General features: G+C 70.2%; 48 protein-coding genes (1 of these 48 cut by a window edge). 26 read left to right on the plus strand and 22 right to left on the minus strand.

The genetic code is table 11. The features are described 5' to 3' along the window. Positions 1-145: 145 nt before the first annotated feature. Positions 146-430 (minus strand): alkylmercury lyase, encoded by a 285-nt coding sequence (locus tag OO71_RS10100; protein WP_211260485.1) that lies wholly within the window; start codon positions 428-430, stop codon positions 146-148. A 261-nt stretch (positions 431-691) separates the two neighbouring features. On the opposite strand from OO71_RS10100, the gene OO71_RS51580 reads away from it, so the two are divergent. After that, positions 692-1,840 carry an FAD-dependent oxidoreductase gene (locus tag OO71_RS51580; protein ID WP_033289442.1) on the plus strand — a complete coding sequence of 383 codons (1,149 nt, stop codon included), beginning with the start codon at positions 692-694 and terminating at the stop codon, positions 1,838-1,840. A 10-nt stretch (positions 1,841-1,850) separates the two neighbouring features. On the opposite strand, the gene OO71_RS10110 is transcribed toward OO71_RS51580, so the two are convergent. From OO71_RS10110 to OO71_RS10130, 6 genes are all read right to left on the minus strand, one after another. Further along, complete coding sequence (locus OO71_RS10110) at positions 1,851-2,183, minus strand: thioredoxin family protein (protein WP_033289443.1); 333 nt, start codon at positions 2,181-2,183, stop codon at positions 1,851-1,853. 15 nt (positions 2,184-2,198) lie between these two features. Further along, positions 2,199-3,521 carry a M16 family metallopeptidase gene (locus tag OO71_RS10115; RefSeq protein WP_033289444.1) on the minus strand — a complete coding sequence of 441 codons (1,323 nt, stop codon included), beginning with the start codon at positions 3,519-3,521 and terminating at the stop codon, positions 2,199-2,201. Then, a complete protein-coding gene (locus OO71_RS10120) occupies positions 3,518-4,777 on the minus strand; it encodes a M16 family metallopeptidase (RefSeq protein WP_051791407.1) in 1,260 nt (419 codons plus the stop codon). Before OO71_RS10120 ends, OO71_RS10115 begins: the two co-directional genes overlap by 4 nt. Positions 4,778-4,866: 89 nt before the next feature. Further along, the gene (locus tag OO71_RS47245; RefSeq protein ID WP_051791408.1) at positions 4,867-5,565 is read right to left on the minus strand and encodes a GntR family transcriptional regulator; all 699 of its coding nucleotides are present in this window, start codon (positions 5,563-5,565) and stop codon (positions 4,867-4,869) included. 112 nt (positions 5,566-5,677) lie between these two features. Continuing rightward, the gene (locus OO71_RS10125) at positions 5,678-6,580 is read right to left on the minus strand and encodes a thioredoxin family protein (protein ID WP_033289445.1); all 903 of its coding nucleotides are present in this window, start codon (positions 6,578-6,580) and stop codon (positions 5,678-5,680) included. 27 nt (positions 6,581-6,607) lie between these two features. Beyond that, a complete protein-coding gene (locus OO71_RS10130; RefSeq protein WP_156096244.1) occupies positions 6,608-7,948 on the minus strand; it encodes a hypothetical protein in 1,341 nt (446 codons plus the stop codon). 111 nt (positions 7,949-8,059) lie between these two features. Here OO71_RS10130 and OO71_RS50880 point away from each other — a divergent pair, with 111 nt between their 5' ends. The 3 genes from OO71_RS50880 to OO71_RS10145 are packed head-to-tail and all read left to right on the plus strand — an operon-like array spanning position 8,060 to position 13,625. Continuing rightward, positions 8,060-8,572, plus strand: coding sequence for a hypothetical protein (locus OO71_RS50880; RefSeq protein WP_033289447.1), 513 nt, complete (start codon positions 8,060-8,062; stop codon positions 8,570-8,572). After that, positions 8,569-10,782, plus strand: a complete 2,214-nt coding sequence (locus OO71_RS10140; protein ID WP_033289448.1) for an ATP-binding protein — start codon at positions 8,569-8,571, stop codon at positions 10,780-10,782. The genes OO71_RS50880 and OO71_RS10140 overlap by 4 nt, the downstream gene beginning before the upstream one ends. Next, on the plus strand, positions 10,782-13,625 hold the full coding sequence (locus OO71_RS10145) for an ABC transporter permease subunit (RefSeq protein WP_033289449.1): 2,844 nt from the start codon (positions 10,782-10,784) through the stop codon (positions 13,623-13,625). The genes OO71_RS10140 and OO71_RS10145 overlap by 1 nt, the downstream gene beginning before the upstream one ends. Position 13,626: 1 nt before the next feature. On the opposite strand, the gene OO71_RS10150 is transcribed toward OO71_RS10145, so the two are convergent. Next, the gene (locus OO71_RS10150; RefSeq protein ID WP_051791409.1) at positions 13,627-14,076 is read right to left on the minus strand and encodes an SRPBCC domain-containing protein; all 450 of its coding nucleotides are present in this window, start codon (positions 14,074-14,076) and stop codon (positions 13,627-13,629) included. A 264-nt stretch (positions 14,077-14,340) separates the two neighbouring features. On the opposite strand from OO71_RS10150, the gene OO71_RS10155 reads away from it, so the two are divergent. Further along, positions 14,341-14,688, plus strand: a complete 348-nt coding sequence (locus OO71_RS10155) for a hypothetical protein (protein ID WP_033289450.1) — start codon at positions 14,341-14,343, stop codon at positions 14,686-14,688. Positions 14,689-14,779: 91 nt separating this feature from the next. Here OO71_RS10155 and OO71_RS10160 read toward each other — a convergent pair whose 3' ends face one another. After that, complete coding sequence (locus OO71_RS10160) at positions 14,780-15,433, minus strand: IclR family transcriptional regulator (protein ID WP_051791410.1); 654 nt, start codon at positions 15,431-15,433, stop codon at positions 14,780-14,782. Between the two features lie 108 nt (positions 15,434-15,541). Between OO71_RS10160 and OO71_RS10165 the strand changes: the two genes are divergently transcribed. Then, complete coding sequence (locus OO71_RS10165; protein ID WP_033289451.1) at positions 15,542-17,392, plus strand: FAD-binding monooxygenase; 1,851 nt, start codon at positions 15,542-15,544, stop codon at positions 17,390-17,392. Here the strand turns inward: OO71_RS10165 and OO71_RS10170 are convergent. From OO71_RS10170 to OO71_RS10215, 10 genes are all read right to left on the minus strand, one after another. Continuing rightward, a complete protein-coding gene (locus OO71_RS10170) occupies positions 17,389-18,477 on the minus strand; it encodes an alpha/beta hydrolase fold domain-containing protein (RefSeq protein WP_033289452.1) in 1,089 nt (362 codons plus the stop codon). The two genes, OO71_RS10165 and OO71_RS10170, sit on opposite strands and share 4 nt — an antisense overlap. A 61-nt stretch (positions 18,478-18,538) precedes the next feature. Further along, a complete protein-coding gene (locus OO71_RS10175) occupies positions 18,539-19,747 on the minus strand; it encodes an enolase C-terminal domain-like protein (RefSeq protein WP_051791411.1) in 1,209 nt (402 codons plus the stop codon). A 34-nt stretch (positions 19,748-19,781) separates the two neighbouring features. After that, positions 19,782-20,615, minus strand: a complete 834-nt coding sequence (locus OO71_RS10180) for an SMP-30/gluconolactonase/LRE family protein (RefSeq protein ID WP_051791412.1) — start codon at positions 20,613-20,615, stop codon at positions 19,782-19,784. Between the two features lie 5 nt (positions 20,616-20,620). Further along, entirely contained in the window at positions 20,621-21,307 is a 687-nt protein-coding gene (locus tag OO71_RS10185) for an RraA family protein (protein WP_084144848.1), read from the minus strand. A 13-nt stretch (positions 21,308-21,320) separates the two neighbouring features. Beyond that, on the minus strand, positions 21,321-22,364 hold the full coding sequence (locus tag OO71_RS10190) for an aldose epimerase family protein (RefSeq protein ID WP_033289453.1): 1,044 nt from the start codon (positions 22,362-22,364) through the stop codon (positions 21,321-21,323). Positions 22,365-22,389: 25 nt separating this feature from the next. After that, a complete protein-coding gene (locus tag OO71_RS10195) occupies positions 22,390-24,081 on the minus strand; it encodes a phytoene desaturase family protein (protein ID WP_051791413.1) in 1,692 nt (563 codons plus the stop codon). Positions 24,082-24,119: 38 nt separating this feature from the next. Continuing rightward, positions 24,120-25,559, minus strand: a complete 1,440-nt coding sequence (locus OO71_RS10200) for an APC family permease (protein ID WP_051791414.1) — start codon at positions 25,557-25,559, stop codon at positions 24,120-24,122. Between the two features lie 189 nt (positions 25,560-25,748). After that, positions 25,749-26,537, minus strand: coding sequence for an IclR family transcriptional regulator (locus OO71_RS10205; protein ID WP_033289454.1), 789 nt, complete (start codon positions 26,535-26,537; stop codon positions 25,749-25,751). Between the two features lie 97 nt (positions 26,538-26,634). Next, positions 26,635-29,328: an FAD-binding and (Fe-S)-binding domain-containing protein gene (locus tag OO71_RS10210; protein ID WP_033289455.1), complete on the minus strand. Its 2,694-nt coding sequence runs from the start codon at positions 29,326-29,328 to the stop codon at positions 26,635-26,637. 10 nt (positions 29,329-29,338) lie between these two features. After that, on the minus strand, positions 29,339-30,097 hold the full coding sequence (locus OO71_RS10215) for an SDR family NAD(P)-dependent oxidoreductase (RefSeq protein WP_033289456.1): 759 nt from the start codon (positions 30,095-30,097) through the stop codon (positions 29,339-29,341). A gap of 45 nt (positions 30,098-30,142) precedes the next feature. On the opposite strand from OO71_RS10215, the gene OO71_RS10220 reads away from it, so the two are divergent. Genes OO71_RS10220 through OO71_RS10230 form a run of 3 tightly spaced genes read left to right on the plus strand, consistent with a single transcriptional unit; the run spans position 30,143 to position 32,535 of the window. Then, the gene (locus tag OO71_RS10220; RefSeq protein WP_033289457.1) at positions 30,143-30,937 is read left to right on the plus strand and encodes an IclR family transcriptional regulator; all 795 of its coding nucleotides are present in this window, start codon (positions 30,143-30,145) and stop codon (positions 30,935-30,937) included. Then, positions 30,928-31,788 carry a fumarylacetoacetate hydrolase family protein gene (locus OO71_RS10225; RefSeq protein ID WP_033289458.1) on the plus strand — a complete coding sequence of 287 codons (861 nt, stop codon included), beginning with the start codon at positions 30,928-30,930 and terminating at the stop codon, positions 31,786-31,788. The genes OO71_RS10220 and OO71_RS10225 overlap by 10 nt, the downstream gene beginning before the upstream one ends. Before the next feature lie 21 nt (positions 31,789-31,809). Beyond that, on the plus strand, positions 31,810-32,535 hold the full coding sequence (locus OO71_RS10230; RefSeq protein ID WP_033289459.1) for an SDR family NAD(P)-dependent oxidoreductase: 726 nt from the start codon (positions 31,810-31,812) through the stop codon (positions 32,533-32,535). A gap of 6 nt (positions 32,536-32,541) precedes the next feature. On the opposite strand, the gene OO71_RS10235 is transcribed toward OO71_RS10230, so the two are convergent. After that, complete coding sequence (locus OO71_RS10235; protein ID WP_033289460.1) at positions 32,542-33,576, minus strand: Lrp/AsnC family transcriptional regulator; 1,035 nt, start codon at positions 33,574-33,576, stop codon at positions 32,542-32,544. 156 nt (positions 33,577-33,732) lie between these two features. On the opposite strand from OO71_RS10235, the gene OO71_RS10240 reads away from it, so the two are divergent. The 12 genes from OO71_RS10240 (at position 33,733) to OO71_RS10295 (ending at position 49,411) form a co-directional block, all read left to right on the plus strand. Further along, positions 33,733-34,443 (plus strand): hypothetical protein, encoded by a 711-nt coding sequence (locus OO71_RS10240; RefSeq protein ID WP_033289461.1) that lies wholly within the window; start codon positions 33,733-33,735, stop codon positions 34,441-34,443. Positions 34,444-34,474: 31 nt separating this feature from the next. Continuing rightward, positions 34,475-36,538 (plus strand): hydantoinase/oxoprolinase family protein, encoded by a 2,064-nt coding sequence (locus OO71_RS10245; RefSeq protein ID WP_033289462.1) that lies wholly within the window; start codon positions 34,475-34,477, stop codon positions 36,536-36,538. Next, positions 36,535-38,175 carry a hydantoinase B/oxoprolinase family protein gene (locus tag OO71_RS10250; protein WP_033289463.1) on the plus strand — a complete coding sequence of 547 codons (1,641 nt, stop codon included), beginning with the start codon at positions 36,535-36,537 and terminating at the stop codon, positions 38,173-38,175. Before OO71_RS10245 ends, OO71_RS10250 begins: the two co-directional genes overlap by 4 nt. Next, entirely contained in the window at positions 38,172-40,010 is a 1,839-nt protein-coding gene (locus OO71_RS10255; RefSeq protein ID WP_033289464.1) for a hydantoinase B/oxoprolinase family protein, read from the plus strand. Before OO71_RS10250 ends, OO71_RS10255 begins: the two co-directional genes overlap by 4 nt. A gap of 18 nt (positions 40,011-40,028) precedes the next feature. Next, a complete protein-coding gene (locus tag OO71_RS10260) occupies positions 40,029-41,057 on the plus strand; it encodes a succinylglutamate desuccinylase/aspartoacylase family protein (protein ID WP_033289465.1) in 1,029 nt (342 codons plus the stop codon). Beyond that, entirely contained in the window at positions 41,054-42,220 is a 1,167-nt protein-coding gene (locus tag OO71_RS10265; protein WP_051791415.1) for an amidohydrolase, read from the plus strand. The genes OO71_RS10260 and OO71_RS10265 overlap by 4 nt, the downstream gene beginning before the upstream one ends. Positions 42,221-42,678: 458 nt before the next feature. After that, positions 42,679-43,467: a siderophore-interacting protein gene (locus tag OO71_RS10270; RefSeq protein WP_245633622.1), complete on the plus strand. Its 789-nt coding sequence runs from the start codon at positions 42,679-42,681 to the stop codon at positions 43,465-43,467. 24 nt (positions 43,468-43,491) lie between these two features. Further along, positions 43,492-45,663, plus strand: coding sequence for a pyridoxamine 5'-phosphate oxidase family protein (locus OO71_RS10275; RefSeq protein ID WP_033289467.1), 2,172 nt, complete (start codon positions 43,492-43,494; stop codon positions 45,661-45,663). An 80-nt stretch (positions 45,664-45,743) separates the two neighbouring features. Continuing rightward, positions 45,744-46,541, plus strand: a complete 798-nt coding sequence (locus OO71_RS10280) for a helix-turn-helix transcriptional regulator (protein WP_033289468.1) — start codon at positions 45,744-45,746, stop codon at positions 46,539-46,541. 32 nt (positions 46,542-46,573) lie between these two features. Next, positions 46,574-47,689 carry a WD40/YVTN/BNR-like repeat-containing protein gene (locus tag OO71_RS10285; protein WP_033289469.1) on the plus strand — a complete coding sequence of 372 codons (1,116 nt, stop codon included), beginning with the start codon at positions 46,574-46,576 and terminating at the stop codon, positions 47,687-47,689. 7 nt (positions 47,690-47,696) lie between these two features. Beyond that, positions 47,697-48,002, plus strand: coding sequence for a MoaD/ThiS family protein (locus tag OO71_RS10290; RefSeq protein WP_033289470.1), 306 nt, complete (start codon positions 47,697-47,699; stop codon positions 48,000-48,002). A gap of 149 nt (positions 48,003-48,151) precedes the next feature. Continuing rightward, positions 48,152-49,411, plus strand: a complete 1,260-nt coding sequence (locus OO71_RS10295; RefSeq protein ID WP_051791416.1) for a Shedu anti-phage system protein SduA domain-containing protein — start codon at positions 48,152-48,154, stop codon at positions 49,409-49,411. On the opposite strand, the gene OO71_RS52915 is transcribed toward OO71_RS10295, so the two are convergent. Next, positions 49,378-50,124, minus strand: a complete 747-nt coding sequence (locus OO71_RS52915; RefSeq protein ID WP_051791417.1) for a FadR/GntR family transcriptional regulator — start codon at positions 50,122-50,124, stop codon at positions 49,378-49,380. The two genes, OO71_RS10295 and OO71_RS52915, sit on opposite strands and share 34 nt — an antisense overlap. 55 nt (positions 50,125-50,179) lie before the next feature. Between OO71_RS52915 and OO71_RS10305 the strand changes: the two genes are divergently transcribed. Then, positions 50,180-52,942, plus strand: a complete 2,763-nt coding sequence (locus tag OO71_RS10305; protein WP_033289471.1) for an FAD-binding and (Fe-S)-binding domain-containing protein — start codon at positions 50,180-50,182, stop codon at positions 52,940-52,942. Positions 52,943-52,944: 2 nt separating this feature from the next. Here OO71_RS10305 and OO71_RS10310 read toward each other — a convergent pair whose 3' ends face one another. Next, the gene (locus OO71_RS10310; RefSeq protein ID WP_051791436.1) at positions 52,945-53,631 is read right to left on the minus strand and encodes a GntR family transcriptional regulator; all 687 of its coding nucleotides are present in this window, start codon (positions 53,629-53,631) and stop codon (positions 52,945-52,947) included. A gap of 171 nt (positions 53,632-53,802) precedes the next feature. On the opposite strand from OO71_RS10310, the gene OO71_RS10315 reads away from it, so the two are divergent. The 4 genes in view from OO71_RS10315 to OO71_RS10330 are tightly spaced (at most 19 nt apart) and all read left to right on the plus strand, a layout consistent with a single transcriptional unit that may run on beyond the window. After that, a complete protein-coding gene (locus OO71_RS10315; RefSeq protein WP_033289472.1) occupies positions 53,803-55,017 on the plus strand; it encodes an acetyl-CoA C-acetyltransferase in 1,215 nt (404 codons plus the stop codon). Then, complete coding sequence (locus tag OO71_RS10320; RefSeq protein ID WP_033289473.1) at positions 55,014-55,466, plus strand: MaoC family dehydratase; 453 nt, start codon at positions 55,014-55,016, stop codon at positions 55,464-55,466. Before OO71_RS10315 ends, OO71_RS10320 begins: the two co-directional genes overlap by 4 nt. Before the next feature lie 19 nt (positions 55,467-55,485). Further along, complete coding sequence (locus tag OO71_RS10325) at positions 55,486-57,165, plus strand: CoA-transferase (RefSeq protein WP_033289474.1); 1,680 nt, start codon at positions 55,486-55,488, stop codon at positions 57,163-57,165. After that, positions 57,165-57,355, plus strand: the start of a protein-coding gene (locus OO71_RS10330; protein WP_033289475.1) for an enoyl-CoA hydratase/isomerase family protein. The gene runs 622 nt beyond the window's last position; the window shows 191 of its 813 coding nt (coding positions 1-191); its start codon is at positions 57,165-57,167; its stop codon lies beyond the right edge, outside the window. The genes OO71_RS10325 and OO71_RS10330 overlap by 1 nt, the downstream gene beginning before the upstream one ends.

Here is a 57,355-nt window from a genome sequence, read left to right on the forward strand (position 1 = left end):
GAGATCCGCGATGACATCCACGAAGCCTTCCTCAGCATCGCCTGCAGCATCATCTGCTGGCGCAGACTCAAGAAATACTCAATCTGTTAGGACCTCTAAATCACCCCGTATCACCCCGAATCCGGCGCTCCGGCCTGCCGGTACCTCACGACCGGCGCGAGGCCAGTGCCGCCAGCACGCGGGCCCGGGTCGGGACGTCCAGGCGGCACCTCGCGCCCTCGGCCCGGCTCTCCGGGGTCATCACGTCGACGCCGTCCACCAGGATCGTCGGGGACGGGTAGTCGCCGATGCGTTCGATCACCTGTGCGTCGAGCCCCGCCTCGGCCAGGCAGTCCCGCAGCAGCAGGCGCGCCGGGGCCGCGTTCGGGCAGTCCGGGACGGTCAGGAGTTCGACCCGCAGACCCGCGACTTCCGGACCGGCTGTGCACATGGCGGCCTCCGCTCTCCCGCACCAGAATGCCACGGAAGACGGCCGAACCCGCCTTCCCGTCCGAGGACCAGGCGCTCGCCAATCCCCCAAGCCCGCGCAAGAACCACTTGACAATCCGCGTCCGGGGCAAGCTAGGCTGATCTTGGACGTCGAAAGCCACGGCCCGGTGGGTAGTCCGGGCGGCGCGCAAGCGCTCGTACTCGCATCTCATGGTGCGTCCAGCCGTCCCTTTCTTTGCCGTATCGAGAAGGGGAATCTGCTGTGTCTGCACATCTTCGGGTCCTGGTGATCGGTGCCGGAATCGGCGGGCTGGCGCTCGCGCAGGGGCTGCATCGCGCCGGGATCGACGTCACCGTCTGTGAGCGCGATCCCGCCCCCACCGGCCGGCTGCAGGGTTACCGCCTGCGGCTCAACCAGGACGGGCTCGACGCGCTCGACCGGCTCCTCCCGCCCGGGCTCGCCCGCCTCATCTGGGACACGAGTTCATCGCCTTCGCGGAGCGGATACCGGCACGGGACGCCGTCCGGGGCCGAGCGCAACGTCGCGGTGAACCGGCTCACCCTCCGGCAGATCCTCCTGCACGGGCTCGGCGACGTCGTCGAGTTCGGCCGCGACTGCACCGGTTACCAAGCCTGCCCCGACGGCACGGTCACCGCGACCTTCGCCGACGGTTCACAGCGCACCGCGGACGTGCTGGTCGCCGCCGACGGCGTGAACTCCGTGGTACGACGGCACTATCTCCCGCATGCGCAGGTGATGGACACCGGCGTCCGCATCATGTACGGCCGCTTCCCGCTCACCCGCGAAACCGCCGAGCTGGTCCCCGACGAGTGGTTCCAGCTGTACGCCCCGCTCTTCGGCCCGGATCACCAGCACATCGGCATCGCGCCGGTCCACGCCCGCTGCGCCAACCCGGACCTGCCGACGGGACTCACCCTCACCGACACCGCCGACTACGTCATGTGCCTGTTCGCCGCCCGCACCGAACTCCTGCCCCCGGACGACGAACTCCGCACCGGCACCGGGCGCTGGCTCCGTGACCTGACCGCCGACCTGGCGCGCGCGTGGCAGCCGGCCGCCGCCGACCTGCTGGCCCGCGCCGAAACCGGCACGTTCTTCCCGATCTTCATGCGTTCCAGCGTCCCGCTCGAGCCGTGGCCCACCACGTCGGTCACCCTCCTCGGCGACGCGATCCACGCAATGAGCCCGGCAGTGGGCGTCGGCGCGAACACCGCCCTCCGCGACGCAGACCTGCTCACCGTCAAACTGACCGAAGCGGAAAGCGGCGCGGACCTCATCACGGCCATCCGCGAGTACGAGACCACCATGATCGACTACGGCTTCGACGCGGTCCGCACGTCCGCGAAGTACGGCGCGATCCGGATGGGGCAAACCCCGCTGCCGGGGTGAAAATCCGCGGTCAGGAAGCGAGCGCGACGTGCTTGCCCACTGCTTCGCGGAGCTTGTCGTGTTTGCGCACAGTGACGGTGTCGACCACCTCGCCTCCGATGAAGAGGAGCATCGTGGGCAAGGCAAAAACGTCGTACTTGGCCGCGGTCTCCGGTGCTTCCGCGACGTCCACCTTGACCACGGTGATCTCCGGCGTGCTCTGCCCCAGCAGTTCCAGCTGGACGGCAAGCGGCCGGCAGAAACCGCAGTGCACGCCCCAGAAATCGACCAGTACCGGTTTGGCCGACTTCAGCACCAGCTCGTCGAAGTCGGCGTCGGTCGCGGGAATCGTGTGTTCGCTCATGGCTTTCCTCTCGGTTCAGCTGATGATCAACGGCCCGGGCAGATGCCGGGCGACGGTGTCCGCGTCGCCGACGACGACGAGCGACAACGCGGACGGGACGTGCCGGGTGAAGGCCTCGGCCAGGTCCTCCGGGGTCAGGACGGCGAGGCGGCTGCGGACTTCGTCGAGATGCCCGGCAGGCAGGTCGTTGCCGACCAGCGCGGCATGCGCGCCCGCCACCGCTTGCGCGTTCTGGTGGCGGACGGCGTCCGAGCCGAGCAGGTAGTCCACCGCGTCGTTCCGCTCCGCCGCGGTCGGTCCGGCTGCGGCGTATTCGGCGAGCAGGCGGAGCGTCTCGTTCACCGCCGCGCCGGTGACCGAAGTGTCGACCGCGGTCTCGATCACGAACATGCCGCCGCGCCGCCAGGGCCGCAGGCTCGCCCGCACCCCGTAGGTGTAGGCCCTGGCGGTGCGGAGCTCGGCCATCAAGCGGCTGGACATCCCGCCGCCGAGCGCGTGCACGGCGGCGAGCAGGGCCGGCCAGTCCGGGCTGCGCCGATCGATCGCCGCGGCGCCGAAAGCCAGGTGACTCTGCACCGATCCGGGCCGGTGAATGACCACAGTGGACGGGGCACGGACCGGCGGCGCGGAAGCCGGGGCGACCTCTTCGGCCGGTGCCGACCACGCGCCGAACGCCGAATCCGCCGCGGCGAAGACAGCCTCCGCGGAGAACTCCCCGGCCAGCACCAGGGTCACGTTCGCCGGGCCGACGTACTTCCGGTGAAGGTCGGCGACCGGTGCCCGGCCGAGCCTGGCCAGCGACTCCTCGGTACCCCCGGCCGGCCGCGCGCACCGGGCCTCCGGCGCAACCCCGGCAGCGGCCAGCTCGAGCCCGGCGCGCGCGGCCGGGATGTCCATCGCCATCCGGTATTCGGCCCGCAGCCCCTCGATCTCGCCCCGGACCTGGTCGTCGGGAAAGACCGGCACGGACACGATTTCCGCCAGCAGGTCGAGGACCTCCGGCAGCATCCGCGGCACGAACTCCAGGTCGGCGTACACCGCGTCGTGCCCGGTGCGGATCAGGTACTGCAGGCCACGGCGCTCGGCCGTCGCGGCGATCGCGTCCGCGTCGCGGAAAGTGCTGCCCTTGTCGAGGAGGCGGGCAAGCAGGGCCACCACCCCTTCCTCCGCCCGCGGCTCCACGTGCGACGGAAGGTCGAGCACCAGGGTCGCCGCCGCGAGCGCACCGGCGTGCCTGAGGTGGTGCACCCGCAAGCCGTTGGCCAGGGTCCGGGTTTCCGCGGCAGGGAAGCGCCAGGACGGATCGACGTCCACCACCGGGCGCGAGGGCGCACTCATGAAGCCTCCTCGGGCAGGTAGGTCAGCTGTGCGCAGTGCTCGGGACCGAGCCAGGTCGCCGCGATCTTCGCGACGGCATCGCCGGACACCGCCCGCCAGGCCGTCGCGCGGCGGTAGGCGCGGCCGGGTTCCCCGAACTGCAGCGTGGCCTGGGCCAGCGCATCCGCATGACCGTCGCAAGTGGACATTTCGCGCAGTGCGGCCAGCTCCAGCGCGGTCGCCGCGCGGGACACCTCGTCCTCGTCCGGACCGGTTACGGCGAGACTGGCGATCTCCTCGTCGACCGCCTCCTCGACGGCAGCAGCCGAACCGTCGCCAGGCAGCTGCACCGCAAGCAGGCCCATGGAAGTCCCGGCGAGCCGGTGCACCCAGCCGGACACGCCCACTGCCGACCGTTCACCGCGCACGAGCCGCGCCTGCAGCCTGCTGCCCGGTCCGCCCGCGAGGATGTGCAACGCCATTTCCGCGCTGTCGCAGTCGGCGGTGCCATCGCCCGGTAGCCGCCACAGGCGGTACAGCGCCGTCATCGGCACCGGTTCCCTGCAGGTTTCCCGGATCGGGTCCGGCAGCGGTGCCAGCTGTGCGCGGTACGCCGCCGACGGCTCGTGCCCGCTCGGTGCGATGTCCGCGAAACACCGGGTCACCTCCTCGACCGCGGCTTCCGGATCGGCTGCGCCCACGACGGTCACCACCGCGCGGTCCGGCGCGTAGTGCCGGGCGAGGAACCGGCGGAAACCGGCCAGGTCCATCGCATCGAGATGCGCCATGTCCCCGATGGGCGAGTGCGCATAGGCGTGGCCCGACGGGAAAAGCCGTGCCTGCAACCGTTCCACCGCGGTGCCGTAGGGCTGGTTGCAGGATTCCCGCCATTCGTTCTTGACGACCTCGCGCTGGGTGTCCAGGCTGCGCTGGTTCAGCGCGGTGCCCAGGCTGCGCATCCGGTCGGCCTCGAGCCACAGCGCGAGCGGCAGCACTCCGCGCGGCACCGTCTCGAAATACGTCGTGCGATCGATCATCGTGAAGCCGTTGAGCCAGGCGCCGTACCGTTCCAGGCAGGCGAAGTGCTCACCGGCCGCGACCCCGGCGGACCCCTCGAACATCAGGTGCTCGAAGAGGTGCGCGATCCCGGTCCGCTCCGGCGATTCGTCGCGGGAGCCCACGCGGTAGGTGACGTTGACGGCGACCGCGGCGCCGGGCTGTCCGGCGGCGACCACGGACAAGCCGTTGGGCAACCGGTGCAGCACAGGTCCGGCCATGAGGATTCCTCGTTTCTGCGGCTGCTTTTCGGGCAGGGTGAAGGCACGCGCGTACGCCTCGGCGTGCGCGCCGGGAAAGGGAGTGCGGGTCAGCCGAGCGGCTCGGCCGGGACGACCGGGAGGTCGTCCTCGCCGATCGCGGTGGGCAGTTCGGTGGCGAGGTTGACCTCGGCCACGGCAGCGCTTTCCAGTACCGCGACGAGTGCCGTGCCGCGGATCCGTTCCGCGTGCCGGGCCGCCTCGGCGCGGGCCGTGTCCTGATCGCCGCGGACGATCGCGTCCGTCAGGTCCGCGACGTCCTTGCGCGGCACCGGAAGCACGCCACTCAGCGCGTCGAGGAAGTAGTACCGCTGAAGTTTCAGCAGCACCCCGGCGAGCACCGCGGACAGTTCCCCGTTGCCGGACATCCGCGCGATCCGGAGGTGGAACTCGTAGTCCTCCGCGATGACGTCGCCGGCCGGGGCTTCCGGATACTCCCGGAGAGGCGCGGTTTCGTGCGGCACCTGGTCCGCGTGCTTCGCGGCCAGAGCCGCGGCTTCGGCGAAGAGCCAGCCCAGCATCGCGGTGAGGTCGCGCAGGCCGCCGACCGTCACCGCCGACACCAGATAGCCGGCGCGCGGCAGGGCCTGCAGCCAGCCCTGGCGGCGGAGCGCGGCGAGCGCTTCGCGCACCGGCGCTTTGCTCATCCCGAGCCGTCCGGCGATGTCGCCCTCGGAGTAGGTGGCGCCTGCCTGGAGATCGCCGGCGATGATCCGCCGCCGGATCTCGGCGTACGCGACATCGCTCATCGGCTGGTTCACCGGTTCGGCAGAAGACGGCTGCCGGCCCGAGCGCGATGACACGAGGCACCTCCCACACTTCGACGACACCTGAGCATAGCAACTGCCCCGGCTGGACCGTTCAGGAACGCGCCGCTGCGCGCTGGAGCAACGGCGTCAACCCGGCTGCCGCCCAGCGGTCCTGGACGATGGTGTCCGGCAGCGCTTCCCGCACGTACTGAAGCGCCTCGTCGATCGCCGGGCCTGGCTCGCCCAGCAGGTAGATGCTGGCCACCCCGGACAGGCCGGCCAGCTTCCGCACTCCCACCGGGGTCAGCTTCGCCACGTAGATGCGTGCCGAACGGATGCCGGTGAGCTCGAGAACGTGGTCCATCTTCTCGTCGTCGAGTTCTTCATCGCTCAGGGTGAGGTGGTCGGCGGCCCCCGAGAAGGCCGAGAGCGCGGCGTAGTCCGGCTTCGGCCCGCCGACCCGCGGCATCCAAGCCACCTGCAGGTACGTCTCCTCGCCTGCCGGGATGGTGGCCGTCCCGGTGAGCTCGCGGGTTTCCTCCGGGTCGCTGACGTCGAAGAGAGTCAGTCCGGCCGGACTGGGGTCCGGCAGGTGCACGGTCCGTTCCCGGGGGGTCTTGACGGCCCAGCCGGGAACCGGCGGCAACGGCATTCCTTCCAGCGCGTCGAGCACGTCGGTGAGCAGTGCTTCGAGGGCGGCGGCGTCCTCCTCGCAGACCCACAGCACGGGCCGTCCGGAGGCGAACAGGGCGAAGAGGGGCATGGCGGTCATGGGGTACCGCCGGTGCAGCGGGTGGGTTTGCAGCTCCTGGGTTTCCTCGTCGATGGCCTGGTTGAGGCAGGCCATCCGCATCCGCCCGGCCAGCCGCTCCGCCATGGCGGCCAGCGGTTCGGTCATCTCGACGCAGGGTGGGCAGTCGTCCTGGCGGAAGTAGGCCAGCAGGGGCCGGGAGTCCGCGGCGGCGAGTGCCGCGTCGAACTCGTCCTCGGTCATCTGGGGGACGAAATCGGTCATGTGCTTGCCTTTCGTGAACGGTGCTGATCAGGATGGGAGGTCGGCGGGCGTACCCGTGGGGCGGTAACAGGAGCAGTCCGGCCGGTAGGCGAGCGGCTGCACGGCGGCCGTCCCACCCTGGTCACCCGGCCCGTAGCGGTTCGCGAAACCGCGCATGGCCGGGAACGACCCGATTTTCTGCAGACCGGCGGCGAACGCTTCGGCGTTGACGAAGCTGCTTCCGCTGCGTTCGAGCGCAGCCGCGACGAGGTCGAGCGACTGGCACAGGTCGAGCCCGGTGGTCCGGCCGGTCTCCTTCGCCTGCGGGTCCCCACCGGCCCGGTCGATCGCCTCGAGACAGCGCCGTGCGCTTGCGTTGTCCCGCTTCAGATCGGCGACGGCCTGCTCGTTGTCGGCGAGGCTGTCGCCCTCCATCCGCCGCCATTCGATCGGCGTCGCGGCGGCCCGGAGCGCCGGGTCCGCCCCGAAGGCGACCATGGCTCCCGCGACGTGCGCCGAGGCCGCGATCCGCGGGAAGTACTGCTGTTTCCCGGCTTCGAGCAAGAGATCCGGCAGCGCCCCCGTCGCGTCGCCGACCAGCACGACGCGGTCGGCTCCGGATGTTTTGAGCTTCAGCACGAGATCGAGCGCCGCCGCTTTGCCCGCCGCGGCATCGGCCGGAAGCGAGTGGACGTCCGGCTTCGGCGCCCCGGCCGCGACGAGACCCGACTCCAGCAGCTTGGGGATCTCCGGATCGGGCGGCTCGGCACCGTGGTAGGACTGGTCGATCACGACCGCGACCCGGCCGGCGCCGGCCAGCCAGCCGGTCTGCTGCAGGATGCGCGGCCAGCTGCGGGCCAGCCGCGTGTCGGTGAGCAGGTCGATGCCCGCGGTGGCGGGCGCGTTCCGGAACACCGCCGCGGTGCCGAAGCCCCCGGCGAGGATGCCCACGATGCCGCGAGAGTTCAGGCACGAGGTCAGCACCGACGGCGGGCGCGTGATGCCGAGCACCGCGAACACGGCGGGCTGCTGTGCGGCGATCGCAGCGCACTCGGCCTGCGCGAGCGTGCTGTCCCCGGAGGCTTCGCCTGCCTGATTCACCAGCCGGATCTTGCGGTGCGCGATGCCACCACGGTCGTTGTACATCGCCACGATCGCGTCCCGGACCGCGGTCCCGTTGTCGCTGCCACCCGTGGTCGCGAGGCCGCCGGACCCGGGAACGGCGAACGTGATCGTGTCCGCGTCGACGCCCGGCCCGTTCTTCTCCGGGATCGCGCCGGTGCCGCCCTGCTGCCCGGCCTGTCCGGTCGCCGCGCATCCGGTGACCAGAAGTGCGGCCAGCAACGGGAAAGCCCGCCGCCCGGCCGGCGTGGTGCGGATTGGCTTCATGACGACCACCATGCCGCGCGATCTTCGAAGCTGTCAAGTTCAATTTATCTAATTATTAAGTCCAGTCTGCTTCACTGCGAATACCAGGCACTCTCCCGAGAGGAGAAGGACGTGCAGAGTCCGGCCCGCCGCATCGTCGCGCTGGGTTTCGCCGCGGTCGCCGCCTCCGGTTGCGCCGCACCGGAGAACCTGCGGTTCACCCGTGACCATCGCGTACAGCTGACCGCCCCGGCCGATCAGGAAGAGGTCACGGTGCCGTTCACCGTCCGGTGGACCGCGCGGGACGTACCGATCGCGCCACCGGAGCGCCCCACGGCACCGGGGACCTTGCGCTTCGCGGTGTTCGTCGACCGCGACCCGATCGCCCCCGGCGGGCCGCTGCGGTCGCTCGGGGAGAACGACCCGGGATGCCGCGCGCGGCCGGCTTGCCCGGACGACGCCTACCTCTCCCGGCTCGGCGTTTTCGTCACGAGCGAAAGCAGCCAGCTGCTCGCCTGGGTGGGCAAGGCGGTCGACGGCAAGAACACCCACAAGGTGACAGTCGTGCTGGTCGATGCTTCGGGACGGCGAGTCGGCGAGTCGTACTGGTCAGTGAGTTTCCGCGTCCCCGGCGGCGCCCGGTGAGCGCCGGCGGTCCGCCGCACACCCACACCGCGGAGAGTTTTCTCGCCGAGATCCGCGGGTCGGCCGAGCGGCTGCGGGACCAGGGCCGCGAGCTGACCGGAACCGACGGGCGGGCCGACCGCCGCCCGTTCTTCCGGCTGCTGCGCGAGGAAGGGGTCGGGCTCTACCCCCTGGTCGCGGTGCTGGCCCTGTCGGTGAGCCAGCTGCTGCTGAGCCAGGGGGCGGCGGTACTGGCCCCGGACATGGGCAAGGTGTTCGGCGTCGGGCCCGAGTTCTTCACCGTGACCGGCTTGCTTGGCCAGGTGATCGCCATCGCCGTACCGCTCGGGGTGGCGCGGCTGGTGCAGAACCGGGCGTGCCGGGCGGCGGTGCTGCTCACCTCCGCAGTGCTCTGGTGCGGGCTGAGCGCCTACACCGCTTTCGTGCCGTCGCTGGGTTTCCTGATGGTGCTGATGTTCCTCGACGGGGCGACGACGGCGGCAGGCAGCGCGGTGAGCGGGCCGCTGCTGGTCGATCTCTTCCCGCCGCGCGTGCGGCTGCGGGTGCTCGCGGTGGACTCCGCCGCCATCCGGGTGGCGACGGTGGCCGCGCCGCTGCTCGTGGCACTGCTGTCCGGGCCGCTCGGCCTGAACTGGCGGGGGATTCACCTCGCCATGGCTGTGCTCGGCGCGGTGTTCGTCGCGGTCGCGTTCCGGCTGCGGGACCCCGGATACGGCCAGTACGACACCGAGCTGATCCGCAAAGCGGCCCGCGAGGAACGCGGCAGCGCGGACGGGGAGCGCGCCCTCGCCGTGCCGAAGCTGACCCTTTCCGAAGCGATCCGGCGGATCGTCGCGATCCCGTCGCAGCGGTGGTTCTTCGCCTCCGCCATCGTCGGCGCGATGGCCGCGCCGCTGTCGATCTACCTGGCGTTCTTCCTCCAGGACCAGTTCAACCTCGACGCCACCGAACGGTCCCTGCTCGCCGCCGGGACCGGCGCGGTCGCGCTCGTGTCCTACCTGGTGTTCGCACCGATCGGCGACCGGCTGTTCCAGCGCAACGTCCGGCTCGTGTTCGTGCTCAACGGGGTACTCAGCCTGATCGGCATCGCCCTGTCGACGGCGCAGGTGTTCATGCCGTCGGTGACCGCGCTGGTGCTCTTCTCGCTCGCCGGGTCGGCGCTGGCCGGGCTGTCCGGTCCGGCAATGCAGCTCGGCATGATGTCGGTGGTACCCGCCCAGCTGCGCCCGCACGTCGGGGGCCTCAGCATGATGTGCGTCCTGGCCGGAACGGCGATCAGCACCGCGCTCCTCGGCGGGCTCGCTTCGGCGCTCGGGATGCAGCTGCTGGTGGCGCTCATGGCCGTGCCGCAGATCGCCGGGGTGGTACTGACGATCGTCGCCGGCCGCCACGTCCGGGCCGATCTCGACCGGATGATCGACGAAGTGGTCGAGGACGAGACCGTCGACCGGATCACCGCGAGCGGGGCCCGGCTGCCGATGCTCACCTGCCGCGGGCTCGATTTCCGGTACGGCACCCAGCAAATCCTCTTCGGGGTCGACCTCACCGTCGATGACGGCGAACTGGTCGCCCTGCTCGGCGTGAACGGGGCCGGGAAGTCCACGCTGCTGCGGGTCGTCTCCGGGCTCGGCAGGCCGTCCGCGGGCAGCATCCGGCTGGACGGGCACGACATCACCCACATCGACGCCGAACGCCGCACCGTCTTGGGGATCACCCAGGTACCCGGTGGCCATGCCGTCTTCGGCGAGCTCACCGTGCAGGAGAACCTGCGCTGCTACGGGTTCACCCTCGGCCGCGGCAGACGCAAGCTCGACGCCGCGCTCGACGAGGCGTTCGCGGCGATGCCCGCGCTGGCGGAGCTGCGGCACCGCCGGGCGGCCACGCTGTCCGGCGGCGAACAGCAGATGCTCGGTCTCGCCAAGGCGTCGCTGCTGCAGCCCCGGCTGCTGCTGCTCGACGAGCTTTCCCTCGGGCTGGCCCCGAAAGTGGTCGCCCAGCTGGTGCAGCAGGTGCAGGCGATCAATGCCCGCGGCACCTCGGTGCTCGTGGTGGAGCAGTCCGTCTCCACCGCACTGGAGCTGGCCGGCCACGCGTACTTCATGGAAAACGGCGAGATCCGCTTCGACGGCAGTACTCGCGAACTGGCCGCGCGCCCGGACCTGCTGCGTGCGGTGTTCCTGCCCCGGACGACCCCTGCGGAGGCACTGTGATGCCCGTCGGTTCCCCTGCCGTGACCCGATATCTGCGCGGCACGCTGATCGCTTCCGGTTGCGTGGCAGCGGGTTTGCTCGCCGCCCGGATCACCGGACTCGCCACCCCGCCCTACGTGGTGCTGCTCGGCGCCGTCGTCGGGCTGAGCTACGGAATGCTGGGGGTCTGCCTGGTACTGGTCTTCCGCTCCAGCCAGGTGATCAACTTCGCCCAGCCGCAGATCGGCGTGCTCGCCGCGGCACTGCTGGGAGTGCTGACCACCTTGGGCAGGCTGCCGTTCTGGCTCGCCTTCGCCGTGGTGGTCGCCGCCGCGGGAGGCCTCGGCGCACTCGTGTACCTGGTGGTCGTGCGCAGGCTCGACTCCGCGCCGCGCGTCGTGGTCGTCGCCGCGACCTTCGGCGCGGGCGCGCTGCTCGCCGCCCAGGTCACCGGCCTGCAGAAGGCCGCCGGATCGCCGAACGCAGGCCCCGCCGGGCCCGGGCTGCCGGAGTTCCACCTCGGACCGCTGCTGGTCACCCCCGACTACACCGGGCTGCTGATCGCCGGGCCGGTGATGGTCGCCGCGCTCACCTGGTTCCTGCTGCGGACCCGGTACGGGCTCGCCATCCGGGCCGCGACCGCCAACCCCGACGCGGCCCGGCTGGCCGGGATCTCCCCCACCCGCGCCGCGGCGGTGGTCTGGGGGCTCGCCGGGGCGGTCGCAGCGGTGACCACGGTGTTCTTCCCGGCGGGCGTGGCCGATGCGCAGAGGTTCGCCCCGGCCGGGCTGCTGTACGGGCTCGCGGCCGCCGCGCTGGCCCGGATGCGCAGCCTGCCGGTCGCGCTGCTGGCCGGGACCGGGATCGGGGTACTCGACCAGGTCCTGCGATGGAACTCCCCGGACTCGCACCTGACCGGGCTGGTGGTGTTCGCCGTGCTGGTCCTCGCGCTGGTCTTCCCCCGGACCGGTCTCGGCCGCGGCGACCAGCGCGGCAGCTGGCTGACCGTCGCGCCGTGGCCGCCGTTGCCCCCGCCGGTCGCGCGGCTGTGGCCGGTGCGGCACCTCGGGAAAATCCTGACCGCCCTGATGCTCGTGGCACTGGTACTGGCCGGTTCCCTCGGCGACACCACCGCGATGGTGCTGACGACCGTGCTCGCCGCGGCGATCGTCGCGTTGTCGCTCGGGGTGCTCACCGGGCTCGCCGGTGAGCTGTCACTGGGCCAGTTCGCCATTGCCGCGCTCGGCGCCGCGGCGTCCTGGTTCGTGGTCACGCGGACCGGGAACTTCCTGCTGGGCCTCGGATCGGCGGCGCTGACCGCCGGGGCGGCCTGCGTTCTTCTCGGGCTGCCCGCCCTGCGCTCCCGCGGCCCGATGCTGGCCGTGACGTCGCTGGCGTTCTCCATCGTGGTACCGCCGGTGCTCCTGACCCAGCCGTGGCTTTTCGGGGAAGCCGGGGTGTTCAGCCCGCAACCGGTGCTCGCCGGAGTGCCGCTGACCCCGGGCATCCGCTACTTCGGTTTCACGCTCGTGGTGTTCGTGCTGGCCCTGGTGCTGGTGTGGAATGCCCGGCGCGGAGTGGCGGGACGGGCGCTGGTCGCCACCCGCGACAACGAACCCGCCGCACGATCGTTTGCCGTCCCTGCGACGCGCATGCGGGTACAGGCGCTGTTCCTTTCCGGGGCGCTGGCCGGGCTGGGCGGCGCGGTGCTCGGGCACTCCCAGCCGATCCTGTCGGCCACCACGTTCCCGATCGACTGGAACATCTTCGTGGTACTCGGGATCGTCGCCGGTGGACTGTCCACAGTGGGCGGGGGCGTCGCGGGGGCGTTCTGGGTCATCGGCCTTCCCCTGCTGCTGCCCGGAAGGGCCGGAAGCGGGCTCACCCTCGCCGTGGCCTGCACCACCGTGCTGGTGATCGCGATGATCCGGCCGGGCGGGGCGGCACAGGCACTGCGCCCGGTCCGCGATCGGCTGGTGGCCCTGCTGGCCCGCTGGTACGGGGTACCCCCGGAGACACCGGCAAAGCCGGAGGCACCGGCGCTGCCGACCCATCAGGTGGCCGTGGTGACCCCGGCGCGGCCGATTTCCGCGCAGCCGCCGGTGCTGTCCGCTCGCGCGCTGCACCGGTCGTTCGGCGGGGTGCGGGCAGTCGACGGGGTGGACCTCGACGTGCACCGCGGCGAGGTGCTCGGCCTGATCGGGCCGAACGGGGCGGGCAAGACCACGACCTTCGAAATGCTCAGCGGGTTCGTCCGCCCGGACAGCGGGTCCGTCTCCTTCGGCGGCCGCGACATCACCCGGTGGGCCCCCGAGCGCCGGGCACTGGCCGGGCTGGTCCGTTCGTTCCAGGACGGGGCGTTGTTCCCGACGATGAGCGTGCTCGAGACCGTGACCCTTGCGGTACAACGACATCAGCCGTCGAGCACCACGCTCTCGGTGGCCGGTTTCGAGCGGGCCCGGCGCAAGCGCCGAACGGCCGCGGAAGCCGTGGTCGAGCAGTGGGGTCTCGGCCGGTACCGCAGCCGCCTGGTCCAGGAGCTGTCGACCGGCACCCGCCGGATCGTGGAGCTCGCCTGCATGACGACCCTGCAACCGCAGGTGCTGCTGCTCGACGAGCCATCGTCGGGCATCGCCCAGCGCGAGACCGAAGCACTCGGGCTCCGCCTGCGCGCCCTGCGCGAGGAGTTCACCCTGGTGGTGATCGAGCACAACCTCCCGCTCATCACCGGTCTCGCGGACCGGATCGTGGTGCTGCACCACGGCCGGATCCTGTGCACCGGCACGCCGACGCTGGTGTGCGCCGACGACGCGGTGGCCGACGCCTATCTCGGCGGGCGGCTCGAAACGAGGATCCCCGGCTGACCTACCGCAGCTGTTCCACCCGCCGTTTCAACGCCGCGTTGAATGCCTCGAACCCCTCGTCGGCGCCTTTCGCGCCCTCGGCCGTCAGGCGGGCGATCAGGCCGCCGAAGTGTTCCCGGTGGGTGAATCTCGTGGTGCCGCCGGGGAGTTCGTGCAGTACGAACTCGTGGGTGCCGGTGAAAATCGCCGTGGGGAGCCAGGCGAAACCGGGGATCGTGGCGGCCCACGCGAGGCGGACGCCGGGGGTCGCTTCGAGGACAGGGACCCGGACGACGTACGGCTTCTCCCCGGGTGGGCCCTCGACGAGGCGCAGCCGGGCGCCCGGTTCGGCGCGGCCGTCGATGCGCTGGAGGTAGGCCGACCATTCCGGGTACCGCGGGAAGTCGGTGAGGACCGCCCAGATCTCTGCCGGGCCGGCGGCGATGTCGGTGACCGCTTCGATCGTGCGCATGGGCCCCTTGTACGTCGTTCCGTCCCGGCATGCCCGGCGCGCCGCGCGGATCCGGGACATTCGGGCAGCAAGATCGCCCTCGCCGGGAATTGCGTCCAGAATACCCGGTGACCTGCGGCGCAGCAATCAACCGCGGAGTGATCGGGTCAGTTCAGGCAGCACTGCCTTCCCGAAGAAGCACTGTTGCGAAGAGAACCTTGGCCGAACGGCAGCAGATCCGGTCATCATTCATCCGGAAACATTTCCACCAGAAAAGGAGAGACCGTGCACGCAACTTTCCGCCTTGCTGCCCGCAGTATCGTTCTCACCGGTGCCGTCGGCGCAGCCATCGCTCTCGGTTCGACCGGCGTCGCCCAAGCCGCCACCCCCGAGGTCTTCCAGCTCTGTTCCGGCGGAAACTTCGGATCCTTCGCCGAGTTTCCCGAGCGCAACGGATACTCGACCTTCATTGTGAATCCCGGAGAATGCCATTCGTTCAACTACGGTGGCAACCATCCGGAACGGGTCGACATCAAGACCGCCGACAGTCAGTACATCGGCTCTCTCACCTACGACGGCCGCAACGGGGTAAATGTGAAAACCGTCAACGGGCCCAGCTTCTACATATTCTGAGCCACCCCATTCAGCTTCACCTGAGAATACGAGTTCCCCTGCGGCGGGCGAAAGATTCTTCGCCCGCGGCAGGGGAACAATGCGGCAGGACTCAACGCAGCTCTGCCGTGATCACCTCCGCGGCCTGCTCCAGCCGGGCTCCGATCGCCGCGAGGTCGGCCGGGCCGGTCAGGTACACCACTGCCAGCGCGGCCGGCGGACGTCCCGGCACCGCCAGTGGTACCGCGATCGACGACAACCCCGAGATCACCTCGTCGTGACTCGTCTCGTATGCGGCCTTCTCCCCTCGCAGCTGCTGCTGGATCGCGCGGCCCGGGGCGCCGTCGGTGATCGGATGACGGCTCCCTGGGCGCTGCGCCACCGCCGCGGCGGCGTGCCGGGGCTCGACACTTGCCAGCGTCACCACGGAATCCTCGCCGTCCAGGATGGTGAGGAAAGCCGTCATCCCCAGTTCGTTCGCCAGGATGGTGAGCTCCGGCAACGCAGTCGACTGCAGGTCGCGCGAGACGTTGCGGGCCAGGGCGGCCAGCCGGGCACCCAGTTCCAGCTCGCCGTTCGCCCCCCGGACGACCAGGCCGTGGTCCTCCAGCGTGCGCACGATCCGGTAGGTGATCGAGCGGTGCAGCCCGAGCCGCGCCGCGAGTTCGCCGATCGACAGCGGCGTGCCGGCGTCCGCGAGCACCTCCAGCGCGGTGAGCCCGCGAGACAGCGTCTGGGACCCGGCCGCCTGCTTCACATCCGTCACGACCCGTTCCTCTCCCCGCGGGGTCTTGTGCACCCGAGCGCCTCACCTTAGCATCGGTGTACTCCATAATTGAACAGCTCGTTCGATTATAGAACAAGAGGTGAGTCTGTGCAGTTCCACCACCACGGCTACGTATCCGGTGAGCCGCGGGTCCTCCCGGCGGCCGGTACCGGCGTCGACCGGCCCGCGGAGCTGCCGGACGAGGTCGACGTGCTGATCGTCGGCACCGGACCGGCGGGCATGATCACCGCCGCGCAGCTGTCGCGGTACCCCGGGGTCACCACGCGCATCGTGGAACGCCGCGGCGGGCGGCTCGAGGTCGGGCAGGCCGACGGGATCCAGGCGCGCAGCGTCGAGACCTTCCAGGCGTTCGGTTTCGCGAACCGGATCATCGAAGAGGCGTACCGGATCACCACGATGTCGTTCTGGAAGCCGGATCCCGCCGACCCGGCGTGCATCGTGCGCTCCGCGCGGGTCCCCGACGACCCCACCGGGATCAGTGAGTTCCCGCACCTCATCGTGAACCAGGCCCGAGTGCAGGACTATTTCGCCGAGTACATGGCGAACTCGCCGAGTCGGATGGCGCCGGATTTCGGCCTGGAGTTCCGCGCCCTCACCATCGACGAAAGCTCCGAATATCCGGTCACCGTCACCCTGCGGCACACCACCGGGCCGCGCACCGGCGAAGACCGTACGGTACGGGCGAAGTACGTCGTCGGCTGCGACGGCGCACGCAGTGCCGTGCGCGAGGCGATCGGGCGGGAACTCGTCGGCGACCAGGCGCTGCATGCGTGGGGGGTAATGGACGTTCTGGCCGTCACCGATTTCCCCGACATCCGCACGAAATGCGCCATCCAATCGCACGACGGCGGCAATATCCTGTTGATCCCGCGCGAGGGCGGCGCGTTGTTCCGGATGTACGTCGATCTCGGCGAGGTCTCCCCCGACGACCACGGTGCCGTCCGCACCACCACGATCGACCAGATCATCGCGCGCGCCAACGCCATTCTGCATCCGTTCACTCTCGACGTCCGGAATGTGGCCTGGCACAGCGTGTACGAGGTCGGACATCGGCTCACCGACAAATTCGACGACGTTCCCGCCGGGGAATCCCGGCTCCCGCGGGTTTTCATCACCGGCGACGCCTGCCATACGCACAGCGCGAAAGCCGGGCAGGGCATGAACGTTTCGATGCAGGACGGGTTCAACCTCGGGTGGAAACTGGGGCACGTGCTCGACGGCCGAGGCCCGGCGTCCTTGCTCACCACGTATTCCGCGGAACGCCAGCTGATCGCGAAAAACCTCATCGACTTCGACAAGGAATGGTCGGCGCTGATGGCGACCCGGCCCGAGGATCGCGCCGACCCCGCGGAACTCGAGGAATTCTACGTGAAGACCTTCGAATTCCCGTCCGGGTTCATGACCTGCTACCAGCCGTCGGTGCTCATCGCCGAACCCGTGCACCAGCATCTCGCGACCGGGTTCCCGATCGGCAAACGCTTCAAGTCACCCGAGGTCACCCGGGTCTGCGACGCCAATCGGGTACACCTCGGCCACCACGCACAGGCCGACGGCCGGTGGCGCATCTACGTTTTCGCCCCGGCCGAACCGACCGCATTGGCGGAATTCGCGGACTGGCTCGCCACGGATTCACCGGTCACGCGCACCCCGAAAGACCTCGACGCCGACGCGTGGTTCGACGTCAAGGTGATCTATCCGGTGCCGTACGAGGAAATCGATCTCGGCCGGGTGCCGGAAGTGTTCCTCCCGCGCACCGGCCCGTTCCAGCTGATCGACTACGAAAAGGTGTACGCCGCGGCGGACATCGGTGAGACCCGCGGTGTTTCTCCGGACGGTGCGGTGGTCGTGGTGCGGCCGGACCAGTATGTCGCGAACGTCCTGCCGCTCACCGCGGCCACCGACCTCACCGCCTTCTTCGAACCGATCTTCGAAACCTAGAATTTCCGCGCGAACCGGGCGATGTCGCCGATCAGCGAATCGTAGACATCGCCCACGGCGGATTTGAAAATGCTGTCCGCGCCGTGCGTGAGACCGAGGTTGATCCGGCCGGTGGACGGTACGCCCGCCTCCTGGAGCTTGCGGTAAAACGCAATCCCCTCGTCGCGGAGCGGGTCCAGCTCGTTCACCGAAATCACGTGCGGCGGCAATCCCTGCAGGTCTTCCACAGTGGCGAAATACGGCCACGCCACCGGGTTCCGGCGTTCGGTGTCCTCCGGATCGTAAGCCGCGACAAACAAATCCATCCCGGCGGTGTTGAGGAACCACCCTTCGTTTTCCACCAGTGAAGGCAGTTCCGCAAGCTTCTCGGCTTCGCTCCAGCCGTACGCGCCGGAAATGTAGGGCACCATCGCGTACACCCCGGCGATACCGGACAGCCAGCCCTCGCGTTTGGCGGTCAACGCGGTCGCCAGGCACAGATTCGCCCCGCCCGATTCCCCTTGCAGTACCAGAGAACTCAGGCCCAGCTCGGCGCGATGCCCGGAAATCCACCGCACCGCGTCGCAGCAGTCGTGCAGACCGGTCGGGAACGGGCGGTGCTCGCCGTCCGGGCTGACCGCATTGCGGTAGTCCACAACGACCACGGTCAGCCCTTCCGCGGCCAGGTCCTCGCCCCACCGGACGTGGACTCCGTTGTCCGCGTTCAAGATCGTCATCCCGCCACCGTGCAGGTAGACGAGGCCCGGCAGGTCGCCCTCCGCCCCGGCCGGACGGAACATGCTGAGCTTGATCTCGTGCCCGTCGCGACCAGTGACGGTATGCGCGGTGCGAACGACGTCGTCGCGCGACGGCTCGGCCGCACACACAGCGGCGTACACCGCCTCGAAACCGTCGTGACTCGCCTTGGCGAACCCGACCACCGCGGCGAGCGGATCGGTGCGGCTCACCGGCGGCGCCGCGGCGGGCGCGGCCAGCCCGAGCCCGTCGAGTGCCGCGCGCAACGGGCGGGCGGCACGCGGATCAGTGCGGTATTCGGCAGCCGGATCACCGAGCCGGCCCGGCAGCGGAACGGCGGAGGCAGACATGCCCGCACCCTACGACCCGCCGCCGGTCGATGCAACAAACCCGGAAACTGTGCACGAAAGGTCAGTACTTCGGGAACCTGGCCCGGAACGCCTGCTGCGCCGGGTCCTGGAATTCACTGACCTCGCCGACCTCGCGGTGGTGCTTGGCGTAGAACTCCAGCTTGTCGCGGTCGATCTCCACGCCCAGCCCCGGACCGGCAGGCACCTTGACCCGGCCGTCGGCGAACCGGAACGGCTCGGTGATGATGTCGTCGGCCTGTTCCAGCAGGTGCGTGTCGATCGAGTGGCTGATCATCGTTTCCGCGGCGGCCACGTGGATGGCCGCGGCCGACGAGATCCCGAGTTCGCGGTCGCTGTGCAGGCTCATCCCGATGTTGAACGTCTCGCAGATCTTCGCCAGCTGCAGTACCGGGCTCACGCCGCCCCAGAAATGGATGTCGCCGAGGATGATGTCGAGCGCCTTTGCCCGTACGGTCAGCGGAAGCTGCTCGAAGGTCACCACCGCCATGTTCGTGGCCAGCGGCACCGGCGTGCGCTCGCGGACCCGGGCCATGCCCTCGATGCCCCACGTCGGGTCCTCGCAGAACTCCAGGTCGTAGTCCGCGAGCCGGTTCAGCACGCGGATGCTGGTGTCCACCGACCAGACCGCGTTCGGGTCGATCCGGATGCGGCGCAACCGGTCGCCCAGCTCGGACCGCATCAGCTCCACCGACTTGATCTCGGCTTCCGGCTCCAGCACACCGTTCTTGAACTTGATGTCGCGGAACCCGTACTCGTCGAACAGTTCCACGGCGTGCTCGACCGCGTTCTCCGGCCGGTCGCCGGTGCCGATCGAGCCGTCGGCGTCGTAGCGGTAGAAGACGTACGCGGCGAACTCGACGGCGTCGGTGTCGATGCCGCCCCACAGGTCACCGCAGCGTTTCCCGGTCGCCTTGCCGACCAGGTCCCAGCACGCCATCTCCACCGCGGACCCGGCCAGCTTCGCGGCGCCGACGAGCGCGAGCTGCTCACTGGTCATCCGGAAGATCGAGAACCGCCGGGTGATCCGCCAGACCTCCAGCGGGTCGACGCCGAGGTACAGGTCACGGTGCAGTTCGAGCGCGCGCACCACCTCGTCGCCGCCCCGGGTTTCGCCGATCCCGACCAGGCCCTCGTCGGTGATGAGCTCCACCACGGTGCGCGTGGTCGCGGTCTCCACGCCGAACGACCAGCGGACCGGCCGCTTCAGCGGGACGGTGACCGCGGTGGCCCGGATGTCGACGATCTTCATGCTTCTTCCTTCGTGCGGATCGGGGACCCGCCACTCAGCCGGCAAAACGGCGGAGCGGCAGGCCCGTGGTGGTGGTTTCGCAGCGGAACACCCCGCCTGCTGCGGGTTCCGTGCGGAGATCGGCTTCGGTCAGGTCCCAGCGTGCTGTCGTGATGTACAGCTGCGACCCGCCGAATGTGCAGGACGTGACGTACCGGGCGGGCACCTCGACGTGCCCGAGGATCTCGCCGTCCGGCCGGTACCGCAGCACCCGGCCGGACCCCCAGACGGCCACCCAGAGGTTGCCCTCGACGTCGACGGTGAGCCCGTCCGGGATGCCGAGGTCCACAGTGATCGTGTGCTGCGGCGAGCCGACTGCACCGGTGCGCACGTCGTAGCCGTACGCGGTGATCTCGTGCGCCAAGGAATCGACGTGGTACATCGTGTCCCCGGCCGGGTTCCACGCGAGGCCGTTGGACATCCCGATACCGTCGAGCAGCGTCGTGACCCTGCCGTCCGGTTCGACCTGGTGCAGCCGCCCGGGCTGCGATCCGGCGTCCCACGGCGTCGTACCGCACAGCAGGCGTCCGGCCGGATCGCACGCACCGTCGTTCACGCGCATCACCGACCAGTCCTCCGGCAGGTCGACTGTCCATTCCGGACTCCCGTGGTCGTCGATCCACCAGACCCCGCCGGGCCCGGCGGTGATGAACCCGCCGTCCGTGCGGAGTTCGGCGAATCCCGTTGCCCGGCCGAGGTCGAGCCGGTGCGGCTCGGCGCCGTCGGTCACTGTCCACAGTGCACCGGCTTCGAGGTCGACCCAGTGCAGCCGCCCGCCGTCCCAGCGGGGGCTCTCGGCGAGGTGACAGCGGCTGTCGACGAAAAGCATTGCCGTCAAAGGACCCGGTAGGCGCGGAACGCTTCGGTCACCGGCGTTCCCCCGGCGACCGCCTCGCGGAACTGCCGCTCCCCCGCGCGCTTTTCGCGCACCGCAGCGAGAACGTCGTGCTCCAGTTCGGCCGGGACAATGCATACGCCGTCCGCGTCGCCGACCACCAGGTCACCGGGATTGATCGTCACGCCATCGACGGTCACCGGCACGAGTTCCTCGACGACGTCCACGCGGCCCTTGCTGTCATACGGCGTCGCCCCTCGGCTGAACACCGGGAATTCCAGCTCCAGCACGCGATTCACGTCACGGATCAGCCCGTCGGTGAGCGCACCCGCGACGCCCTGCGACACGCACGCCGTGGTCACCAGCTCGCCCCACACGCCAGCGGCGTCGGAGCGATCGGTGAAGAACACGAACACCGCGCCGGGCGGCGTGTGGTCGAGGGCGGCGAGCAGACCTTCGTACGGCCGTTCCGGCGCGATGTCCTCCGCGGGCACCGCGCGCACCGTGTGCGCCCGCCCGACGAGCCGCTGGGACATGCTCAGCGGCCGGATGTCCGGCCCGAGGCACTGGTGCCGCCGGCCGAGCGCGTCGAGCGCGTCCGAGGCGAGCGCGCTGGTGAGCAGGTCCCAGTCGGGCTGCACCGCGGCGGAACCGTTGGTGGTGGCCGGGCTGCTGAGGTTCGGCATGGTCTCTCCTGGGTCACGCGGCGCTGAAGGTGAGCCGCATCTGGTTGGTGTAGACCTCACCCGGCCGCAGCACTGGGGACGGGAAGTGCGGGAAGTTGACGTCGTCGGGGAATCCGGTGGTTTCCAGCGTCACCCCGGCGAACGCGGGGTACGTGCCACCGCCCTTCGCCGGTTCGCCGTCGAGGTACCCGCCGACGTAAATGCACACCCCCGGCTGGTCGGTGGCCAGTTCGAGACGGCGGCCGCTCGCCGGGTCGGTGAGCGAGCCGACGACGCGCATCCCCGAGCCGTCGAGCACCCAGATGTCGTCGTACCCCGCAGAACCGGCCGAAACCCGGCCCGCGCCGGAGTTCTCGATGAGCGCGTTGTCCTGGCCGAAGGTCTTGGGCTTGCGGAAGTCGTACGGATTGCCTTCCACCGGCCGGACTTCACCGTGCGGGAGCAGTTCCGCGTCCACCGGGATGTAGTGCGACGAGTTGAGCTGCAGCACGTGGTCGAGGATCGTGCCGGAGTCGTGGCCGCTGAGGTTCCAGTACGAGTGGTGCACGAGCCGCACGATGGTCGGCTGGTCGGTGGTGGCACTCATGGTGATGCCGAGGCTCGGGCCGTCCAGCCGGTACGTCACCTTCGTGGCAAGGCTGCCGGGGAAACCTTCCTCGCCGTCGCCGGAGAGCCGGTAGAACGTAACGGCTTCCTCGTCGTCATGCACGACGGTGCTCCACGCGTACTGGTCGAACCCGCGGGTACCGCCGTGCAGGTGATTGGCGCCCTCGTTGGTGGCGAGCTGATATTCCTTGCCGTCCAAGGTGAACCGGCCGCGGGCGATGCGCCCGGCGTACCGGCCGGCGGTGGCGCCCAGGTAACTGCGGTCGTCGAACATCTCCTTGAACGACGGCCGTCCGAGCACCACGTCGGCGCGAGTGCCGTTGCGATCGGGGACGTGCAGTTCCAGCAGCCGCGCCCCGATGTCGGTGACCACCGCCTTCGTGTGCTCGTTCTCGAGGGTGACGACGCGTACCGGGAACCCGTCCATGGTGCGTTCGGTCTGCCGGGACATCTCGCAGTTCTCCTTTCGGTGGGGGTCAGCGGGAGCTGAGCCGGTCGACCACCCGGGCCAGCGCCGGGTTCCGGCCCGCGGCCGCGCCGAGGCGGCGCAGCGCGGGGTTGGCCATCAGCCGCTCGACGAGCGGCGTGCGCAGTTTCCGGTGCTCCTCGGTGAGCCCGGAACTGCCGAACTTGTCCTCCAGCACGGCATGCGCCGCGTTGTGCCCGGGCGAACCCATCACTCCGCCGCCGGGATGCGTGCCCGCGCCGCACAGGTACAGGCCGCGCAGCGGGGCCCGGTAACCACCCGCGCCGGGTACCGGACGCGCGTCGAACAGCTGGCCCAGCGTCATGGCACCGTGGAAGATGTTCGCGCCGGACAGCCCGAAGGTGCGCTCGTAGTCCAGCGGCGTCCAGGTTTTCGAGTGCAGGATGGAATTGCCGATGCCCGGCGAGTACGTCTCCAGCACCGCGAGCACGCGCTTCTCCAGGTCCGGTTTCGCGGTGTCCCAATCGGATCCGTCGAGGTCGAACGGGACCTGCTGGATGCCGGTGGAGAGAATGTGCTTGCCTGCCGGGGCCAGCGAATCGTCCAGCACGGTCTGGATGATGAACTCGATCGGGAAATCGTCGGCCATCCGCCCGTGTGCCTGGTCCTCCCCGGCCCGGGTGAACAGGTCGACGTCCGCACCCAGCAGCGTGAGCCCGCGGTGCTCGGGACCTTCGCCCTTGCGGCCGACGAACTCCGGCAGCCGGTCGAGCGCGAAGTACGACCGGGCCATGCAGCCGCGCACGTCGTAGGCCCGCATCCGCTCCAGCAGGTCGGCAGGCAGGTCTTTTTCGTCGGTGAGCCGGAGATACGTCGTCCGCGGGTCTGCATTGGACAGTACGACGTCGCTGGTGATCTCCTCGCCGGACGCGAGGACCACGCCGGTCGCGCGGCCACCGCGTGAAGTGATCCGGGCGACCTCGGCGTCCACGCTCACCTCCGCACCCCGTGCTTTCGCCCGGTCGGCCAGCGCGTTGGCGATGGAACCCATGCCACCACGGGGAAACGCGAACTGTCCCATATGGCCGTCGTATTCACCGATCGCGTGGTGGCCGTAGACATAAGCCCAGCCCGGCGTGGTCGGGCCGCCGTACACGCTCACCGTGCCGGTGAAGGCGAGCAGGCCCTTCACGATGTCGGAGGTGAAGTAGCGGTCGATGATTTCCTTGATGCTGAGGGTGAAGAAGTCGGTGAACACCTCCGGCACCCCGGCCCGGTGGAACGCCTCGACGACCTCGGCGAGACTCGGCGGCCGCGTGGTGAGCAGGAACGGAGTGATCACCCGGTACAGCTTCTGCAGTGCCAGCCCGAAGGCGAGAAACCCTTCGCTCTCGCCCTTTTTCACCCGTTCCAGGTCGCGCAGGGTCGCGCCGAGGTCGTTGTACATCGTGACGGTCCGCCCGTCGCGCCACACGTTCGTGGAGCCGACGCCGCCCTGCAGGAACTGCAGGCCCCACTCGCCGAGCCGCAGGTCGGCGAGGATCTTCGGGTGCAGCAGCCCGGACAGGTACGACGCAGTCGACGCGCGGTAGCCCGGCCACACCTCCTCGGTCACCGTCGCGCCGCCGATGAGCTCGCGGCGTTCCAGCACCCGGACCTTCAGGCCCGCGTCGGCGAGGTAGTTCGCGGCGATCAGGCCGTTGTGGCCGGACCCGATGACGACTGCGTCGTAGTGGGGCATCTGCTCAATCCTGCTCGATTGCGAACGGACAGTGGGATTCAGGACGAGGCGGCGGGGGCTTTGCCGCGGGCGGTGAAGTACAGGATCACCCCGATCACGACGATCCCGAGGGTGCCGAAGCCGACCTTGACCGGGTCCTGGTACACGAGGAAGCCGACCAGCGCCAGCGACCAGATCGTGGCCAGCCCGTACCAGAACGGCCCGCCGCGCAGCCGGAAAGCCCGTTCCGGCAACCCGTTCTTCAGCCGCGAGCGCAATCCGACCGCCACCGCGACCGCGTACGACAGCGCCCAGGTGACCGCGAGGATCGCGGCGAGCACGTTGAACACCGCCGTGTAGAGGATGAAGAGGAACGCGATCACGCCGGAGATCAGCACCCCGTTCACCGGGACGTGGTCCTTGCTCAGCTTGCGCAGGAAGCGCGACCCGGCGAAGGCGCCGTCGCGGCCCTGTGCCCACAGCACCCGCGCACCGGCCAGCTGCACCACCATGCCGTTGACGAACAACGCCAGCACCGCGAGTACCTCGATCGTGGTGGCGACCGGCGTACCCAGGATCGGCGCGAGGATGAACTTCACCGGCGACGCCGAGTTGAGCGTGCCGTCCACCGACGAGATGCCGAGCATCAGCACGAACAGCACGAGGCTGCCGATGACGAGCGTGACGATGTTCGCGCTCACCGCCATCACCGGGACCGACCGCGACGCGTTGTGCGTCTCCTCCCCCGCGGTCCCGCTGACGTCGAAGCCGGACACGATGAACGCGCTCAGCAGGCAGGAGAAGATGAGCGGCAGCACCACGGAACCGTTGACCACCCCGGCGTCGGTGAAGAGGAAGCTCAGCGGCTGGTGCGGTTTGCCGAAGACGAAGAACGCGGCGAGGCAGCCGATGATGATCGTGCCGCTCGCGAGCAGCTCGGCCACCACCCCGAAGTTGTTCAGCAGCGCCACGAGCTTCACCCGCAGCAGGTTCAGCAGCGTGGTCGCGAGGATGATCAGGCCGGACATGCCGACGGTTTCCCAGTGCGACAGGTTCTCGATGCCGAACCAGTTGCAGATCAGCGGCGTGAGCCCGACCGCGCCGAGCCCGACCGACGCGAAGTGCGCGATCTGGATCATCCAGCCGACCTGCCAGCCGAGGAACTTGCCTGCCTGCCGCGTGACCACCTGGTAGACCCCGCCGGCGAGCGGGTAGGCCGAGCACAGTTCGGCAATGCAGAACGCGACGACGACCTGGAGCGCGGTCGCGCCGGCGAACGTCCAGAGCGACAGCGGGCCGACCTGGCCGAAGCCGACGAGGAAGGCGACGACGATCGCGCCGGAGAAGCAGACCGTGGAGAACTGGAGGGCGAAGCTGGAGAGACTGCCCAGCGCACGGCGCAGCTCCGGCTGGTAACCCAGAGACCGGAGCTGGGCGTCGTCGTCGCCGGACGGAGTGCGTTCGCCGGAAGCGGGGGGTGACTGCAGATCTTCTGTCATGACCGTTACCGCCGCAGGTGAGGGAGACAAGGGAGCCGGGCGGGAACCCGGCGGGGTGCACAGACGGTAGGCATGTCTCACGAAGTGAGTCAACAATGTCGCACACAGCGAGGCATCGGAGTGACAATGGCCAGGTCAACGCGCTCTTGCGTCTCAATCGGCGGCTTCCCGGGAGGGCGGTCGTGGTGCTCAAGCGCTGTGCCGGTCGCCGTCCTGGCCGGGGGTCCACGACCGCACCCGGCCGTGCAGCTGGAACGAGATCTGGTCACACCATTTGCGCACCGAACGGCCGAGTGGCGCACGGGCGTCCGGCGGCAGCCGGGCCGCGGCCGACGACACCGAGATCGCCGCGACCGGCGTCCCGTCACGGCCGAGAATCGGGGCGCCGACGCAGATCCCGCCCAGTTCGGACTCCTCCTCGTCGAGTGCCCAGCCCTGCCTCCGGGCGGCTTCGACCCGGGGTTTCAGCGCCTCGGTGGTACGCCGGGTGTGTGCGGTGTGCGCGGGGAACGGCTCGAGTGGGAGGAACTGCGCCCAGCGGTCCGGCGGCAGCGCGGACAGCACCGCCTTGCCGACGGCGGTGCAGTGGATCGGCACGGATTCCCCCACCGTGGTGGCGAACCGGAGCGCGTACGCGCCGTCGAAGGACGCTGCCCACACCAGCCGGTTGCGCTGCACCACGGCCAGGTTCACGGTTTCCCGGCTCGTACTGCGCAGCTCGGCCATCGCGGGCGCGGCCAGCTGCATGATGGACGTGGCATCGAAGCCCGCGGCCAGTTCGGTGACCGCAGGCCCGAGCCGCCACAGCCGCTCGTCGCGCACGTGCTCGACGTACCCGCGGCTCTGCAGCGAGCCGAGGATGCGGTGCGCGGTCGCCCTGGACACCCCGAGGTCTTCCATCACGTCGCCGACGCGGGAGTCTCCCCGCGCGGCGAGGAGCTCCAGGACATCCAGTCCGCGGTTCAGCGCATCGGACATCTGCCGCACCTCCTCGTCCAGCCTGCACTCAAGGTACCCGCCGGATCGCGGTTGTCGAGCCGGTCTGCGCGGGCGAAAGTTTTCCGTGGCACGGCGGTCATTCCGGCGCCGTGACGGCCTCGTGCACCAGCTCCAGCACGTGCCGGTACGGGCGGCCGGTGCTGCGGGTCAGGCCGATCTCGCAGGTGCGGTTCAGGGACGCGTACGCGGTGGTGGGATGCGCGGTCACCTCGGCGGCTTCGGCAGCGGTGGCCGACGCCGTGAGCTCCGGGTGCAGCATGCCACGGTCGCCCGCGAAACCGCAGCAGCCCCAGTCGTCCGGCACCCGGACCTCGTCGGCGATCGCGTTGGCGATGGCAGCGAGGTCGGCATCGAGTCCCAACCGGACGGACGAGCAGGTGGGATGGAGGGTCAGCGACGGCAGCCGGTGCCGGATCTCCAGGTGGGGCAACAGGTTCTCGCGCGTGAAGCGGACGGCGTCGATGACCGGCACCATCTCCGACAAGCCTTCGGTGCACGACGACGCGTCGATGACGACCGGCAGCGCGCCGTCTTCAGATGCTTCGCGCACTGCGGGTACCACTCGTCGCTTCATTTCCGCGTAACCGCGCAGCTGTCCCTTCGATTTCCACGGCGTCCCGCAACAGAGCGACGCGACGGCCGTTGGGGTGCGGACCTTCAGCCCGGCTTGTGCGCACAGAGCCAGGAATGCCTCCGCGGCCCCGCCGAACATCGAACCGACGCAGGACGGCAGGAAGACCAGGTCGGCGTCGGCCGCGGTCAGATCGCGCCGGGGTGGCCCGCCCCGCGGGAGGTCGGCTGTCCACAAAGGAACGGCCTCGGACGCTCGCCGGGCCAGTTTGGTCGTGGCTTCCGGGATTGTGGGTGGGACGCTCTGCGCGACGTCGAGGGCGAACGCGGCGGTGCGCGTGACGGCCTTCCAGTGCCGGGCCGCGGTGGTCCACAGCCGGGAGGACCCTTCTTCGGCCCGCAGCCGTTTGACCAGCTGGCCGGTGTCGATCAGGACCGGGCAGGCGGTCTGGCACATCCCGTCGGCGGCGCAGGTCTGGACGCCGTCGTAGGTGTACTCGGCGTTGAGCCGCGCAGCCAGGGCCGGGTCGTTCTGCTCGGCGCGCGCGATCTCGCGGCGGAGGACGATCCGCTGGCGCGGCGTCAGCGTCAAGTCGCGGCTCGGGCACACCGGTTCGCAGTACCCGCATTCGACGCACCGGTCGGCTTCTTCCTCCACCGGCGGGTTCGTCTTGAGGTGGCGGACGTGCGCGCCGGGATCGGCGGTGAGGACGACGTCGGCGTTCAGCACCCCGGCCGGGTCGAGCAGCCGTTTCACCTCGACCATCACGTCGTACAGCTCGTCGCCGTACTGCCGCCGCACGAACGGCGCCATGATCCGGCCGGTGCCGTGCTCGGCTTTCAACGTGCCGCCCGCGTCGAGGACGAGCTGCACCATCTCCTCGGTGAAGCGTTCGTAACGCGTGGTTTCGTCGAGCGTTTCGTTGAGCAGGAAGTGGATGTTCCCGTCTTTGGCGTGACCGAATATCACGCTTTCGTGGTAGTCGTGGGCGTCGAACAGCCGGATCAGGTCCGTACAGGTACCCGCGAGTGCCTCGACCGGTACCGCGATGTCTTCCAGCAGCGCAGTGGTTCCGGCCGGGCGATTGCCCGCGACGGCGGCGTACAGGCCTTTGCGGATCTGCCAGAGTGCTGCCCGCGCCGAGGCGTCGGTGGTCAGGGAAACCGGTCCGGCCGCTACTGGCGCGCCGGCTTCGACGCGCGCTGCCAGCTCGTCGGGAGTGCTTTCCTGGTACTCGACCAGCAACGCGGCATGCCGGTCGACCTGCGCGGCGCGGAGGGTCGCGTCTGCTCGGGGGTCTTGTTGCGCGACCCGGAGCGAGGCAGCGTCCATCAGCTCGATCGTCCGGAGTCCGGTGCTGATCAGTTCGGGGAGCGCTTCCGTTGCGTGGTAAAGGTCTTCGAAGAGCAGGAGGCCGGTGGCGCGGTGCGGGTGCAGCGGGACCGTGCGGAAGGTGGCGCTCGCGACGAATGCCAGCGTCCCCTCGCTGCCCACCACCAGCCGGAGCAGGATTTCGGCCGGGTCGTCGTGGTCGAGGAACGCGTTCACGCCGTAGCCCATGGTGTTCTTGAGCGCGAACAACCGCCGGATCGTGGCCACCGAACGGGGATCCGCCCGGACCCGGTCGCGCAACCGCAGCAATCCGGCGGCGAGCTCCGGATGCGCGAGCGGGCGCGCGGTGTCCACCACTGCGCCCGACGGCAGCACCAGGACGGCCGATTCCAAGGTGCGGTATGTGTTCTGCTCGGTTCCGCAAGCCATCCCGCTTGAGTTGTTCGCGACCACACCGCCGATCGTGCAGGCCGCTTCGCTCGCCGGGTCCGGGCCGAGTTTTCGGCCGTACCGCGCCAGCCGCGTGTTGACCGCCCGCACCGTGACACCCGGGCCGACCCGGACCCGCTGCCCGTCGTCCAGCACCTCGAGCCCGGTGAACCGGCGCCGCGTGTCGACCAGCAGGTGCGCGGACCCGGCTTGCCCGCTCAGGCTCGTGCCGCCGGACCGGAAGGTGAGCGGCACCCCGTGTGCCGTCGCGGCCCGGAGCAGGGCCGAGACCTCGCCGGCGGACCGCGGTGTGACGATCGCGTCCGGGATGAGCAGGTAGTGCGACGCGTCATGGGCCAGCGCGAACCGGTCCGTCTCGCGGACGCTCACGCCGCCCGGTACCGCCTCCTCGACCGCGGCGAGCGTCGTGGCGTCCAATTCCGGCTCCTCAGTAGACGCGGGCGAGCAGGCCGCCGTCGACGACCAGGTCGGTCCCGGTGATGTACGCCGATTCGTCCGACGCCAGGAACAACGCGGCGTTCGCGACGTCACGGGGGTCGGCGAAGCGGCGCATGGGATAGCGGTCGGTGATCTCGGCGCGGGCCGCCGCGGGGTCGTCCTGGAAGGCGAAAAACTCCGCCACCATGGGGGTTTCCACGTCTCCCGGGCAAATCGCGTTCACCCGGATGCGCTCCGGGCCGTGCGCGGTGGCGAGCGAACGGCACAGCGCCCGGAGGCCGCCCTTCATCGCGCCGTACGCGGGCAGATCCGGGTCGCCCACGAGGCCGAGCACGGACGCGGTGACGATCAGCGAACCGCCGCCGCGCTCGCGCAACGCCGGGATGGCGTGCCGGAAACCGCTCGCGGCGCCGTAGAGGTTGGTGGCGAACATCCGCTGCCAGTCGTCGGCCGTCGCACCCTCCAGCCCACCCATGATCTGCACGGCCGCGTTGGCGTGGAACACGTCCAGGCCGCCGAACCGCTCCCGGGCCGCCGCGACGAGCGCCGCGTTGCCCTCGTCGGTGGACACGTCCGCGGCCACGCCCGCGATCTCGCCGGGCAGCTCGTCCGCCAGCGCCCGCACCCGCTCCGGGTCACGATCCGCGGCGACCACCGCGCAGCCCTCCTCCGCGAGCCGACGGCAGACCGCCGCACCGATCCCGCCCGCGGCGCCCGTCACGACGGCCACCTTTCCCGCAAGCCTCATGCCGTGTCCTTCCGATTATCGGAACGGTGGTCTACTATCCGGAATATGAGCGATGGTAGCGCCCGGAAGGCCGGAGCGGAACAGGCCGGTCCGGTCGGGTCCGACCGTGTGCTGGTCGTGCTGCGGGAACTCGCCGCGCATCCCGGCGGCGTGGGGCTGGAGGAGCTGGCCCGCGCGGTCGCCTCCCCCAAGTCCACTGTGCACCGTGCGCTCGCGTCCTTGCGCCGCACGGGTTTCGCGCAGCTGGAGGCGCACGGGCGGTACGTGCTCGGGGACGAGTTCCTGCGGCTCGCGTTCAGCAACCACGAGGCCCGGCCGGACCACCTGCGGGTACAGCCGATCCTCGAAACGCTGGCGGAACGCTACGGTGAGACGGCGCATTACGCGGTGCTGGACGACCGGTCGATCATCTACCGCGCGAAGGTCGACCCGTCGGCGGGCGCGGTCAAGCTCACCTCGACGATCGGCGGACGCAACCCGGCACATTCGACGGCGGTCGGGAAACTCCTGCTGTCCTATGAACTGACCGACGACGACGCGGTGGCCCAGTGGGTCGGCGACACTCTGTTGACCGGACGCACCGGCCGTACCCGCACTACCGCGACGAAGCTGGCGAAGGACATCGCGTTGGCGCGCAGCAACGGGTACGGCGTCGAGGACGAGGAGAACGAGCAGGGCGTGGCGTGCCTGGCCGTGCCGGTGTTCCTCGGCTCGCCGTCGCGGCCGACCGGCGCGGTGAGCATCAGCGCGCTGACCTATCGCACCCCACTGTCACGGCTCGTCGCCGAGGTGGCCACCATCAAATCCATAGTGGACGGAGAAAGCACAGCATGCGCTTGATGCGGATCGGCCCGGCCGGTCAGGAAAAACCGGTGGTACTGGTCGACGACGAGTCCTATGTGGACGTATCCGACCTCACCGGGGATTACGATGCGGCGTTCTTCGCCCGCGACGGGATCGCGGCACTCGCGCCAGTGGTCGCGGAACGCGTTGCTACGGGCGCGGTGCATCGCTTCGGCGACGAGCGGGTCGGCGCGCCGTTCGCCCGGCCGCACCAGATCCTGTGCATCGGCCTGAACTACCGCGACCACGCGGCGGAAACCGGACAGGCGGTGCCGGACGAGCCGATCCTGTTCACGAAGTCGCCGAACACGCTGGTCGGCCCGCACGACGACGTCCGGCTTCCGCGCGGGGGCACGAAAACGGACTGGGAGGTCGAGCTCGGCATCGTCGTCGGACAGCGGGCGAGCTACCTCGACAGCCCCGAGCAGGCGCTCGCGCACATCGCGGGCTACGTGCTGGTGAACGACGTGAGCGAACGCGCGTTCCAGATGGAGCGCGGCGGACAGTGGAGCAAGGGCAAGTCCGCGGAGACGTTCAACCCGGCCGGACCGTGGCTCGTGACCCCGGACGAGATCGCCGACCCGGGCGCGCTCGGGCTGTGGCTGGACGTGAACGGCACGCGGCGGCAGACCGGGTCCACGAAGGAAATGATCTTCGGCCCGGCGTTCCTCGTGCACTACCTCAGCCAGTTCATGGTCCTGGAACCCGGCGACCTGATCAACACCGGCACCCCGCCCGGCGTCGGCATGGGCTTGCGGCCGCCGGTGTGGCTGGCCGCGGGCGACGTGATGGAACTCGGCATCGACGGCCTGGGCACGCAACGCCAGCGCGTGCTGGCCCCCCGTTAACCGGCACTGACCGGAGGACACATGAACGACTTCGACGGCCTCGTCGCCGCAATCACCGGCGGCGCCGGCGGAATCGGCGCAGCCACCGCAAACCTGCTCGCCGCCCGCGGCGCCACCGTCGTGGTCCTGGACCGCGTCCCCCCGGCAGCGGACCATGCGTATCTCCCCTGCGACATCACCGACGAAGCGACCATCTCCGCGGTCGCCAGTTCGCTCGACCGGCTCGACATCCTGGTCAACAACGCGGGCATCGGCGCGCAGGGCGACGTCAGCGCGAACGACCGCGAGGAATGGCACCGCGTCCTCGACGTGAACGTGGTCTCGATGGCCCGGCTCACCGCGGCCCTGCTCCCCCAGCTGCGGCAGTCGGAGCACGCGGCGGTAGTCAATGTGTCGTCGGTGGTCGCGCTCGTTGGCGTGCGCAACCGGGCGTTGTACAGCGCCACCAAGGGCGCCGTTTCCGCGCTCACGCTGGCGATGGCCGCCGACCACCTGAGCGACGGCATCCGGGTCAACTGCGTCACGCCGGGTACCGCGGACACCCCCTGGGTCGGCAATCTCCTGTCCACCGCCGCCGACCCGGAGGCGGAATCCGCCGCCCTCCGCGCCCGCCAGCCGATGGGCCGCCTGGTCACCCCGGAGGAAGTGGCCAACGCGATCGCGTACCTGGCGAGCCCGCTGTCGGCCTCGACCACCGGCACCGCGCTGTCGGTGGACGGCGGGATGGCGACCCTGAAAACAGGCTGACCCGCGTCACCGCACGCCGCCGGGCTCCGCCCAGATGTCCATCGGCACCGACGCAACGCTCCGCCCCGCGTCGTCGAGGATGCGGCCCATCCGCTTCAGCGAGCGCAACACCATCGTCTGATTCAACACCCGCAACCGCGGCGCCGCCGCGGCGAGGCGGGCCTCCACCAGCGGTACCTCGCGCATCGAGCGCGCGGCCAGCGCCAGCACGAGGTTCGACTCGCTTCCGGTGACGCTCAGGCATACCCGCAGGCCCGGAATCTTGCGCGGCAGTGACGTGATGGTGTGCTGGTCGTCCGCGTCGACGCGGGCCCACAGCCACATCGCGATCGGCCATCCGGACAGGCTCTGCGCCGCGTCGCAGCGCAGGATCAGATCCTCCTGTGCGATCAGGGCGTCCAGCCGGCGGCGCGTGGTGGACAGGCTGAGCCCGAGCCGCGCGGACAGCTCGGAAAGCGACTGCCTGCCGTCCTCGCCGAGGCACAGGATCAGCTGCCGGTCGGTGTCGTCGAGGACGTGCGCGCGGGCCGGATGCCGCTCCTCGGCAGCGGGCAGCCGTGCGCGCTGGGCCGCGTCGAGCATGTTGAGCTCCCACTGGTCGCCCTGGCGGAACATCTGCGTGACGACGTGCGTGCGCGTGGCCCGGATCCCGGCCACCCCGCCGAGTCCTTCGAGCAGGAAACGGGACAGCGAAGCCATGTTCGCGACCGCGACGACGAGCTGCAGGTCGTAGTTCCCGCTCGTGTGCTCGACGCTCAGCACGTGCGGCCAGTGCGCGAGCAGCCGCGCGGTTTCGAGCGCGCCACCACTCACGCAGTGCACCTCGACCACGGCGAGGCACGACTCCGGCGACTGGTGCGCGGCCGGGCGCCCGATCACCCACGCCGCGCCTGTCTCGCTCAGCCGCCGCCAGCGCCGCGCCACCGTGACCGCGTCGATCTCCAGCACGTCGCCCACCTGGCGCCAGGTCGCCCGCGGATGCAGCTGCAGACAGTTGATCACCGTCAGGTCGAGTTCGCTCAGCACGGCAGAATCCTGCATCAGATCACCATTCGACTCGAAGAAGCTGCAATATCTGGCCGAAGACCTCTCAGACACTGACATTGTCAGGCATTCGCTGCGACTTGGCCACCGGCTCGCCGGAAGTCGTTTCCGCAGCCGTCACCTACCCCGGCCTACCACAGGAGACCTTCGCCGATGACAGTCGAACGCCAGCTGAACCACCTGATCGTGCTCACGTCCCCGAGCGAGCAGGCCGAGATCTCCGACCTGCTGGAAAAGGCCGGGATCCGGCTCGGCGACGAGGTCGTCGAGGGTTCGCTCGGCCTCCGCTCCCGGCTGATGCCGATCGGCGGCGGCGGGTTCATCGAGATCGCCAGCGAGCTTTCGCCCGGCTCGTTCCCGCACGGCAACCCGTTCGCGCGGACCCCGCGTCTCGTGTCGGTCTGCTACACCACGCAGGACGCGGCGGGCGAGCTGGAGCGCTGGCGCGGGCTGCCCGGCACCGAGCACGCGATGGCGCAGGCCGGTGGCTGGGTCCGGCAGGACGGCACGTGGGGCTACTTCCTCGGTGTGATGCCCGCGCCGCCGGTCGGCGACTTCTTCACCGGGCTGCAGGACCGGCGGATCTTCCCGCATCCGTATCTGTCCGAAGCGGACACCGCCCCGCGCGTCGTGCGCATCACCTGGCGCGGCACCGAGGCCCTCGAATGGCGCCGGAAGCACGAGGAGCTGCTGCGCCTGCCCGCGGACGGCGAAGGCCTGCGTGCGGGTGACACCGAACTGCGGTTCGAGGAGACCGCCGAACCGGGCGTGGAAGTGACGGTGACCATCGCGGTCGCCGACCCGAGCGTCCGGATCCCCTTGCTGGCCGGGAAGTTCGAGTTCGTTCCCGCCGCACAGGACTGACCCTGCCCCCACCCCGGAAAGGTTCAAGCAGATGAGCACAACCATCGCCGTCGACGTCGGTGGGACGTTCACAGACGTGGTCGCCACCGTGGCCGATTCCCGCGTCTTCACCGGGAAGGTCCCGTCCCGGCCGCACGCCGAGTCCGAGGCCGTCCTCGACGCGGTCGGCGCCGTCGCCGCGCATTTCGGCAAGACCACGGGCGACCTGCTGGCGGACACCGAGTTCTTCATCCTCGGCACCACCGTCGTCACCAACGCGATGCTGGAGTACACCGGGGTCCCGACCGGCCTCCTCACCACCAAGGGCTTCCGGGACATCCTCGAGATCCGCCGCGGTTACCGCGAAGAGACGCTCGACCTGCAGCTGCCCGCGCCGCATCCGATCGTGCGCCGCCGGTTCCGCAAGGGCATCACCGAACGGGTCGGCCACACCGGCGCGATCACCACGCCGCTGGACGAGGACGAGGTCCGCACGGCAGTCCGCGAGCTCAAAGCGGCCGGGATCTCGTCGATCGCGGTGTGCCTGCTCTTCTCGTTCGTCAACGACACGCACGAGCGGCGGATCCGCGAGATCATCGCCGAGGAGCACCCGGAATGCTTCGTGACCCTGTCGCACGAGGTGCTGCCGCAGATCCGCGAGTTCGAGCGCGTGAGCACGACCGTGGTTAACGCGTACACGAGCCCGCTGCTGGAGAACTACCTGCACAAGCTCGATTCCGGGCTCCGCTCGGCCGGGTTCGCCGGCGAGCTCGTGGTGATGCAGTCCAACGGCGGCATCATGGACGTCGGGTATTCGGCCGGGCACGGCGTGGACGCGGTCTTGTCCGGCCCGGCAGGCGGGGTCGTCGCGGCGGTCGCGATCGGCGAGCGATCCGGGTACCGCAACATCATCACCGCGGACATGGGCGGCACCAGCTACGACGTCTGCCTCATCCACGACGGCACGCCGGAGGTCGGCGTCGACAACTGGATCAGCCGCTACCGCGTCGCGGTGCCGCTGGTCGACATCCACACGATCGGCTCCGGTGGCGGGTCGATCGCGTGGGTCGACGACGGCGGTGCGCTGCGCGTCGGCCCGGAAAGTGCCGGGGCACAACCGGGTCCGGCCTGTTACGGCCGCGGCGGCACCCGGCCGACGGTCACCGACGCGAACCTGGTGCTGGGGTTCATGGACGCCGACCGGTTCATGGGTGGCGCGATGAAGCTCGACCGCGCCGCCGCCGAAGCCGCGCTCGACGAGCACGTCGCCAAACCGCTCGGGATTTCGGTGACCGAGGCCGCGGTCGGCGTGTCCCGGATCGCCAACAGCGACCTGTCGAACGCGCTGCGGTACGTGTCGGTCACCCGTGGTCGCGACCCGCGCGACTACGCGCTGATGGCCTTCGGTGGCGCGGGTGCGATCCATGCCGGTATCCAGGCGGTGGACCTCGGGATCAAGACGATCCTGGTACCCCGCAACGCTTCCGTGCTCAGTGCGTTCGGCGGGATGGTCGCCGACTTCAAGGTCTCCCGCGTCCGTTCGTACGTGCGGGCGGCGGAGGCCATCGACCCGGACGAGCTGACCGACGTCTTCTCCCGCGTGCAGGCGGAGGCCGACGAGCTGCTGCCGGCGTCGGAAACCACGCGCCTGCAGCGGTATCTCGACGTGCGCTACGAAGGGCAGACGCGCGAGGTGATCGTGCCGCTGCACACCCGAACGCGCAAGATCACCGAGGTGAGCCTGGCGCGAGCGATCCAGGAGTTCCACGAGCAGCACGAACTGCTGTACGGGCACAAGCGCACGGAACTGCCGGTGCAGATCGTGTCGGTGCGGGTGGAGCTCACCGGCCTGCGGCAGACCGCGGGCATGGCCGAACCGGGCAAGTTCGGCCAGGACGACCCGGCTGCCGCGCTGGTCGGCACGCGCTCGGTGTACTTCGAGCGGCTCGGCGGGTTCACCGACACCCCGGTGTACGACGGCACGCGCGTCGAACCGGGCAACGTGATCCCGGGTCCCGCGGTGATCCACGAGCCCGGCACCACGATCGTGGTGTGCGACGGGCAGGAGGCCATGCTCGACCAGTACGAGACGTACGTGATCGAGGTCGTCCGATGACCGGCGCCATCGAACTGGAGGTGCTGCGTACCCGGCTGCTCGCCTGCACCGGCGAGGTCGCCGCGGCGCTCGCCAACGCCGCGCCCACGGTGGAACTGGCGCAGGGCCGCGAGTTCGCCGTCGCCGTCGCGGATCCGCAGGGCAACGTCGCGGCCATCGACAACCCGGCGCGGCTCGGTTCCGTGGAGGCGACCGTCCGGCACGTGTCCGGGTACTTCGAGTTCGACCTCATCGAGGGCGACGTCGTGATCACGAACGATCCGTACCACGGCGGGACCCGGGTGCAGGAACCGACGCTCGTCGCGCCGCTGATCCTGGACAGCGAGCTGGTACTGCACCTGGTCGCGCAGGTCCGGATCGGCGACATGGGCGGGCAGGTGGGCGGGAACCTCAACCCGGCCGCCACCGAGCTGCTCGCCGAGGGCGTGCCGGTGACGCCGATGAAGATCCGCCGGCTCGGCCGCCCGGTCCGCGACATCCAGACCGCGTTCCTGCTCAACGGGCGCCGTCCGGAGGAGACCCGGCGGATCATCGAGGTCGCCATCGCGGCGCTGTCGGTGGGACACCGCCGGATCGGCGAGCTGATCTCGCAAAACGGGGTCGCCGCAGTGAAAGCGGCGCTCGGCTACGCGCAGGACTACACCGAGCGCAGCGCCCGCCGGGCCCTCTCGTCCTGGGAGGCCGGAACTTACACCGGGGAACGGACCCTCGACCTCGGCGAGGCCGGTCCGCTCACCGTCCGCGCACAGGCCACTGTGGACGGTGGCGAGCTGACCATCGATCTGTCCGCTTCGGACGATCAGCAGCCGTTGTTCGTCAACAGCCCGGCCGGGGTGACCGCGTCGGCGGTGACCACCGCGGTGCACACCGTGCTCGGCAGCGCGGTACCCGCGAACAGCGGGCTGACCCGGGTGTTCCGGCTCGTGACCCGCCCTGGGTCCATTGTGGACCCACAGGCACCCGCGCCATGTGGTTACGGCGCAAGCCATTGCGGCAGCGAGATCGTCGGCGCGGTGGGCGCGGCACTCGGCCAGGCGGTGGCGAAAGCACTGCCCGCGCTGAGTGTCCCGCGTCCGCTCGTGGTGGCCCGGCCCGCGGCCGACACCAGCGCACTGCTCGATTTCGGGCGCTGGGGTATCGGCGGGGCCAGTGCGGCAGGCGGGACCGACGGCTGGGGCCGCCCGGCTCCGGAGACGCGGTCGGAACTGCCTTCGGCAGAACAATGGGAGACCGACACCGGCCTGCCCGTCGAATCCGTCGAGTACCTCGCCGACAGCGGCGGTGCGGGTACCTGGACGGGCGCGCCCGGGGTGGAAACCGTGCTCGCCGTCGCTCCGGACCTCCACTACACGCTGTGGACCACGCCGTCGGCGGGAACTGTTGCCGGTACCGACGGCGGGTCAGCCGGAGCGGCCGGGGAAATCGCGTTCGAGCACGGCGGAACGTGGACCCCGGCCCCGGAAACCCTGAGCGACCAGCCGATTCCCGCCGACCGCATCCGCCTGCGGGTCGCCGGGGGCGGCGGCTACGGCGATCCCCGGTCCCGCGACGCGGCGGCGATCGCCGGTGACATCGAGGACGGCCTGCTCTCGCCCTCCGCGGCCGCGAGCAGCTACGGAAAGCAGGGCACGCCATGACCGACCAGATCACCGCCGAGGTCGTGCGCGGCTATTTCGACGCCGTGTGCGACGAGGTGTACGAAAGCATGTGCCGCTCCTCGATGAACCCCGGGGTCAACGAGGCCAAGGACTGCGGCGCCGGGATCTACTCCTACGACGGGACGTCGGCGCAGATCGTCGCGCGCGCCGGGATCATCACGCATTCGATGGCCGGGATCATGTCGTCGCAGGAGTGCCTCGACTTCTTCCGCGGCGATCTGCACCCCGGCGACGTGCTCCTCGTGTCGGACTCCTACCACGGCGGCAGCCACCTCGGCTGCTGGACGGCCGTGGTGCCGATGTTCTTCGAGGGCAAGCCGCGGTTCCTCGCCGCGGGCCGGCTGCACCTGCTCGACCAGGGCGGTCCGGCGCCGGGCGCGGTCAACCCGGTGTGCCACGAGATCTGGCACGAGGGGTTCCGGCCGTCGCCGATCAAGCTGTACGAGAAGGGCATGCGGCGGCGCGAGGTGTGGGACTGGCTGTCGGCGAACAACCGGATGCCGGACCTCATGGAGTCGGACCTCGAGGGCATCATCGGTGCCGGGAAGGTGGGCGAGCAGCGGATCCGCGAGCTGGTGGACCGGTACTCGCTGAAGACCGTCGAAGACTCGCTCGACTGGATTTTCGGGTACTCCGAGCGGAAGTTCCGCGAGCAGATCCGGCAGTGGCCGGACGGGCGGTACCCGGCGGAGTTCTTCGTCGACACCGACTACGCCGACCGCCGTGACCTGAAGATCGCGGTCACCGTCACGATCGACGACGACCGGATCGACTTCGACTTCACCGGCACCGACCCGCAGTCCACCGGCCCGATCAACAGCGTCCCGGCGAACACGCTGGCCTACGTCAACGTGGTGCTCGCCGCGCTGTGCCCGGGAATCCCGTTCAACTCGGGCTTCTACCGGCCGATCACGGTGACCCTTCCGGAAGGCACGCTGGTGAACCCGCGGTCGCCGGGTACGACGGCACTCGGCACGATCGTCGCGGGCGGGCAGATCGGGCAGGCCGTGATGAAGGCGTGCGAGCAGTTCGCGCCCGAACGCGCCGGGAACGCGGTGATCGACACCGCGAACACCTACGTGTACGGCATGGACACCCGCCCGGAACGGTTCCTCACGCACTCCTCCCGCAACCCCGGCGCGTTCCTGTTCTGGGACCTGTCGATGGTGGCGATGGACTGCAGCGGGGCCTACGGCGTCGACGGCTGGGGCGCCTGGTCCCCGCCGTTCAGCGTCGCGCGGCCGACCAACCACGAGTTCTGCGAGGTGCAGTACCCGACGGAGTACCTGGAAGCGGAGTACTCCACCGACTCGGCGGCACCCGGTCAGTGGCGCGGCAGCCCGGCGTACGTGATGCGCCGCGTCGACCGCTGGGCGGCGAACCCGGTGGCGAACCTCAACTCGCAGTCGCTGGTGCACCCGTTCCCCGGGTACGTCGGCGGGTACGAGGGCGCGGGCAACTACTCGATCCTGAACGAGGGCACGCCGGACGAGATCGTCGCCGGGGAGTTCGCCGCGGCCGGGCCCTACGACCCGGCGGCCACGATCTTCTCCCAGAGCGGCGGTGGTGGCGGCTGGGGCGACCCGCTGGACCGCGACCCGGCCGCGGTCCTCGACGACGTGCTCGACGAGCTCGTGTCGGTGGCGGGCGCCAAGGCCGACTACGGCGTAGTGGTCGACCCGGTCACCTGGGTCGTGGACTACGTCGCCACCGCGGCGGAACGCGACCGCATCCGCAGCGGCCCGCGGGACCGGCGCGGGACCGGGCGCAAGCAGACCATCGAGCGGGCGAAGATCGCGCACCGCGTTTCCTGAATTCGGAGGGAGAAACCCATGGACAGCTTCGAACTCGGTGACCTGAGCGTCAAGCCGGGCACCATCGGCAAGGGCTCGCTCGCGAGCGTCCGGCTCTCGGCAGGTACGCAGGTCGCGTCGCCGGTGGTCGTCGCGCACGGCGTCGAGCCCGGTCCGGTGCTGCTCGCGATGGGCGCCACCCACGGCGACGAGATCGTCGGCACGGCGGCGCTGATCGCGACCCTGAAAGCACTGGACCCCACCACAATGCGCGGCACTCTCATCGCGATCACGGTGGCGAACCCGCTGGCGTTCGAGCACGCGAGCTACGAGTCGCCGCACGACCGGCTGCACATGGCGCTGCCGGTGCGCTGGCCCGCGGCGCCGCAGGGCCTGATCACCCAGCGGCTGGCCGCGAGCCACCTGCCCGCGTTCGAAAAAGCCACGCACTACCTGGACATCCACGGCAACCCGGACCCGTCGTGGCCGATCGCGATGCTGTTGCCCGAGCAGGCCTCGACCGAGCGGGTCCGCAAGGACCAGGAACTGATCGCCGACGCGACCGGCCTCACCCGGGTGCGGATGACCGAACCGGCCGACGCGAGCGGCTCGCTGGTCGGCTCGATCGCCGGGCAGCCCGCCGCGGCCGCGTCGGCGCACGGCGTGGCGGGCGTGATGCTGGAACTCGTGTCACGCGGGTCGACCACGGCCGCCGAGATGGGGCGGATCGCGGTCATGAACACCATGCGGGCGCTCGGAATCCTCGACGACGAGCCGGAACCGCAGGTCGTCCCACGGCTCGAAGGCGTGTACCAGTACCACGGCGGCGTCGTGAACCAGCACGCCGGGATCTTCTGGTCGAAGCACCTGCCGGGCAGCGACGTGGACGCCGGGACCGTCATCGCGGAGATCACCGACGTGTGGGGCGACACGGTCGAAGAGGTGACCGTGCCGGTCGACGGGTTCCTGTGGGGCCACCTCGGGACGCTGTACGGCAACTCGACCCACGCGATCCCGGAAGGCAGTTTCGTGGGCTTCGTCGCGGCCCGGCCGGAGCCCGGCGCATGACCGCACTCTCCGAGGACGTGACCACCCGGCTGACCGCCGCCCACGAAGCGGCGACAGCCGACGCGGTCGCGCTTGCCGAGGACATCTACGCCCGGCCGGAGCTGAGCCTGCACGAGTTCCACGCCCACGAGGTCACCACGGAACTCTTGCGGCACAACGGTTTCGACGTCACGACGGTCCCCGGCCTGGCCACCGCCTTCGTCGCGACGCTCGACTCCGGACGGCCGGGGCCGGAGATCGGGCTGCTCGCCGAGTACGACGCGCTCCCGGAGATCGGGCACGCGTGCGGGCACCACCTGATCGCCGGTTCGGCGGTGCACGCGGGCCTCGCGCTGCGGTCGGTGCTGGCCGACCTCGGCGGGACGGTGAAGGTGTTCGGCTGCCCCGCCGAGGAACGCGGGATCGGCAAGGTCGTGATGCTGGACGCGGGGGTGTTCGACCGCACGTCGGCCACGCTCACGTTCCACGCGTACCACTCGTCGACGGTGATGGTCAGCTCCAACGGGGTCCGGCAGCTGTCGCTGGAGTTCTCCGGGAAGGCTGCGCACGCTGCGGAGGCGCCTTGGCAGGGGGCGTCCGCGCTGGATGGGGTTGTGCAGACGTTTCAGAGTGTGGCTGCGCTGCGGCAGTTCCTCCGTGACGGGTCTCGGCTGCACGGCATCATCACTGACGGAGGTCAGGCGTTGAACGTGATCCCGGAGCGTGCGTCTTGTCTGCTGGCTGCTCGGTCTACGGATGCCGGGGAGATCGAGGTTCTGGAGCGGCGGCTTCGGGAAGCGGCGGAGGCGGCGGCGCGGGCGACGGGGACGGAGGTCCGGATCGAGGATCTGGTGTCGATCGATCCGGTGCGGTGGAACGGGTTTGTGGACGCGGCGGTTCGGCGGGCGTTCGTTCGTGCGGGTGAGCCGGTGGCGGATTGGGCTGCGTTGGCGTCGACGGATTTCGGGAATGTGAGCCAGCGGGTGCCGTCGGCGCTGTTTTCGGTGGCGACTTGGCCGCGGGAGGTGGCATTTCACAGCCGGGAGGCGACGCATTACGCGGGGCTGCCGTTTGCATTCGACGCGATGGTGCGGGGTGGGGGGATCATGGCGTTGGCCGGGGCGGAGTTGCTTCAGTCCGGGGAGGAGTTGCGGGGGGAGGGGTTGGCTGCGGTTTCCCTCTAGGGGTTCGGCCGCCGGTTGTGAAGGTGCCCTGGCTTGGAGCGTTGCGGTGGGGCACCCCGAAGCCGGAAGTGTGACTAAGGTCGGGAGGGGCTTGTCAAGGCGGGAAAGATGCCTTGACAAAGCCCCTCCCGACCGTGTTTTGGCTTCGTATCGGGGTGCAGGGCCGGGACTGGGTGCCGTGGTCCCGGTGGGTGCATCGGCTGCGGTGAGTGGGTGGTGGGGAAAGCCGTGAAGGGAACCTTCACGGAATGCGGAGGGCTGTGAAGGGAACCATGAGGGAATCTGATTCCGTGAAGGGGTAGCCGCTGCGCGGCTCAGGAACCCTGTCACGTGCGGCTCCGGGACACGCGCCGCCGGTTACTGAGAACGGGCGAAAAGCGAGTAGCGAATACCTGAGCTAATGCTCACAATATAGCTATGAGCTGGACAAACAACGGATCCCCTCGATGATCCCCCGTGTGCGGGCGCCTGAGTCGCGCACCATGATCACGCTCGAAGTCGTGCGCCGGGAGCAGGTGTCGCCGAGTTTTGCGTCCGTGACGCTCGGCGGGGAGGCGCTCGAGGACTTCATCGCGGTCGGTGCTGATCAGACGGTGCGGCTGTTCTTTCCGCGTGACGGGCAGCCGCGGCTGCGCATGCCGACCAGGTCCAGCGAGGCGTGGATGGCCGAGATGATCATTCTGCCGAAAACCGTGCGGCCGTGGGTCCGCACCCTCACGATCCGCCGCACGCGCCCCGGCGAGGTCGACATCGAGTTCGCCCTGCACGGGGACTCCCCGATGACCCAATGGGTCGAGCGGGTGAAACCTGGCTCGCCGGCTGGGATCTTCGACATGGGCACCACGTACCTGCCTCCGGACGGCGTCGGCTGGCAGCTGTTCGCCGCCGACGAAAGTGCCGTTCCTGCGGCCAAAGCCATCCTCGACGGCGCACCCCACTGGCTGAAGGCCGAAGCGTTCCTCGAAGTGCCCACCACCGCCGACGTCCCGGTCACTCCGCCGTCGTGGCCCGCGGGCGTTCGCGTGCACTGGCTGCCCCGCGACGATCCGGCGCGGCGGCCCGGCGAGCTCGTCCTCGACGCGGTCCGCCGGGCCACGTTGCCGTCCGGCCGGTTTTACACCTGGGTCGCGGGCGAAGCGCGGTTGCCGACCTCGCTGCGCCGCCACCTCGTCGCCGATCGCGGCGCGCGCAAGCCCGACATCTCCTTCACCGGGTACTGGCGTTACGGCCATTCCAGCCCGGGCTGATCCTCGACACGAAACGGAAAACCCATGCCCAACACCACTTTGCCGCTGCGCCGGATGACGAGCGTCGCGGATGTCGAGGCCGCGGTCGGCCGTCCGGGTCCGGCGATCATGATGAAGCAGCTCGACCATCTCGACAACGGATGCGTGGACATCCTCGCGCACTGCCCGATCGCCGGTTGCGGCTACCGCATTGCGGACGGCACGCGGCACAGCACGTTCGCAGGTGGCGCTCCCGGTTTCATGCACGTCCGCTCCCCCACGCGGATTTCCTTCGCGCTGCCCGCCGGAGCGCCGGAACCCGCTCACGGCGAGGGCATCTCGTTCGTCTTCCTGCTGCCCGGGGTCGGCGAGACGCTGCGGCTGAACGGGTCGGTCGCCGCGATCGAAGGCGGCGAGACGGTGGTCGACGTCCTCGAGGTGTACGTCCACTGTGGACGGTGTGTGCTCCGGTCCAAGCTGCGGCAGCCGCGGCCGGTCCGCAGCGCACCCGGACGTGAGCCGGGCCCCGGCAGCGCACGCGGGCCGCTGGACGAACCAGGGATCGCGGAATTCCTCACCCGCGCGCCGTTCCTGGTCGTCGCCACCGGGGACAGCGACGGCGGCAGCGACACCAGCCCGCGCGGCGACGGGCCCGGGTTCGTCCGGGTCGTGGACGGCCGCACGCTCGTGCTCCCCGACCGCCGCGGCAACAAGCGGGCCGACACCTTCCGCAACCTGCTGCAGGACCCGAGCGTCGCGCTCGCGGTGCTCGTGCCTGGCCGCACCGACATCCTGCACCTGCGCGGCACCGGTTCGCTCACCGACGACGCCGAGCTGCTCGAAACCATGTCCCTGCGCGGAAACGTGCCGCAGGCGGCCGTGCTGATCGACGTCGAGCACGCCGAACTGGTGCACAGCGAGGCGGTCGCCGGGGCGCGGCTGTGGAGCCCGGAGTCGCACGTCGACCGGCAGGAAGTCCCGGACCTGATGACGCTGGCGTCGAGACACGCGGCGCTCAACACCACGAACGTCGCCGGTGCGCCGCCCGGGTTCCTGCTCAGACCGGCCACGAAGCTCCCCAAGCTGCTGCGGTTCGTGATCAATCTGAGCTACCGGTCTCAGCTGCGCGACGAAGGTTACGAGGAGGCACCGACAACCTCGCGGTGGCAACGGCTGCTGGGCCGCCGTGCCGAGCAGACCGGGCCGCCCGCGCTGCGCAATGTGCGGGTCAGCGAGGTGCGCCGGGAAACGCCGCACGCCCTCACGGTCGTGCTCGAAGACGGCGCCGGGTTCGACTTCCGGCCCGGCCAGTTCTTCACGCTGATCACCGACATCGACGGACGGCCGGTCCGGCGGGCGTACTCCGCGTCGTCGGTACCCGGGTCGAAGCGGCTCGAGGTCACCGTGAAGCACGTCGAGGACGGGCGGTTCTCCGGGCACGTCCACGAGCAGCTGAAGGCCGGTGACCGGCTGTCGGTCCGCGGGCCGTCCGGGTCCTTCCATGCCGATTCCCGCGCCGAGCTGGTGCTGGTGGCCGCGGGCAGCGGGATCACGCCGATGATGAGCATCATCCGGACCCGGCTCGCGCGGCCGGGCGGCGGCCGGATCTCGCTGCTGTACGCGAGCCGGTCGGAGGACGAGATCATCTTCGCGGCCGAGCTGGCCCGGTTGCAGCGGCGGCACCGCAAACGGTTGCGGGTCACGCACGTACTGTCACGTCCCGGCACCGGCTGGGCGGGGGAACGCGGCCGGATCGACGCGGACCTGCTGCGCCGGTGGATCGGCACGACGGCGCCGTCGGCCGAATATTTCACGTGCGGGCCCGAACCGGTGATGGACGCGGTACGGGCCGTGGTCACCTCTCGCGGGGTGGCGGCGGAGCAGTTCCATGAGGAGCGGTACACCAGTGTGGGCGACCTGGCGGACGCGAGCACGGAGCCGCAGGAGATGGTGGTCGAGGAGGAGGGCGGCGAGGTCGGCGTGGTGACCGTCGAACCCGGTGACACGCTGCTCGATGCCGGGCTGGCCGCGGGGCTGCCGATGCCGTACTCGTGCACGGTCGGCAACTGCGGCGAGTGCATGGTGAAGCTGCGCAAGGGGGACGTCACGATGAAACAGCCGAACTGTCTCACCGCTCAGCAGCAGGCCGAGGGCTATGTACTGGCCTGCGTGGGCTGCCCCCGGTCGGCTGTCGTAGTCGAGATCGGGGAGGACTGACCCCGCCCGGGTGAATCCCGGCGCGCCGGAATTGTCGGTGCCCCGAATTACGATGGCCGCACATCCGAGGGAGGTGTGCGATGCGGGATGCCGTGCTCGAAGCTGCGAGGTTCCTCGCCGCCGGGCGCACGCAGCAGCTCACGCTGGAGGACGTGGCCGACCACGTCGGGTACAGCCCGTTCCATCTGGCGCGTGCGTTCGAGCGCCAGGTCGGGCTGCCACCCGGGAAGTTCCTTGCCGCGCAGCGGTTCCAGCTCGCCAAGGAGCTGCTGCTGGACACCGGCGAGAAGGTCGTCGACATCTGCCACGAGGTGGGGTTCTCCGCGCCCGGCACGTTCACCACGCGGTTCACCGCCTCGGTCGGGGTGAGCCCGCACCGGTTCCGGCTGCTTCCCGACCTGCTCAGCGACCATCCGCCGGTACCGGTGCGAATACCGGGCGCCGACCTGCGGGGCGGCGTGGTCACCGGGCGGGCGCTGCTCAGCCCGGCCGCGTTCGCCGCGCTGTACGGCGGCCCGGCGGTGTACGTGGGGCTGTTCAGCGGGTCGGCGGCGCGCGGCGTCCCGGTGAGCGGGTCACTGCTGGGGCCCGACCTGGAGTTCACGCTCACCGGCGTGCCACCGGGGACGTACCGGCTGCTGGCGTGCGCGCTGCCGTCGGCGGCCGATCCACGCGAGCAGCTCATGCCGCGGATCAGGGCGGTCGGCGCGGCGCCCCGCCCGGTGCGCATCCGGCCGGGCCCGGTCGCGCTGCGCCAGGACGTCCGGCTCGACCTGGCGCCCGCGTGGTCGCCGCCGGTGCTGGTCGCGCTGCCGCCGCTGGCCTCGTCGGGAGCGCAAGAATGGAGAAGCGCGGCCCGTCCGGCGCGGATAGGTTGAGGTCCGGCAGGCGCCGTAGGCAGGGAGCAGGGATGTCCGGAGTACGAGTACTGGTCGGCACGCGCAAGGGCGCGTTCATTCTCACGTCGGACGAGGGGCGGGAGAAGTGGGAGGTCGACGGCCCGCACTTCGGCGGGTGGGAGGTCTACCACGTCAACGGCTCACCGGCCGATCCCGACCGGCTGTATGCCTCGCAGTCCACGTCGTGGTTCGGGCAGCTGATCCAGCGCTCCGACGACGGCGGCAAGACGTGGCAGCAGGTCGACCACGACTTCACGTACGAGGGCGGCGCGGGCGACCACCTGTGGTACGACGGCACGCCGAAGCCGTGGGAGTTCACCCGGATCTGGCACCTGGAGCCGTCGCTCACCGACCCGGACACGGTGTACGCCGGAGCGCAGGACGCGGCGCTGTACCGCAGCACCGACGCGGGCAAGAGCTGGCACGAGCTCACCGGCCTGCGCAAGCACACGTCGGGGCCGGGCTGGCAGCCGGGCGCGGGCGGGCTGTGCCTGCACACGATCATCCTCGACCCGCGCAACTCGGCGCGGATGTTCACCGCGATCTCCGCCGCGGGCGCGTTCCGCAGCGACGACAGCGGCGAGACCTGGCAGCCGATCAACCGCGGCCTGCACTCCGACGGCATCCCCGACCCGGACGCCGAGGTCGGCCACTGCGTGCACCGGATCGCGCTGCACCCGTCGCGGCCCGACGTGCTGTTCATGCAGAAACACTGGGACGTCATGCGCTCGGACGACGCGGGCGACTCCTGGCGCGAGATCAGCGGCAACCTGCCGAGCGACTTCGGCTTCCCGATCGCCGTGCACCCGCACGAGCCGGAGACGGTGTACGTGGTCCCGATCCACAGCGATTCGGAGCACTACCCGCCGGAGGGCAAGCTGCGCGTGTACCGCAGCCGCACGGGCGGTAACGAATGGGAGCCGCTCACCAACGGCCTGCCCCAGGAAGACTGCTACGTCAACATCCTGCGCGACGCGATGGCCGTCGACTCGCTCGACGAGGCAGGCATCTACTTCGGCACCACCGGCGGCCAGGTCTACGCCTCGCACGACAGCGGCGAGAACTGGGCCCCGATCGTCCGCAACCTGCCCGCGGTGTGCTCGGTGGAGGTGCAGACCCTGCGATGACCACGCAATGACCACCGAGGTCCGGGTCAAGCTGCCCACGCACCTGCGCCGCCTGGCAAAGGTCGAGGGAGAGGTCCTGCTGCCGATCGAGGACCCGCCGACGCAACGGAGCCTGCTGGACGCGCTGGAACGCACGTACCCGATGCTGCGAGGCACGATCCGCGACACGACCACCGGCAAACGCCGGGCGTTCGTCCGGTTCTTCGCCTGCGAAGACGACCTGTCGAACACCGAGCCGGACACGGAACTCCCCCGCCAGGTCCTGGAGGGAACCGAACCGTTCCTGATCATCGGCGCCATGGCAGGCGGCTGACCAGCGCTGCGGTGGCTGCCGTGGTTGAGATGGCTGCCGCCCAGCGGTCCGGCGGGAAAATCTCCCGGTCTCGGTGTGTCCCGGGGGCACACCGAGACCGGGTTCTGTCCTGCGGACGAGAGCGACAGCTCCACCTGAAAGGCCGCGGCATGAAATTCCGGGCAGACTGGGCGCTGGAGCGTCAGCTCGAGGCGACCGAACGGCATGCCCGGCACGAAGCGGTCCGAACTGCCATCGGCGCAGTACTGCACCACCTGAGAAGCGGAACGAGAGGCCACCGAAGAGGTGGCCAAGCTCTGGCCGACCATCTGATTGCAGCGCGCCGCTGTGCTGCACACGAAAACGAATGGCACGTCGTCCGGCTCCTCCAGGATGCCCTGGACTACTGCGAAGGCCGCACTCTCAAGCCGGAATTCGAGGAGCGATTCCGGCTGTTCCAAGACGGCGCGCGGAACGAGGTCAATCTCCACTACGTACAGGGAATCCTCAGCGCCACTGCAGACTACGTCAAGCGCCTCGGAGACGAGTATCTGTCGGGACATCCGGACGCCACCCCTGCCGAGCTGCTCGCCGAGCTTTCCGCAGTGACCGCAGACGGGGCGTACGCGGAGGCTCCCGACGAGCTGCCCGGCCGGTACCGGATCGTGCGCGGCCGGGCGGAAACCGCCCTCTGGATCCAGCGCATCTTCCGCAATCGCCTCGACATCGTGAACGCAGCCGAGGCCGCCCGCACGATTGTCACCTCACCGGACGCGCTGGCTCTTCTGGCGGACGACGACCAGGGCCAGCTGATCCTCCGCGCCGCCGAACTGAAACGCCAGGCGCACGGCCTCCGCCTGGTACGTCAGGTCTCAGCGGACCCGGCAGCATCCGAGGCCGACCTCCACCGTGTGCTGCGGGACAACACCTGGATCTTCGGCGGCCATTACCTGGGTGCGGCCGCTCAGCGGCACCTCACCGCCGGTAGCGAACTGGACATTCCCTTGCTCCGGGCAGACGGTGTCCTGCACGTCGTCGAGCTCAAGCGGTCGATGCGAGTGCACGCCATCGTCAAACGCCACCGCAACGCCTGGGTCCCCACCGCCGAAGTGCACGATGCAGTCGGTCAAGCAATCAACTACCTGGTCGCGCTGGACGAAAATCGTCACGCGATCCGCGAGCACTACGGTATCGAGACACGCCGGGCAAGCGCGCTCGTGCTGATCGGCCACCCCGGCGTACATCCGGATATTCCTGAAGAAGCGGTCAATGACACCCTGCGGACCTTCAACGCGCACACCGGCCGGGTCGAAGTTCTCACCTACAAAGAGCTTCTCGACAGCGCCGAGCGTTCCTTGATGGGATCGGTGGGTCGCGAACGGCACATCACCCCGGCTCAGCCCACCCCGGTCCCCAGGTCGTCCACATAGGACCGCCCCCGTTCGGTGATGCGCAGCAAAGCCGCGCACCCCACCTCCGCCACACCAGACCGGACTCCCTCGGCGATGGCGCGGTGGTCCTCCCACGACCGGGACAAGTCGCCGTGTGCGGTGAGTTCCTGCAGCAGCCGGTCGGCCATCAAACGGCGTAATGGGACCCTGATCGCGAGCATGCTGCGCAGCAGAATCCGGTTGTGCGCGGCCTCCGCGAGTGCCACGTGGAACTCCGCGTCCGCCTCCAGGAAGCGGTCTCGATCGCCCAGCGCGGCGGCCATTCGCGACACCATCGAGTCCAGCGAAACCAGCTGCGCGTCCGTCCGGCGCCGGGCGGCCAGGCCGATGATCGCGGCCTCGATCGACTCCCTTGCCTCGACCAGTTCCCGGTACTCCGCCACGTCCGACGCGCCCAGGTGCCACGGCACGAACTGCCCGCCGGGGGCCTCCAGCACGAACGTGCCGACCCCCTGCCGCGGCTCGACCCAGCCGCGGGCCTGCAACGCGCGCACTGCCTCGCGGACCGTCAGCATCGACACCCCCGTCGAGGCCGCGAAATCCCGCAGCGACGGCAGCACCGTCCCCGGCGGCCAGTCGCCACCCAGTATCTTGCGCGTCATCTGCTCGACCAGCGAGTCCACCACACTCACCCGCCGCACCGGCGCAAGCTCCGGCACCCGCTTGCGCGGCCCCCGCCGTCCGTTCGCCACCGGATCAGCCTACGGGATTGACCGCACTGTTTAAAACACCTAAATTCTCAGCACGATGCCCGCACTGATCGAGGACCTCCGGAGAGCGCTCCGCGGCGAGGTCCACGCCGACGTCCGCCGCCGCGCGGAATATTCCACCGACGCGTCCAACTATCGCGTGGTCCCGCAGGTCGTCGTGCTGCCCCGGGAGACCGGTGACGTCCTCGCCACCCTCGAAATCGCCCGCCGCCACGGGGTTCCGGTGACCTGCCGCGGCGGGGGCACCTCGGTGGCGGGCAACGCGATCGGGCCGGGCATCGTCCTCGACTTCTCGCGGTACCTCACCCGCATCCTCGACCTGGACCCGGCTGCCCGGACCGCCACCGTGCAACCCGGCGTCATCCTCGCCGACCTCCAGCGCGCCGCCGCCCCGCACGGCCTCCGCTTCGGGCCCGACCCGTCCACGCACGCCCGCGCGACCCTCGGCGGCATGATCGGCAACAACGCCTGCGGCCCGCACGCCGTCGCGTACGGCCGGACCGCCGACAACGTCCGCGACATCACCGCCGTCGACGGCACCGGACGCCGCTTCACCGCCGGGACCTGGGACGCCACCCCGGGCCTCGCCGACCTGATCGAGCCGGACCTCGGCCTGCTGCGGACCGAACTGGGCCGGTTCAGCCGCCAGGTGTCCGGCTATTCGCTGGAACACCTGCTGCCGGAGAACGGCCGCTCGCTGGCCCGCGCGCTCGTCGGCACCGAAGGCACGCTCGCCATCACGCTCGAAGCAACTGTCGACCTCGTCGCCGTCACCCCGGCGCGCCTGCTCGTGGTGCTCGGCTACCCGGACATGCCGACCGCCGCCGACGCCGTCCCCGGTCTGCTGCCGCACCGCCCGCTCGCCATCGAAGGCCTCGACGCCCGGCTCGTCGACCTCGTCCGCACCCATCGCGGCGCCGTACCCCGGCTGCCGGACGGCCGCGGCTGGCTGATGATCGAAGTCGGCGGCGAAACGGAAGTCGAAGCCCGCCACCAGGCTGCCCGCATCGTCGCGGATTCCCAAGCCCTGGACCATCTTCTGGTCACCGAAGGCGCCGCGGCGATGTGGCGGATCCGCGAGGACGGCGCCGGGCTGGCGGGCCGCACCCCCTCCGGCACGCAGGCCTGGCCGGGCTGGGAAGACGCCGCCGTGCCGCCCGTGCGGCTCGGCGCGTATCTCCGCGATTTCGACGCCCTGCTCGGCGAATTCGGTCTCGAAGGCCTCCCCTACGGGCATTTCGGCGACGGCTGCGTACACGTGCGGCTCGGCCTGCCGCTGGAACGCGACGCGTCCGTGTTCCGCGCGTTCCTGACCGAAGCCGCGAAGCTGGTGGTGAGCTACGGCGGCTCGTTCTCCGGCGAGCACGGCGACGGCCGCGCCCGCGGCGAGCTGCTGCCCTTGATGTACTCCCCCGAGACTATCCGGCTTTTCGGTGCCGTCAAAGACCTTTTCGACCCCGACGACATCCTCAACCCGGGCGTGCTCGTGCGGCCCCGTCCGCTCGACGCCGATCTCCGCCGCCCGCAAGCACATCCGCTCCCGGCCGCGGGCGGGTTCTCGTTCGCGCACGACGGCGGCGACTTCACCCGCGCCGTGCACCGGTGCGTGGGAGTCGGCAAATGCCGCGCCGACAACCGGGCCACGGGCGGCTTCATGTGCCCCTCCTACCTCGCCACGCGCGACGAAAAAGACAGCACCCGAGGACGCGCCCGGGTGCTGCAGGAGGTGGCAAACGGCTCGCTGGTACCCGGCTGGTCGGCCGCCGCCGTACACGAGTCACTCGACCTTTGCCTGTCCTGCAAGGCATGCAGCCGCGACTGCCCGGCCGGGGTCGACCTGGCGCAGTACAAATCCGAAGCCCTGCATCGAAAATACCGGCACCGGCTCCGTCCCCTGTCACACTACACGTTCGGCCGGTTACCGACCTGGCTCCGGCTGATCCAGCGAATCCCCGGCCTGGCCGCCGTCGTGAACGCCCTGATGACGGTCCGCCCGCTCGAAAAAGCCCTGCTGGCACTGGCCGGAGCCGACCCCCGCCGCCACGCGCCCCGCTTCGCCCGCCGATCCTTCACCCGGTCACCACGAAGAACCCCCGCAGAAGGACCGGAAGTCGTGCTGTGGGCGGATTCCTTCTCCGACGGCATGGACACCGACGTCGCCGAAGCAGTCGCGACCGTGCTGTCCGACGCCGGATACCGCGTGCGCGTCCCCTCGAAGCGGCCGTGCTGCGGGCTCACCTGGATCACCACCGGCCAGCTCGACACCGCCCGCCGCAAACTCCGCGACCTCGTCGGCACACTCCTCCCCTACGCCGAGGCCGGAATCCCGATCGTCGGCGTCGAACCGTCCTGCACCGCCGTCCTCCGATCCGACCTGACCGACCTCTTCCCCGACGACCCGGACGCCGAAACCGTCTCTGCCGCAACGACAACGCTCGCCGAACTCCTCGCGAACACCGACGGCTGGCAGGCGCCCGACCTGTCCGGCGTCACCGTGGTCGCGCAACCGCATTGTCACCACCATTCGGTGATGGGCTACGAAACCGACCGCGCCCTCCTCGAAGCGGCCGGGGCACGACTCACGACCCTCGCCGGATGCTGCGGCCTGGCCGGAAACTTCGGCATGGAACGCGGCCACTACGACGTTTCCGTTGCGGTGGCCGAAAACGCGCTGCTTCCCGCGCTCAAGGACAACCCGGACGCCGTCTTCCTCGCCGACGGTTTCTCCTGCCGCACGCAAGCCGATCAGCTCGCCGGAATCCGCGGTGTCCACCTCGCCCAGCTGCTGAATCAGCGCTGAACTCAGTGGTCCCAGAACCCCTGCGACTCCAGCAACGCCACCGCCCGCTCGCCCCCGTCGGAGAAATGCTTCTCCACCACGGCCCTTGCCCGCGCCGCCGACCGTGCCTCCAGCGCGTTCAGGATCTTCCGGTGGTCGTCGTGCGCCTTGCCGGGCCAGTCCTCGTGCGCCTCGTAGAAGCCGTGTGACAAGGTTTTCGCCAGGATCCGCAGGATCGAGATCAGCCGGCGCGAATCGGACGCGTGGTTGATCCGCCGGTGGAACTCGTAGTTCAGCCGCTCCTGCTCGGCGCGGTCGGCTCGGTCGTCGAGCGCCTCGATGCGGTCCGCGAGGTCTCGCAGGGCCTGCCGGCTCTCCGGGGACAGGTTCTTCGCCGCGCGCTCCGCGGCCAGCCCGGACACCAGGCCGAACACCCGGTAATGGTCGCGGATGTCGTCGCGCGTCAGCCGGGCGACATACGCGCCGCGCCGGGCGATGTGCTCCACCACGCCCTCGTGGTCGAGCGTGATCAGTGCCTCGCGGACGGGCAGCTTGCTGATCCCCAGCTCGTCGGCCAGTGCGTCCTGGTCGATCTTCGTGCCTGGGCGCAGCTGCCCCGAGAAGATGCGCCGCCGGATCTCCTGCGCCGCCATCGCCTTGAGGTTCGCCGGGCCACCACGGCGCAGCCCGGCACCCGGGGCTTCGAGCATCACTCCGCCTTTCCGCTGGATTGTGCCGATAAAATATCATGAATTCTCTGCTGACCCGGGTCTGACCAGTGTGAGTTAGCCGATGATTTCTGATAAAGTATTCACTCTGCCGCCTCCGGTCGGCCATAGTCGAGAGCCACGGCAAGGGACATCCCGGAGGAAGGCACCAGCATGCGTGACGCTGTCATCTGCGAACCCGTCCGTACCCCGATCGGCAGGTTCGGCGGCGCGCTGAAGCCGGTGCCCGCCGCCGACCTCGCCACCGTCGTGCTCAAGGCCCTGCTCGACCGCACCGGCATCGCACCGGACGCGATCGACGACGTGATCCTCGGCCACTGCTACCCCAGCGCCGAAGCCCCCGCGATCGGCCGTGTCGTCGCGCTCGACGCCGGGCTTCCGGTCACCGTCCCCGGGATGCAGGTCGACCGGCGCTGCGGGTCCGGGCTGCAGTCGGTGCTGCTGGCCGCGCTGCAGGTGCAGGCCGGGGCGAGTGACCTGGTCGTCGCGGGCGGCGCGGAAAGCATGTCCAACACCGTCTTCTACGCCAACGACCTGCGCTGGGGCGCGGGCGGCGCCGGAGTCCAGCTGCACGATTCCCTCACCCGCGGCCGCCAGACCCCGGGCGGGAAGCATTACCCGGTACCCGGTGGCATGCTCGAAACCGCGGAAAACCTGCGTCGCCACTACGAAATCAGCCGCGAGGAGCAGGACCGGCTCGCGGTCACCTCGCACCAGCGGGCCGTCGCCGCGCAGCAGTCCGGGGTGTTCGCCGAGGAAATCGTGCCGGTGCCGGTCGAGACCCGCAAGGGCCCCGTCGTCGTGGACACCGACGAGCATCCGCGCCCCGGCACCACCGTCGAGACGCTGTCGGCGCTGAAACCCGTGCTGGGCAAGCAGGATCCGGACGCGACCGTCACCGCGGGCAACGCCAGCGGCCAGAACGACGCCGCCGCCGTCTGCATCGTCACCACCCGCGAGCGCGCCGCCGAACTCGGCCTGCGTCCGCTGGTCCGGCTGGTATCGCACGGTGTCGCCGGGGTCGAGCCGAAGGTGATGGGCATCGGCCCGGTACCCGCCTCGGCGCTCGCGCTGGAACGGGCCGGGCTGAAGCTCTCCGACGTCGACCTGATCGAGCTCAACGAGGCCTTCGCCGCGCAGGTACTGGCCTGTACGCGGGAATGGGGGTTCGGCGAAGCCGATTTCGACCGGCTCAACGTGCACGGTTCCGGGATCTCGCTCGGCCATCCGGTCGGCGCCACCGGCACCCGGATTCTCGCCACGCTGGCGCGGGAAATGCAGCGCCGCGAAGCCCGCTACGGGCTGGAAACCATGTGCATCGGCGGCGGGCAGGGCCTGGCCGCGGTGTTCGAGCGGATCGCGGCATGACCCGCGTCTTCGCCTCCGCCGACGAGGTCCGCGCCGCGCTCGGCGGATCACTCGGCCCCACCGGCTGGCTGCACATCGACCAGGCGCGGATCGACGCGTTCGCCGACGCGACCGGCGACCACCAGTGGATCCACACCGATCCCGTCCGCGCCGCGCACGGCCCGTACGGAGCCACGATCGCGCACGGATTCCTCACCCTCTCGCTGATCCCGTCGTTCGGCGCGCAGCTCTACCGGCTCGACTTCGGCACCGCCCGGATCAACTACGGCCTCGGCAAAGTGCGGTTCCCCGCGGCGGTCCCGGTCGGCTCCCGGCTCCGCGCGACGGCCGCCTTCGCCGCCGCCGAACCAAGCCGCGCCGGGATCACGGTGACCACCCGGTTCACTCTCGAACTCGAAGGCGCCGAGAAACCGGCGTGCATTGCGGAAACGCTGGTCGTTGTCGCCTGAACCCGAACGGGGCCCGAAGATGCGCACCGAATTCTGCCGTCTGGACGAAGCCGTCTCCCGGCACGTCCGGCCCGGCGATGCACTGCACGTACTGATGGGGCACAGCCGCTGGACCGCGCTCATCCGGGAAATCGCGCGCCAGCATTGGGAAAAGCCGTCGCGGTTCACGTTGATCATGGCGAGCCTGTCGTCGCTCGGCGCGGTGCTGTTCCGGGCGGGCTGCCTGGAGAAGGTCGTCACGGTCTATTCCGGCGATTCCTTCCCGGTGTTCACGCCGAACCCGGTGTTCCAGCAGGCCTACGCAGACGGCACCGTCGAGGTCGAGAACTGGTCGTTCCTCAGCTACATCCAAGGCCTGCGCGCCGCCGCGACCGGGGTACCCGCGGTCGTCACCGGCTCGGTGCGCGACTCGTCGATGACCGGCAACCCCGGCTACGAGGAGGTCGACACGCGGTTCGGCCGGGTCGGCCTGGTCGCGCCGCTGACCCCGGACGTCGCGCTGGTGCACGCCGCGGTCGCCGACCGCCAGGGCAACCTCGCCATCGCGCCACCGATGTTCGAAGGCTCGATCGGCGCCTTCGCCGCCCGCCGCGGCGTGCTCGCCACGGTGGAGAAAGTCGTCGACGACCTGCGTCCGTGGGCGCCGTTCGTCCGCATCCCCGCCCACCGCGTGCTCGCCGTCGCGGAGGCCCCGTACGGCGCGCATCCCGGCGGGGTTTTCCCCGGCACCGAGGGCGCGCGGCTGCCGGTCGACGGGTACGCCGAGGACGTCGCGTTCTGGATTGCCGCGCGCAACGCCAGCCGTTCGGGGGACTTCGACGACTGGATCCGCGAATGGGTCCTCGACCCACCCGACCACGCCGCCTACCTGGCCAAACTCGGCGACGCCCGGCTCGCCGATCTGACCCGCGAGCTCGGCAGGCCGACCCCGCCCACCGGCCGCGGCGAGCACTCGGGACCGGTCACGAAACCCGAACGCGCGGCGGCGTGGCTCGGCGAGCTGCTGCGGTCACGCATCGCCGAAACCGGCACCGACACCGTCCTGGCCGGAGCCGGGCTGGCGAACCTCGCCGCCTGGGTCGGCGTCGCGAAGGCAAAAGCCGACGGCCACCAGGTCGCGCTTTCGGCCGAACTCGGGCTGTGGGACTACTCCCCGACCCCCGGCGACCCGTTCATCTTCAGCTTCGCGAACTTCCCGTCGTCCTCGATGCTGCTCGACACCGAACAGGTGCTGGGGAACGTGGTGAACGGGCCGTCCACGCGGTCGATCGCCTGCATCGGGGCCGCGGAAATCGACCGGTACGGCAACATCAACACCACGCAGATCGAAGGCGGCCCGTACCTGGTCGGCTCCGGCGGCGCCAATGATGTGGTGACCGGCGCGGACGAGACGTACGTCGTCGGAACGATGAGCCCGCGCCGGTTCATCGAGAAGTGCAGCTACGTCACCAGCCCCGGCGCCCGGGTCCGCGCCGTAGTGACCGACCTCGGCGTCCTCTCCCGGCGCGACGGCGAGCTGGTGCTCACCGCCATCGCACCAGGTCAGCGCGTGGAAGACGTCCGCGCGCGCTGCGGGTGGGACCTCGCCGTCGCGGACGATCTGCCGGAGCTGCCCGAGGTGAGCGGCGAGGATGTCCGGCAGCTGCGAAGCTACGACCGCGAGGGACTGTTCCTCGGTGACGGCAAGAAGGGAACCTGATGAGCCGCTACGCCCGATTCGAGCACCTGCGAGTGGACGGCCCGGACGAGGACGGCGTGCTCGAACTCGTCCTCGACGCCCCGAACCTCAACGCGGTGAGCGAACCCGCACACGGCGACCTGGCCGACATCTGGCGTGAGTTCGACCGCGACCCGGCGGTGAAAGCCGTCCTGCTCCGCGGCGAAGGCAA

The organism is Amycolatopsis jejuensis (assembly GCF_000717335.1).
Lineage (GTDB): Bacteria > Actinomycetota > Actinomycetes > Mycobacteriales > Pseudonocardiaceae > Amycolatopsis > Amycolatopsis jejuensis.

What these genes read in the sequence shown, in the direction of transcription:
- OO71_RS10255 (WP_033289464.1), top strand. Translation starts at nt 38,172, where the DNA reads ATGACCGACCAGATCACCGCCGAGGTCGTGCGCGGCTATTTCGACGCC.
- OO71_RS10115 (WP_033289444.1), bottom strand. Translation starts at nt 3,521, where the DNA reads ATGAGTGCGCCCTCGCGCCCGGTGGTGGACGTCGATCCGTCCTGGCGC.
- OO71_RS10320 (WP_033289473.1), top strand. Translation starts at nt 55,014, where the DNA reads ATGACCCGCGTCTTCGCCTCCGCCGACGAGGTCCGCGCCGCGCTCGGC.
- OO71_RS10185 (WP_084144848.1), bottom strand. Translation starts at nt 21,307, where the DNA reads ATGCCGAACCTCAGCAGCCCGGCCACCACCAACGGTTCCGCCGCGGTG.
- OO71_RS10145 (WP_033289449.1), top strand. Translation starts at nt 10,782, where the DNA reads ATGCCCGTCGGTTCCCCTGCCGTGACCCGATATCTGCGCGGCACGCTG.
- OO71_RS10100 (WP_211260485.1), bottom strand. Translation starts at nt 430, where the DNA reads ATGTGCACAGCCGGTCCGGAAGTCGCGGGTCTGCGGGTCGAACTCCTG.
- OO71_RS10130 (WP_156096244.1), bottom strand. Translation starts at nt 7,948, where the DNA reads ATGAAGCCAATCCGCACCACGCCGGCCGGGCGGCGGGCTTTCCCGTTG.
- OO71_RS10120 (WP_051791407.1), bottom strand. Translation starts at nt 4,777, where the DNA reads ATGGCCGGACCTGTGCTGCACCGGTTGCCCAACGGCTTGTCCGTGGTC.
- OO71_RS10325 (WP_033289474.1), top strand. Translation starts at nt 55,486, where the DNA reads ATGCGCACCGAATTCTGCCGTCTGGACGAAGCCGTCTCCCGGCACGTC.
- OO71_RS10285 (WP_033289469.1), top strand. Translation starts at nt 46,574, where the DNA reads ATGTCCGGAGTACGAGTACTGGTCGGCACGCGCAAGGGCGCGTTCATT.
- OO71_RS10235 (WP_033289460.1), bottom strand. Translation starts at nt 33,576, where the DNA reads ATGCAGGATTCTGCCGTGCTGAGCGAACTCGACCTGACGGTGATCAAC.
- OO71_RS10265 (WP_051791415.1), top strand. Translation starts at nt 41,054, where the DNA reads ATGACCGCACTCTCCGAGGACGTGACCACCCGGCTGACCGCCGCCCAC.
- OO71_RS10245 (WP_033289462.1), top strand. Translation starts at nt 34,475, where the DNA reads ATGAGCACAACCATCGCCGTCGACGTCGGTGGGACGTTCACAGACGTG.
- OO71_RS10295 (WP_051791416.1), top strand. Translation starts at nt 48,152, where the DNA reads ATGAAATTCCGGGCAGACTGGGCGCTGGAGCGTCAGCTCGAGGCGACC.
- OO71_RS10315 (WP_033289472.1), top strand. Translation starts at nt 53,803, where the DNA reads ATGCGTGACGCTGTCATCTGCGAACCCGTCCGTACCCCGATCGGCAGG.
- OO71_RS10125 (WP_033289445.1), bottom strand. Translation starts at nt 6,580, where the DNA reads ATGACCGATTTCGTCCCCCAGATGACCGAGGACGAGTTCGACGCGGCA.
- OO71_RS10180 (WP_051791412.1), bottom strand. Translation starts at nt 20,615, where the DNA reads ATGCTTTTCGTCGACAGCCGCTGTCACCTCGCCGAGAGCCCCCGCTGG.
- OO71_RS10190 (WP_033289453.1), bottom strand. Translation starts at nt 22,364, where the DNA reads ATGTCCCGGCAGACCGAACGCACCATGGACGGGTTCCCGGTACGCGTC.
- OO71_RS10250 (WP_033289463.1), top strand. Translation starts at nt 36,535, where the DNA reads ATGACCGGCGCCATCGAACTGGAGGTGCTGCGTACCCGGCTGCTCGCC.
- OO71_RS10170 (WP_033289452.1), bottom strand. Translation starts at nt 18,477, where the DNA reads ATGTCTGCCTCCGCCGTTCCGCTGCCGGGCCGGCTCGGTGATCCGGCT.
- OO71_RS10150 (WP_051791409.1), bottom strand. Translation starts at nt 14,076, where the DNA reads ATGCGCACGATCGAAGCGGTCACCGACATCGCCGCCGGCCCGGCAGAG.
- OO71_RS10215 (WP_033289456.1), bottom strand. Translation starts at nt 30,097, where the DNA reads ATGAGGCTTGCGGGAAAGGTGGCCGTCGTGACGGGCGCCGCGGGCGGG.
- OO71_RS10220 (WP_033289457.1), top strand. Translation starts at nt 30,143, where the DNA reads ATGAGCGATGGTAGCGCCCGGAAGGCCGGAGCGGAACAGGCCGGTCCG.
- OO71_RS10275 (WP_033289467.1), top strand. Translation starts at nt 43,492, where the DNA reads ATGCCCAACACCACTTTGCCGCTGCGCCGGATGACGAGCGTCGCGGAT.
- OO71_RS10305 (WP_033289471.1), top strand. Translation starts at nt 50,180, where the DNA reads ATGCCCGCACTGATCGAGGACCTCCGGAGAGCGCTCCGCGGCGAGGTC.
- OO71_RS10230 (WP_033289459.1), top strand. Translation starts at nt 31,810, where the DNA reads ATGAACGACTTCGACGGCCTCGTCGCCGCAATCACCGGCGGCGCCGGC.
- OO71_RS10205 (WP_033289454.1), bottom strand. Translation starts at nt 26,537, where the DNA reads ATGTCCGATGCGCTGAACCGCGGACTGGATGTCCTGGAGCTCCTCGCC.
- OO71_RS47245 (WP_051791408.1), bottom strand. Translation starts at nt 5,565, where the DNA reads ATGAGCGATGTCGCGTACGCCGAGATCCGGCGGCGGATCATCGCCGGC.
- OO71_RS10310 (WP_051791436.1), bottom strand. Translation starts at nt 53,631, where the DNA reads ATGCTCGAAGCCCCGGGTGCCGGGCTGCGCCGTGGTGGCCCGGCGAAC.
- OO71_RS10290 (WP_033289470.1), top strand. Translation starts at nt 47,697, where the DNA reads ATGACCACCGAGGTCCGGGTCAAGCTGCCCACGCACCTGCGCCGCCTG.
- OO71_RS10260 (WP_033289465.1), top strand. Translation starts at nt 40,029, where the DNA reads ATGGACAGCTTCGAACTCGGTGACCTGAGCGTCAAGCCGGGCACCATC.
- OO71_RS10110 (WP_033289443.1), bottom strand. Translation starts at nt 2,183, where the DNA reads ATGAGCGAACACACGATTCCCGCGACCGACGCCGACTTCGACGAGCTG.
- OO71_RS10200 (WP_051791414.1), bottom strand. Translation starts at nt 25,559, where the DNA reads ATGACAGAAGATCTGCAGTCACCCCCCGCTTCCGGCGAACGCACTCCG.
- OO71_RS10280 (WP_033289468.1), top strand. Translation starts at nt 45,744, where the DNA reads ATGCGGGATGCCGTGCTCGAAGCTGCGAGGTTCCTCGCCGCCGGGCGC.
- OO71_RS10240 (WP_033289461.1), top strand. Translation starts at nt 33,733, where the DNA reads ATGACAGTCGAACGCCAGCTGAACCACCTGATCGTGCTCACGTCCCCG.
- OO71_RS10175 (WP_051791411.1), bottom strand. Translation starts at nt 19,747, where the DNA reads ATGAAGATCGTCGACATCCGGGCCACCGCGGTCACCGTCCCGCTGAAG.
- OO71_RS10225 (WP_033289458.1), top strand. Translation starts at nt 30,928, where the DNA reads ATGCGCTTGATGCGGATCGGCCCGGCCGGTCAGGAAAAACCGGTGGTA.
- OO71_RS10195 (WP_051791413.1), bottom strand. Translation starts at nt 24,081, where the DNA reads ATGCCCCACTACGACGCAGTCGTCATCGGGTCCGGCCACAACGGCCTG.